The organism is Xanthomonas sp. WHRI 6108 (genome assembly GCF_040202385.2).
Classification (GTDB): domain Bacteria; phylum Pseudomonadota; class Gammaproteobacteria; order Xanthomonadales; family Xanthomonadaceae; genus Xanthomonas; species Xanthomonas arboricola.
In genome coordinates, this window is record NZ_CP168198.1 from 3,372,492 (window position 1) to 3,430,162 (window position 57,671).

Sequence of the window (57,671 nt, forward strand, 5' to 3'; positions counted from 1 at the left end):
CAGACAAGTGATGCCCATCGCCCAGCCCTCCCCGCAGCGGGCACTGCACACAGCACTCAGCAGCGATCGAAAAAAATCTTCACCCCAGTTAACCCCGTTTGCCGCACTGGCCCGTTTACTCAACAGAGGCGCAGTGCACGGCGACCTCGGACGGTCCGTTGTTCACCCATCCCTTTTCGCCACGCAAAGGATTCCCATGCCCCGTCACAGCCTTCTTGCGCTCGCCTTGCTGCTGAGCGCCTGCTCGCACGAGCCGACCCAGCCGAACAGCGACAGTTCGCGCACCACCGTGCTGCCTGCAACCGCGCAGCCATCGCCATCCACCGCTTCGACACCCGCGCAGATCGAGGGCAGTCTCGCAGCGCCTGCCCTCGCCCACCCCATGCAGCCGCCGTCTGTGCCGAGTCCAGCACCGGCACCATCGCCATCCGCAATGCCGATGCTGATGCCGATGCCGATGCCAGCAGCGCCCATCGCACTTGAGGCCTCCGTTGCACAGCGGGCGCCACGCGCCAAGTGGGTCGCACAACGCCCAATACTCGACAACCGCATGCCGATGCCGCTGGTCCTGCCGGCACCGACCGAAGACCGCGAAACCTATCAAACGCTGCGCGACAACCCGATCGTGCAGACCGCGGCGAATCCGGTGTCCACCTTCAGCATCGACGTGGACACCGGCAGCTATAGCAACGTGCGGCGCTTCCTGAGCGCAGGCACGCTGCCGCCGGTGGACGCCGTGCGTGTGGAAGAGCTGATCAACTACTTCCGCTACGACGACCCCGCACCCACCAATGGCCAACCGTTCGCCGTGCGCACCGAACTGGCGCCCACGCCCTGGAACAACGACAGCTTGCTGCTGCGCGTCGGCATTGCCGGCCGCGACATCGCCAGCGCCGATCTGCCGCCGGCCAACCTGGTGTTTCTGGTCGATGTCTCCGGCTCGATGGACTCGCCCGACAAACTGCCGCTGCTGCAATCCTCGCTCAAGCTGCTGGTGCGTCAGTTGCGGGCGAAAGATCGCATCACCCTGGTGACCTATGCCGGCAACACCGCAGTCGTGCTGCCGCCCACGCCCGGCGACCAGCAGGGCCGCATCATCGAAGCCATCGACAGCCTGCAATCGGGCGGATCCACCGCCGGCGCCAGCGGCATCGAACTGGCCTACAGGGCTGCCCAGCAAGCCTATCTGCGCGGCGGCATCAACCGCATCCTGCTCGCCACCGATGGCGACTTCAATGTCGGGGTCACCGACTTCGATCAGCTCAAGGGCATGGTCGCCGAAAAGCGGCGCTCCGGCGTGGCGCTGTCCACGCTCGGCTTCGGCACCGGCAATTACAACGAAACGCTGATGGAACAGCTGGCCGATGCCGGTGACGGTGCCTACGCCTACATCGACTCGGCGCTGGAAGCACGCAAGGTACTGACCCACGAGCTCGGCGCAACGCTGGCCACGATCGCGCGCGACGTCAAGATCCAGGTCGAATTCAATCCGGACACCGTCAAGGAATACCGCCTGATCGGCTATGAAAACCGCGCACTGCAACGCGAGGACTTCAACAACGACCAGGTCGATGCAGGCGAGATCGGCGCCGGCCACACCGTCACCGCGCTGTATGAAATCACCCCGACCGACGGCCACGCATCGGTGGACCCGCTGCGCTATGCCAACACCGCCACACCTCGAAAAGTGCGTGCAATCGACAGCGAACTGGCGCACGTCAAACTGCGCTACAAACTGCCCGATGCACAACGCAGCCAGTTGCTCGACACGGTGGTCCACAGCAATCAGCGCCGGGCCTTGAACGCCACCAGCGATGCCTTCCGCTTTTCCGCCGCAGTGGCCGGGTTTGGCCAGCGCCTGCGTGGCGGCACTCAGCTGCACGGCTGGGATTATCCGCAGGTGCGTGCCCTGGCCGCGGCCAGCCTGGGCAGCGATCGCTTCGGCTACCGCGCCGATTTCCTGCAGATGGTGCAGCAGGCCGATGCACTGAGTAGCCGGCCAATCGCAACCACCGACTGATGCGCGCGGCACCTGCCTATACTGCGCGCATGCAACCTGCAGACCTTGCGCATCTTCCCGACGAGGAGCTCATGCTCCTCGTCGCCAATGGCTTTGTCGAACAGCCGGCCACCGAGTTGTTCACGCGTCACAACCGCGCCCTGTTCAACTTCCTGGCCTGGTTGTGCGAAGGCAACCTGAGCGAAGCCGAAGACCTCGCGCAGAAGACCTGGGTCAAGCTGATGACCCGCTGCAGCGACTACCGCCCCGGGCAGGCCGCCTTCACCAGTTTTCTGTTCCAGATCGCGCGCAACGGCTGGATCGACACCCGTCGCAGCGCCTCTCACAGCACCTCGGTGGCGCTGGACGACGCCCATCTGCAGCTGCCCGATGACGATCTGTCGACCGAGCAGCTGGCCATGCTCGGCCAGCAACACCATCGCGTGCGCGCCGCGGTGATGGCATTGCCCGACGCACAACGCGAAGTGGTGGTGCTGCGCTTCTTTGCCGAGCTCGGCGTCGACGAAATCGCCCAGGTGATCGGCGAAGGTTTCGAGACCGTCAAGAGCCGGCTGCGCTATGCATTCGCAAAGTTGCGCCTGAGCCTGGACGCGACCCGATGAGCCAGTCCTTCAAACGGTTTGTCGCCGGCAGCGACGGGCTTGCCGCACTGCTGCGTGCACTGCCGGCGCATACGCCGCCAGCGTCGATGCAGGCGTGGTTCGCACAGGCCGCACGCAACGCCGATGCCGAACGCGCGGCAGTGCATCCAACGCAGGACACCTTGCAGTTCGAAGCACCCGCCACGATGGCGGCGATGTTTGCGGCCGCCGCCGCGCAGGCGGAGCAGGCGCAGGCCGTACGGCGTGCTGCCGTGCAGGCGCGTCTGGCACAGGGCCAACCTATCGATCAGGCCGGGACGACGAATCTGAGCGAGTCCGCGCGTGCGTGGATCGCCGCGCAACCGCCACACGCCGATATGGCAGAGCTGCGTCCGACCGCGGGCGTGGCCGCAGCAGCAGCTGCGTCGCTGGCTACGGCGGCACCGGCATCTGCGCAGGAAGCCGGAGCTGCCGCGCTTCCCGGGCCTGATAGCGCGTCCACATCCACCTCCGATGCATCGGCGCAGGCGCAGGCATCAGCAGCCACAGCAAGCTCAAATCCCGCCCCTGCCGGCAACGCAGCCGCCCGCCGACGCAGCAGCCGTCGCCCGCGCTGGATGCCGACGCTGGCCTTCGCTGCATCGATCACCCTGGTGGTCGGCATCGGATTGCAGTGGCAGGCCGGTCAGCCCTCTGCGGAAGCGCCGGCAGCAGCTGCAGTCGGGACGGCAGTCGTCGAACCGTCGACAGTTCACCCAGCCAGGCGCGCGCCTGAGCAGGTCGATCCCGGCGCAGAGCATGTGTTGGTTTTGCCTGCGATGCCGGCACCAGCGGATGCCGAAGTCCCCGAAACCGCAGCGCGCCCGAGCGCGGCAGCGCCCTCCCCGCCGCCAGCGCCGTCCCCCCTGCCATCGCCCGCCTTGGCCCCGGAACCAGTCAGTGCAGCGGCGCCTGTAGCGCCTGCGCCGTCATTCGACTCCGCACTCGACGCCGAACCCACGCCAGGCACTGACCTGCAATCTGCCGACGCGCAGCCATCTGCGGCGCCTGCGCCAGCTCCGGCTCCAATCGCCGCACTCCCCGAGGATGCGTCGGTAAGTGGCTCGCTCGCAGCCAGTGCCCGGCGCAGCGCGCCTGCAGCACTTGCACCCATCCCGCCCTCGCCAGCACCGGCATCACTGCCGGCCCCACCGCCGTTGACCGAGCAGGCGCAGATCGTCATCAGCGCAACAGACGGCACGCTGCAATCACGCGCGCCTGGCGCAGGCCAGCCTGCACCGCTGCGTGTGCTCCATGCGCCGTTGGCGCAGACGGACGCCGCCCGCGCAACACCGCCAACCAGCCAACCAGCCTTCAGCACCACGGCGGTCGACGCCGGGATGTCTCGAGCAAAATCTGCCCCGGTGCGCATCGCGCCGATAAAGCGCGCCATGCCCCCGGCCGACTGGCTTGCGCGCCACGCCGCTGCCGACGATCACGCGCCGGCTCGGATCCGCATCCTGGCCGCCACACCCGATGCACCCGAGGTGCAGGACTGGGCCAGCCGACTGCGCGCGCGCCTCCGGCAACGCGGCTGGTCGACACAGGTGGAGGTCTTGCAGGATGCAGGGCTCGAAGCCGACCAGCTGCGTGTCGAGCCGCTGACTGTCACGCCCTAGGTCACCGCACCGCGCGCACCGCGCGCATCGCTGTACCCGCCTGCGCAACCGGGCTCACGCATCCGCCGCCGGAGCGTCGTCGCGCAACCTGCTGGTCAATACATGGTCGCGCCAGATACCGTTCAATTGCAGATAACGGCGCGCATAGCCTTCGATCTGGAATCCCAGCCGCTGCAGCACACGCGCACTGCGCAGGTTGTCGGGGACGTATTGCGCCATCACCCGATGCAGGCCAAGCGGGCCGAAGGCAAACCCGATGCCCTGCGTGGCCGCCCACTGGATCAGGCCGCGCCCCTGCTGCTGCGCATCCAGGCCATACCCGAGATGACAGCCCTGGAAGGCACCGCGCTGGATCTGGGTGAAGCCGACCGTGCCGATCACCTGTGCATCGCGCAGCAACACCAGTTGCAACTCGCGCTCGCCCGGCACCGCGGTGCGGTAGGCGATGCTCAGCCGGCGCCAGCCCTCGGTGGTGTAGAACGCCGGTGGCCGCAGCGGCATCGCCGCGGCCAGATGCGCGCGATTACGGCTGTGGTAATCGGCCATCGCGGCCGGATCGACGATGGCCAGATCGCACAGCAGCACACCGTCGGCGTGCTCGACCGGCGCGAAGACGGGAAGACTCATGACAGCCGCGGGCGCACCTTGCGCGCGTCATGCGTGTTGTGTGGAGCAGGCTGACACATACGGATCACGCCCCCGCAAACGGTTGCCCTACGGCAGCAAGACATCCCAGCCATCTGCCGTGTCGGCATGCACTGCACGCAGCGCGGCGGCACTCGTCAGAGCAGCGCGGCCCCTACCCGATCCTCGTCCCGGCACTGCCCGCAACTGGGCAGCGTCGTCGCCCGGCAATGGCGCTTTAGGCGGCAACCGCCGCAAGCGCCTGCGCAACCTGTGCCTCGATCGCATCCAGGTTCGGCAGCAGCGCACTCTGCTCGCCCAGCAGCACGCGCATGTGCACGCCGTCGGGCAGCGCATCTTCAGACGCGTCGGCCAGCAGGCCGTCGCGCGGCACCGAGATCAGCTGCGGGAACGAGGCGGTGAGCAAGGCGAAATACGGCAGCACCGGATTGCCGCCCAGCGCCTTGAGCACGATCACCTTGTTGTTGACCGCCGTAGGCTCCTCGCCCATGCCGCTCAAGCGCGCAAACGACAGCAGCGGCACCTTCCAGCCGTACCAGTCGATGCGCCCGACCACCCAGCGCGGCATCTCGGCCATCGGCTCGACCGCCACCCGCGACATCACCTCGGCCACCGTGGCGTTGGGCAGCAGCACGCGCTCCTGGCCGGCCTGGATCAGGACGCCGCGGATTTCGTCATTGTTGGCGTAGCTCATCGCACCTGTTCCGTTCTTGAGAGGAAGCGCCCGGCTTATGCCGGCCAGCGCTGCGCCAACGCCTGCGCCAGCTGCGCAGGGTCGCCGGTCAGAATGCCCTGGCGCGCCAGACGCGCCGCCGCGGCCGGGTCGTAACAGCCGTCGGCGGATTGACCGGCCAGCCAGCCGCCCTGCTCGGCCAGCGCCAGCGCGGCCTCGACCAGCGCCTCGTTGGCACCGCTGAGCATCAGCACCGCACTGTCGGTCGGCGGCAACGCGGCCACCAGCCCGGCCGGATCGGCCTGCGCGACAAACGCCAGCGCGCCGGCATGTTGCTGCACGCCGATGTCGTCGGACAGCACGTAGACCTTGCCCGCTGCGATCACCTGGCCGGCTTCGCCCAGTTCGACCGGCAACGCCGACACGCGTCCCATCTGCCGCACCAGGTTGCCGTACTGGCCGCCATCCAGGGTCATGCGCACCAGCACGGCGCGCGGAAACTCCGGCGGCAGCGCGGACAGCAGGCGACGGATCGCATCCGGGCCGCCGATACCGGCCAGTACCAGCACCGCACCGGTGGTGTCACCGGCCTGATCCAGCTCCACCAGCGACAGTCCGCCGGTCGACAACGCGTCCATGTTCAATTCGGCACGCGGGCGCACCACCACCGCGACCTCGTCGACCAGGCCCCAGGTACTGGAATCGCCCAGCGTCAGGCCCGGCGTGTCGGACGCGGCCTCGGACGTGTCCACGCCCCGTGCGAACAAGGCATCGCCGGGCACGCTGTCGAACGCATGCGCGGCTGCCTGCAGATGCTGGTCCAGCTGCAGGTCCGAATGCTGCCGCGGCGCCAGTTCCAGGCCCGGTTCGGGCTGCAGCGACGGCTCGCTCTCGGTGCCTGGCGGCAGTACGTCGGCATGGCCATGCAGCTTGGCGGCCAGATGGCGCACCCAGCGCTGCGCTTCCCAGCCCTCGCGACGCACGGTCAGCTCGGCCTCGTCGAAGATCACCGTGACGCCGGGCATGTTGAAGGCCGGCTCCAGCGCTTCGAGCGCGTCTTCGATCGACGGCTCCAGCGCGACCAGCACCGCCACCGGCTCGGCATCGCGCAGCATCTGCACATCTACCGCGGAGGGCTCGTCTTCCAGCACCACGTGGGCGCCAGCCAGGCCGAGCGCTTCACGCAGCCGCTCGCGCGCCTGCCCGGGGCGGCCCAGCAGGGCGACCGGAGTTCCCATTGCGCCATTATTCTCGGACACGGGCGATCCCCAGCAGGTCATACACGTTTCGCATCAGATCCAACTCTTGGTAAGGCTTGCCCAGGTAACGTTGCACGCCGATCTCGAAGGCGCGCTGGCGATGCTTCTCGCCGCTACGCGAGGTGATCATCACGATCGGCACCGCCTTGAAGCGCGGGTCGGCACGCATCGCGGTCGCCAGCTCGTAGCCGTCCATGCGCGGCATTTCGATGTCCAGCAGCATCAGGTCGGGCACGCGCTCCTGCAGCAGTTCCAGTGCCTCGACACCATCGCGTGCGGTGGTGACATCCAGATTATGGCGTTCCAGCACGCGGCTGGTGACCTTGCGCATGGTCAGCGAATCGTCCACCACCATCACCAACGGCACCTGGCGCTGCGATTCGGCCGGGGTTTCCGGCGCCGGACGCGCCGGCTGGCTGAGATAGCGGCGCACCAGCGGGGCCACGTCCAGGATCACCACCACGCGGCCATCGCCGGTGATGGTGGCGCCGTAGATGCCCGGCACCGAAGCGATCTGCAGGCCCACCGGCTTGACCACGATTTCGCGGTTGCCCAGCACCTGATCGATCGCCACCGCCGCGCGCAGGTCGCCCGCACGCACCAGCAGCAACGGCACCTGCGCCTGACCATCGGCACGCGCGGCGGCCTGGCCGACCAGCGAGCCAAGATCGTGCAGCACGTACTCCTCGCCGGCGTAGTGATAGCCGCCCTCGCCCGACTCGTAACGGCTGCGCGAGATGCGGCCGATACCACTGACCGACGCCACCGGCACCGCGAAGGTGGTATCGCCGATGCGCACGAACACCGCCTGGGTGACCGCCAGCGTCTGCGGCAGGCGCAGGGTGAAGGTGACGCCCTGGCCGCGCACCGAGTGGATGTCCACCGAGCCGCCCAGCTGACGCACTTCGTTGCGGACCACGTCCATGCCCACGCCACGGCCGGCCAGCTGGCTGACCTGCTCGGAGGTACTGAAACCGGAGGCGAAGATCAGCCCATCCAGTTCGGCCTCGCTGAGTTCCTGGCCGGGTTCGATCAGGCCGCGCTGCTCGCCGCGGCGACGGATCGCCTCGCGGTCCAGCCCGGCGCCGTCGTCGGCCACTTCCAGCACGATTTCCGAGCCTTCGCGGCGCAGACGGATCGCGATGCTGCCCTCTTCCGGCTTGCCCGCGTCGCGCCGTTGCTCCGGCGCTTCCAGACCATGTGCCACCGAGTTGCGCAGCATGTGTTCCAGCGGCGCGACCATGCGATCGAGCACGTTGCGATCGAGCTCGCCCTGGGTACCTTCCAGCAGCAGATGCACCTGCTTGCCGGTGTCGGTGGCGGCCTGGCGAACCACACGGCGCAGACGCGGCACCAGGCCGTCGAACGGCACCATGCGCGCACGCATCAGGCCGTCCTGCAGCTCGGAGCTGACGCGCGACTGCTGTTGCAGCAGGCCGTCGTATTGACGCGAGAGATCTTCCAGCACGCCCTGCAAGCCGCCCAAGTCGGCGGCCGATTCGTTCAGCGCGCGGCTGAGCTGCTGCAGGGTGGAGAAGCGGTCCAGTTCCAGCGGATCGAAGGTGCGATCGCCCTGATCCTGCTCGCGCTGATAACGCGCCACGATCTGCGCTTCGGTTTCCAGATCCAGACGACGCAACTGGTCGCGCAGACGGGCGTTGGTGCGATCCAGTTCGCCCATGGCGCCGCGGAAGGCACCCATCTGCTGTTCCAGGCGCGAGCGGTAGATCGCCACTTCGCCGGCGTGATTGACCAGGCGGTCGAGCAGGTCGGCACGCACGCGTACCTGTTCCTGCTGCGCGCGCGGCAGCAGTTCTTCCTCGACCTGGCCGTCGACCGGGATGGGCGCCGACAGCGGTGCCGGTTCCACCGACGCCTTGGCGATCGCACGCACATCGGCGTCGCTGGGCTCTGCGGCATTGCGGCCACGGGTGCGGGTTTCGAAGGCTTCCACCAGGTCGGTCGGCATCGCCACGGCGCGGTGCATGCCGGTGCGGGTCAGCAACTGATGCAGGCGGTCGAAGCCGCGCTCGAACAGGCGCACGTCGTCGCGGTCGATGTCGGTACGGTTGGCCGCCACCGCTTCGAGCAACGATTCGATCGCATGGCCGAGGTCGCCGATGGCGTTGATGCCGGCCATGCGCGCGCCGCCCTTGAGCGTGTGCAGGTCGCGCTGCAGTCCGTTGAGGACCTCGCGGTCTTCCGGCACCTCGCGCATGCGGGCGATCAGACCATCGCAATGGTCGAGCAGGTCACGGCCTTCCTCGACAAAGATGTCGACCAGTTCGCCATCGAGCTGGTCGAAGTTGAGCGGGCCGGTATCGAAGGCTGCGCCCACGTCGTTGGCGGCGCTATCGCCCGCCGCAGCGTCTTCCACCGGCGCGCTGAAGGCCACGGCTGCGGCGTCTTCGTGTTCGCTTGCGGAGTCGGTAGATTCGACTTGCTCTGTGTGTCCGACCTGTTCGGCGTGATCGGGATACTCGATTTGTTCGGCGTGTTCGACTTGCTCGGGATGCTCGACAGCATCCGTTGCGTTGGCAGCCTCGAACGTCGCGTCTGCGTCTGGATGCTGCGCGTTGACCTCGGCATCGGCATGGGTGTCCGCCTCGGCGTCAACAGCGACGTCCGAATGCAGCTCCGGCGCAATGTCCGACTGCGGATCGCCGGTCTCTTCGACCTGATCGGCCACCTGCGCCATCTCGAAGGCTTGCACCGACTCGATGGTGTGTTCGGGTAGCGCTTCGGCAGCCTGCTGTGCGTCTGCAGCGTGGTCTGCGTCTGCGGCCCGTTCCACCGCTGCAGTCTGTTCTGTCTCCGTAGCCTGCTCTGCTTCAGCCTGCTCTGCTGCTGGAGTCTGCTCTGCTTCTGCAGCGCGCTCAGCTTCCGCAACGTGCTCGACTTCGTCGGCATGCGCGTGCGCGTCCAGGTGTTCCTGCTCGCCCGAATCGCCGTGCGCTTCCCCTTGCGCAGCCTCGTCCGTATGCGCAGGTTCCTGCAGGTGCACCTGCTCGCCCGACAGCGCATGTTCTTCGGAAGACGGATGCTCGCCCAACTGCGCCGTGTCTTGCACCTGCAACTGGTCGCCAAGCTGCGCGTCCGCATCGTCAGGCAACGCGGCATCGCCGTGCTGCGCTGCCTCCTCGGCAGGCAGCTGCGCCTGCGCACCGATAGCCTCGTCGTGCGGGGTGGACACGTGGTCGCCCTGCTCGGTCGACTCGCCATCCAGCGCCACGCTGTCCTGCGTCCAGTCTTCGGTGGTCGCCGCTTGCGTGTGGTCGGCCAGCGGGGCCTGCGCATGCACCGCTTCCAATGCCTCGATGGTCTCGACAGGCGCTTCGTCCGTGGACGCCGCGTCATCGCTCAATGCCGCCTCGGCATCCTGCGCGCTTGTGTCACCCTCGAGCTGCTCGTACTCGGCAGCGTGCTCGCCCGGCGACTGCTGCTCGGCGTCTGCACGCTCGGCAGCAATCTCCCCCGCTTCGGGTGCGGCGAGCGTCTGCGCATCGCCCAACGCGGCTTCCGCGTCGGACAACTCGTCCACTACCACGTGCTCGCCAGCTTCCGGCACGTCGCCTGCGTGCGCATGCGATGCCGCATCGATATGGCCGGCCTGCTGCAATCCGGTCGCATCCCAGGCATCGGCGTCGACCACCGGCTCATCGGCCGGCGTGTCGTGCCCATCGACGCCAGGCGACTCGACTTCGGCTTCGTGCTGGTGCTGGGCAGCATCGCCATGCGACGCCTCGGCGAGCTGCTCCACTCCAGCATCGGAGGCGACTGCATCCCCGGCCGGGGCCTGCGCAGTCTCGACCGAATCAGCAACCTGCTCCTGCTCCAGCGCAGCAACGTCAGCCGTCTGCGTCTGTTCGTGCGGTGCCGGTGCGTCCAGCGCAAGCGACGAGGTGTCTTCGGCCTCGGCCTCGGCCAGCTCGTCCACCGCGATCGCTGCATCGGCATCGGCGTGCGCATCGGCATCCGCTGCGTCATCGGCGGCATGCACGGGCGCGCTGTGATCGCTCGTATCCGACGGCAGCGCGCTGGCGTCCAGATACTGCGACAGATCCTGCGCGCCGGTCAGCTCGACCGCCGACTCGCTGCTGACCGCCATCTCGCCCGGCGCATCCAGATCTTCCAGCTCGTCCAGGAACGCCTGCGGTGGCCACTGCGCTTCCGGCAGCGTCTCCACCAGCGCGCGCAGGCGTTCGCTCAACGGCGCAAACGACGGAATCAACGGCGCATCGGCGCGCAAGGCGGTCACGGTGGTGGCGATTGCCGACGCCGTTGCGGCAATGGCGTCGATGCCCTCCTGCGAGGGGAGCAGCGACGCGGCAAGCAGACGCTTGACGTAGCTCTCGGCCGGCGTGGTCACCAGCGTGATTTCCGGCACGTCGGTCATCGCAAACGCGCCACTCATGGTGTGCACCGCGCGCAGCAATTCTTCGCTTGCCAGCTGCGGCTCGGCCTGGTTGGCCTGCAGCCATGCGTTGACGGTTTCCAGGTGGGTGGCGACTTCGGCTTCCAGGATCTCGCGCAGCACGCTATCCACCGAGGCCGGTGTGCCACCGGTCGCCGCGAACACGCCTGCCGCTGCCGGAATGAAGGCGACATCCGCAGCCACCGGCGTTGCCGGCGCGGCCACGTAATAGACTTCTTCGCCCGCGGCCACACGCTCGGCAACTGCCTGGATGTCCGGCAAGTCGGCGCTGATGCGGCCCTGGTCGCGCAATGCGGCGTTGAACTGCGGCAGCACTTCGTAGGCCAGCTCGACCATCGCCACTACCGCCGGGCTGGCCGGCCGCGAGTTGTCGAGCACGCGGTTGAGCATGCTCTCGATCTTCCAGCTGAACTCGCCGAGCACCTGCGCGCCGACCAGACGACCGCTGCCCTTCAAGGTGTGGAAGACGCGGCGGATCGGGCGCAGGTTGTCCTGGCTGTGTGGCGCGGCACGCCAGACCGGCAGCAGCTGGCCCAGATTGACCAGCTCTTCGTCGAATTCCTCCAGGAACACGTCGCGGATGTCGTCGTCGATATCGCTGTCGCCAAAGCCGCCGAAGATGCCGGCATCGGCACCGGCCTGGGCCGGTTCGCTCGCTGCCGGCTCGGGCGCTGCCTTCGCAGTCTGACTGTCGGTAGCAGTGGTCTGTTGTACCTGCGGACGCTGCACATCGAACTGCGCGGCGGCCGCGTCGAGCTGGGCCAAAAACGCCGTCGATGCGGCATCCAGTTCGAACTGGCTGACCACCGCCTGCTGCACGCGCGGCGCGCTCTGCTCGGCGGCGGCGTCGGCCGGGGCTGGCTGCGGTTCGGGCGCGGAGTCGACGAACGGGTCGTCCAGCTCTTGCGGCGCCACGGGTGGCAGCGGCGGCGGCGAGAACGCATCCTCGATGCTGGTCTGCGCGCGGCCGGTCTGGGCCTGCGCGATGAAGTCCAGCGGTGCCTCGGTCTGGTCGGCATCGCCGGGCAACTCGATCTGCTCGATCTGCAGCGGCGTCGGTTCGGCAACCGCCGGCGTGGCGCTGTCGTCCTGCTCCAGCGCACTCAGATCCACGGTGTAGCTGACCTGCGCGGCATCGGCCGACACGCTGCCGTCCTGCTCGGCCAACACCGGGTCGAACACCGAGGTGGCGATCGGTGCGGCGTGCTCGGTGGTTTCCAGCTGCCAGTCGCCGGGCGCCTGCGCGCCATCGTCGGACAGGTCCAGCGGCGCAACCGTAAACGGCACGTGCGCCTGGCCGGAGACGGTTTCCTCGGCGGCGACCGGGTCGAACGAAAACACCGTGTCGGTAGCGGCAGCGCCGGTGTCGTGCACCACGCTGGCGGCAAACGGCGCCTCGACCACGGTTTCGTTGGCCCATTCCAGCGATGGCGTCGGCGCAGCGTCGTTGGCCGCCAGCGCCGGGGCAGCGGCCTGCTGCGCGAGCGATGCGGCGAGCTGCTCGGCCACGCTGCCCGGCTGGTCGGCACCGACCGGCAGGTCGGACGGCTGGCCCGAGGGCAGCGGCCAGTAGCGCAGCGTTTCCAGGCTGTTGCGGGTGATGTCCAGGATTTCCTCGCGGCCGGGACGGCGCTCGCGCAGGGCTTCCAGGTAGTACTCCAGGCTGGCCATCGCATCGGCCAGGGTGTCCAGCTGGCGCCCGCTGGGCACGCGCTGCTTGCCGATCAGTTCCAGATCGACATAGCGGCGCACGCCTTCCAGGTAATCGGCCGCCTGCGGCAGCTCGAGGATGCGCAGCGCACCGCCGACTTCGCCGAGCAGATGCGGCACGTCGGCCAGGCGGGCGTGGTCCCAGTTGGTCTCGATGAAGGCGACGAAATGCTCGCGCGCCGCACCGAAATTGGCGATCGCCTCCTGTGCCAGCACGTCCACCGTGCGCCGCACTTCCGAGGAGGTGGCGCTGTTGCTGGCTTCGTTGCCGTCGCCGACATCGGCGCCCAGGCTGGCGACCTGGTCATCCAGCGAGGCATCGACATACAGCAGCGCGCCGGCGATATCCAGCAGCACGCCTTCGTCCATCTGCACCTGGCCGTCGACCACGCGCGCCAGCGCATCGCGCTGCTGCACGACCACATTGCGCGCCACGCCCAGGCCCATCATGCCCAGGGTGTCGGCAACGCTGCCGAGATCCTTGACCTGGGTCTGCAGCTCGGCGATCTCGCCGCCGGTACGCAGGTGCAGGTCCAGCGCGTCCTTGACGCGCAGCAATTCTTCCTTGACCGCGTTGCCGACGGTGTCGAGCAACTCGCGATTGCGCCCGCTCAGGCTGCCGCGCGCGTGATCCAGTTCGGCCTCGGTGGCGACGCCGGCCTGCGGATCGAACGCGAACAGCACGCTTTCGCTCAGGCCTGGCTGACCACGCGTGGCACGGATTTCGTTGAGCAGCGGCAGCAGCACGATCGGAATGTCGCGGTGACCGTTCTGCAGACGCTCCAGGTAATCGGGCAGCAGCACGGTGCCGCGCATCAGCATGGCGCAGGCTTCGTCGCGGTCGGCCACCTCGCCGACCTGCACCGCCTGGGCCAGCAGCTCGAGTTCTTCGGCCACCATCGCCGGGGCGTACAGCTCCACCATGCGCAAGGTACCCTGCACCTGGTGCAGATAGCCGGCGCAGAAGCGCATCCGACTGGTGTCGGACGGTTCTTCGGCAAAGTACTCGATCTCGTTGCGCGCCTGGCGCAACGTCTCGTCCAGCTCCGGCTTGACCCAGCCCAGCGCGGCGTGACTCATCGCATCGCGAAGCGCACTCATTGCAGCCCCCTGCCTACGGCCGGGGTACCGCCGAGGCGGCCACCGGTCTGTTCCTGCATCGACGTAACGCTACTACGCGCCATCTGCTGATCCTTTCCCGTTCCGCGTCGTGCTCACGCCGGCAGCTTGAAGTCGGCGACCGAACGGCGCAGATCGGCAGCGAGCTGAGCCAGGTTGCCGATCGACTCGGCCGTCTGCTCCGCACCCTGCGATGTCTGGCTGGTGATCTGACGGATCACGCCCATGGTCTGTGTGATATCCGTCGCTGCGGCCGACTGCTGGTGCGCGGCGATGGAGATGTTCTTGATCAGGTTGTTCAAGGCGTTGGACACGCGCTCGATTTCGGTCAGCGCGGTGCCGGCGTCTTCGGCCAGGCGTGCACCGGACACCACTTCGGAGGTGGTCTGCTCCATCGAGCTGACCGCCTCGTTGGTATCGGCCTGAATGGTCTGCACCAGGCCTTCGATCCGCCGGGTCGCGCCGGAGGTGCGTTCGGCCAGGCGCTGCACTTCGTCGGCCACCACCGCGAAACCGCGACCGGCCTCGCCCGCCGAGGCGGCCTGCACCGCGGCGTTGAGCGCCAGGATGTTGGTCTGCTCGGAAATGTCGTTGATCAGTTCCACGATCGAGCCGATCTCCTGCGAGGATTCGCCCAGGCGCTTGATGCGCTTGGAGGTTTCCTGGATCTGGTCGCGGATCTGGTCCATGCCCTGGATGGTCTCGCGCACCACGCCGGCACCTTCGGCGGCGATCACCACCGAGCGCTGCGCCACTTCGGCCGACTCGGTGGAGTTGCGCGACACCTGTTCGATGCTGGCGGCGATTTCGCTGATGCGCTCGGAGGCGGTGGTGATCTGGTTGGCCTGCTGGCCGGCGGCGTCGGCCAGCTGCATCGCGGTGGCCTGGGTTTCCTGGGTCGACACGGCGACCTTGGCCGAGGTGTCGTTGATCGTGGTCACCAGGTGGCGCAGCTCATCCACGGCGTAGTTGATGGCGTCTGCAATCGCGCCGGTCATGTCCTCGGTCACCGAGGCCTTGACGGTCAGGTCGCCCTCACCGAGCGAGCTGATTTCGTCCAGCAGCCGCATGATCGCCTGCTGGTTGCGGCTGTTGAATTCCACCTGCGCCTGGTAACGCACGTCCTGCTCGCGCGAGCGTACCCGCACCGAGCTCCAGACAAAGCCGATGATCGCCAGCAGCGCCAGCAGGCCGGACACCACGCCCAGCCAGAAGTTCGGAAACAGGCGCGTGTCGCGCACCGAGCCGAACGCCGAGAACGCATCGAACAGCTTCTTGCTGTCGTCCAGCATCTTGTTCGAGCCGGCGGTCAGCGCGGCGGCCGAGGATTGCGCGGCGAACAGGTTGCGCGAGCTGGCCAGGATGGCGTCGACGTCCTTCTTCATCGTCGCCCACTGCGCCTGCGACTGCTCCAGCGCCGACAACGCGGCCGGGTTGCGCACCGCGGCGATGCCCAGTTCGTCGTTGCCCGCGCGCAGGCCTTCGAGCATCTGCGTGAACACCACCGAGTCGCGTGCCAGCGCATCGCCGGAGGCGGCGGCATTGGCGCCACCGGCGCGCATTTCGGTCACCCGGCGCGCCATGGTGCCGGCGACCACGACCTGCTGCAGCGTGTTGTAGATCTGCGAGGCGGGCGCGCCGCTGACCGTCATCGCGCGCACCACTTCGTTCAACTGCGCCTGCAGCTGCGGCACGCTGCCGGAGAAGCGTTCGGCGTTGCCGGACAGACCGAGCACCGCCGGTTCGCTGGCGATGACCTGATCGGCGTTCTTGCTCAGCGGCACCCAGGTCGCCTTGAGCTGGGCCATCGAGCTGGCGACCGAGCCTTCCTGGCCGTAGCGGCCATCCAGTTCGCTGACCGTGCTGTCGATGCGCGCCTTGGTCTCCTTGAACGCGGCAAACGCCTTGGGGTCACCGGAGACCGCTTCGCGGCCCTGGTTGGCCAACTGCTGCGACAGCACCTGCAGATCGGCCGCGCCGGTGCCGGCACCGGCCAGGCGACTGCCCTGCCAGGTGGCGACGCCGGTATTGGCGCCGAACACGATCATCGACAACACCAGCAAACCAAGCCAGAAGCTGGTGCTGACGCTGCCGAGCTTGTTGGTCTTGCGGGCGTCCGGGGCGGTACTCATGGTTCGACCTCGATCTGTATGACGTGGCGGGGTCGCGGCTTAGGCCGCGGCCTGCCGGAATTCAGGAGTGCGCGACAGCAACGCCAGGGAGAACACACCCCAGTCCTGCGTCTCGTTGCGGAAGGCACGGTCGATGAAGTGGGCATAGCGGCCTTGCGCCAACTCGCCGGGTTCGACCGCCTGGACCTGCTCGAAGCTACGCTGGCCGTACAGCTCGTCGATGGTCAGCGCGACGTCGCCGCCGCTCTGGCGCATGATCAGCACGCGCTGGCCTTCCTGCAGCACCGTCCGCCGGCCCTCCAGGAACTGCTTCAGATCGATCACCGGGAACAGGTTGCCGCGCAGGTTGCCCACGCCCAGCAGCCAGGGCTGTGCGCCCGGCACCGGGGTGACCGGCGGCATCGGCACGATTTCCGCGACTTCGCGGAAATCCGAGACCAGCCGCCGGGTGCCGACGCGATAGCCGACGCCGCGCCAGATGTCGGCCGAGAACTGGCGTTCCGGCAGCGGCGTGGCGTGCGCAAGACTACGACGCTCGTAGTCTTCGAGAATGTCGAATGGAGAACGCATCAACGCACCAGTTGTTTGATGCGGGCGATCAGATCGTCTTCGCGCGGCGGCTTGACGATGTAGTCGCTGGCACCTTGCCGCAAACCCCAGGCCTTGTCGGTTTCCATGCCCTTGGTGCTGACCAGCAGCACGGGGATGTCCTTGGTGGCCTGGTCGCGCGCCAATGCACGCGTTGCCTGGAAACCGCTCATGCCGGGCAGCACCACGTCCATCAGCACCAGATCGGGCGCCTGGCTGCGAATCAGCGCAAGTCCCTCTTCGGCATTGTCGGTGGCGACGACCGTATGGCCTGCTTTTTCCAGCCATTGACTGAAGACTGCCCTGTCGGTGGGCGAGTCCTCGATCAATATAATTCGAGCCATGTTGCCTTTCCCCCTGGTCAGGCGTGGACGTACGTGCGAATCGCGCTCAGTAGTTCTTCACGGGTGAACGGCTTGGTCAGATATTGCTCGGAGCCGACGATGCGGCCGCGTGCCTTGTCGAACAGGCCGTCCTTAGACGACAACATGATCACCGGCGTCGACTTGAAGAGCTGGTTGCCCTTGATCAACGCGCATGTCTGGTACCCATCCAGACGCGGCATCATGATGTCGACAAAAATGATCTGAGGTTGCTGGTCGGCAATCTTGGCCAGTGCCTCGAAACCATCGGTCGCTGTCACTACTTCACAGCCTTCCCGCTTCAGCAGCGTTTCGGCGGTGCGGCGAATGGTCTTCGAATCATCGATCACCATCACCTTCAGTCCTGCGAGTTCCCCACCCGCAGCAATGTTTTCTGTCATGCAAATATCCCCGGACGCGCGACGCTTCTTCCCTGCCGGCGTCGCTACGAAACTGCATGTATATCCCAAGACCCGCATTGACTGTCAAGGGTACGTTGCCGGGGGCCCGCCAGGCGGACGTTCCGACCGTGTGCAGCTGCGGGCCGAGCGGCAAGTCGCGCATTCACGACCGGCCGGGCGCGCCATCGCCACCGCTTGAAGTTACCATCGGCAGCCTGTTCTAAAGGTTTAGCTCCCCATGTCGCTCGACGTCGTCGTGGTGATGGATCCCATCGCCTCCATCAAGATCGCCAAAGACACCACCTTCGCCATGTTGCTGGAAGCGCAGCGGCGTGGTCACCGCCTGCAGTATGTGCGTCCGGGCGGACTCAGCCTGCGCGAGGGACGCGCGGTGGCACAGGTCGCGCCCCTGAGCGTGCGCGAGGACAAGGCCGGCTGGTTTACCCTGGGCGAGTTCGCCGAACTGGAATTCGGCCCCGGCCAGGTGGTGCTGATGCGCAAGGACCCGCCGGTGGATGCGGAGTTCGTCTACGACACCCAGGTCCTGAGCGTGGCCCAGCGCGCCGGCGCGCAGGTGGTCAACGACCCGCAGGGCCTGCGCGACTACAACGAGAAGCTGGCCGCGTTGCTGTTTCCGCAGTGCTGCCCGCCAACCCTGGTCAGCCGCGACTCCGCCGCGCTCAAGGCGTTCGTGCTCGAACACGGCCAAGCCGTGCTGAAGCCGCTGGACGGCATGGGCGGGCGTTCGATCTTCCGCAGCGGCACCGGCGACCCCAACCTCAACGTGATCCTGGAAACGCTGACCGACGGCAATCGCAAGCTGACCCTGGCGCAGCGCTTCATCCCCGACATCAGCGCTGGCGACAAGCGCATCCTGCTGGTCGATGGCGAGCCGGTGGACTACTGCCTGGCACGGATTCCGCAGGGCGACGAATTCCGCGGCAACCTGGCCGCCGGCGGACGTGGCGAAGGCCGGCCGCTGTCCGAGCGCGACCGCTGGATCGCCGCGCAGGTGGGCCCGGAAATGCGCCGCCGCGGCATGCGTTTCGTCGGCCTGGACGTGATCGGTGATTACCTGACCGAGGTCAACGTCACCAGCCCCACCTGCGTGCGCGAGCTGGATGCGCAGTTCGGCCTGAACATCGCCGGGCTGCTGTTCGACGCGATCGAGGCCGGCGCGGCGCAATGAGCGCGGCCGCGGCACTGCCGGCTCCCATGGACGAGCGCCGCCGGCTGACCGCGACGCTGGTGATCTCGCTGCTGCTGCACGGCGTGCTGATCCTGGGCGTGGGGTTTGCGGTCAGCGAGGACGCACCGCTGGTGCCGACGCTGGATGTGATCTTCAGCCAGACCAGCACCCCGCTGACGCCCAGGCAGGCCGATTTCCTGGCCCAGGCCAACCAGCAGGGCGGCGGCAATCACGCCACCGCGCAACGCCCGCGCGACAGCCAGCCCGGCGTGGTGCCGCAGGACCGCAGCGGGCTGGCACCGCAGGCGCAGCGTGCGACCACGCTGCAGGCGCCGGAGCCGACCCAGACCCGCGTGGTGGCCAGCCGCCGCGGCGAGCAGGCCGTGCCCACCCCGCAGCCGAATCCGCAGACCGACCTGCCCTCGCCCACCGATGCGCAACGCGTGCAGCGCGACGCGGAAATGGCCCGGCTCGCCGCCGAGGTGCATCTGCGCTCGGAGCAATATGCCAAGCGCCCCAATCGCAAGTTCGTCTCGGCCAGTACCCGCGAATACGCCTATGCCAACTACCTACGTGCCTGGGTGGACCGTGCCGAGCGCGTCGGCAATCTCAATTACCCGGACGAGGCGCGCCGGCGCCGACTCGGCGGCAAGGTGGTGATCAGCGTGGGCGTGCGCCGCGACGGCAGCGTGGAAAGCAGCCGCGTGCTGGTCTCCAGCGGCACCCCGGCGCTGGATGCGGCAGCGCTGCGGGTGGTGCAGCTGGCGCAGCCGTTCCCGCCACTGCCCAGGACCAAGGACGACGTGGATATCCTGCAGGTCACACGCACCTGGCTGTTCCTGCCCGGCGGCGAGCTGCACGACGATCGTTGAGCCGTCGCGCGTCCCGACAGGGACGCGTCTTTCTGCGGCATGCCTTCCCGGCGGACTGCGTTGCCCAGTGCGTTGCGCGCGGCGTTATGCGGCCTGCGCGGCTGCGTACAGCCGGTCGGCCAGCTCGACGATCGCGTCCGCGTCCTGCACGCGCGCGCGCCAGGCGGCGGGAATCCCGTCGATGCCATGGAATGCACCGGCCAGCTGACCGCAGATGGCCGCGGTGGTGTCGGCATCGTCGCCCAGGTTGGCCGCACGCAGCACCGCATCGGCGAACGTGTCGGTGGTGGCGAAGCACCAGAGTGCCGCCGACAGCGCATCGACCACATAGCCGGTGCCGCGGATCCGGGCGGCGGGAACTGCCGCATGGTCGCGCACCGACAACGCACGCAGCGCCGGTGTCGACAGCCCTTCGCAGCGGGTCTGCAACACCTGCTGGCGCTGGCCGCCGAGCAATGCGGCACGCAACTGGAAGGCGAACAGCCGGCAGGCATCCAGCGCTTCGTCGGCAGCATGCGTGGTACACGAACTGTCGGCGGCGCGCTCGCCCAGCTCGGCGGGGCGATGCGCGTAGTACATCGCCACCGGCGCCAGCCGCATCAGCGAGCCATTGCCGGCCGAGCGTGGATCGGTGCTGCCGCTGAAGGCCGGGCCGCCATCCAGATAGCGCTCCAGTGCCTGCCGCACGGTCGCGCCGATATCGAAGCAGCTGCCGGTGCTGCTGAGGTAGCCGTGCTGGTACCAGTTGCAATAGCGGTTCATCTGGTCGGCGGCGTCGAAGCCCTGCCGATACAGCAGGCTGTGCGCTAGGCACAAGGCCATCGAGGTGTCGTCGGTCCACTGCCCTGCGCGCAGCGCGAACGGGCCGCCGCCGCGCATGTCGTCAATCGGTGCGAAGCTGCCCGGGGCACAGAATTCCAGCGTGGTGCCGAGCGCATCGCCCACCGCCAGGCCCAGCAGGCAGCCGCGGAAACGCGCGCGTTGCAGGTCGTCGGTCATGGCGCGGCGCCGGCGGCCTTGGCTGCGCGTGCGGCCTGCTGCTCGAGCAGGGTCAGCGCCACGTTGTCGCGCAGATAGGCCGGTTCCACCCGCTCCGGCGCCACGCCTTCACCGCGCAGCAGCGCGGGCACGGCCAGCGTCAGCAGGTCGGCGGCATGCGGCAATGCGCTGGCATCGATGCTGCTCAGCCGGGTCGCAAATCGTTGTTGCAGCACTGCCTCGGCAGCGGCGAACCCGCTGCCGACACCGGCAAAGCGCTGCAGCGTGTCCGGCACGACGCATTCCTGCGGTGCGCAGACCACTTCCGGCATCAGCTCCTGCAGCGTATCGCCAGCGCGCGCGAAGATGCCGGCGTACACCTCGCCCATGCGCGCATCGATGCAGGCCAGCACCTGCGTCGCCTCGGCGGGCGCGCGCAGGGCCAGCACCTGCAGCGTGGACACCGCCAGCACCGGCACGTCCAGGCCCAGCGCGATGCCCTGCGCAATGCCGATCGCCAACCGCACGCCGGTGAACGCGCCCGGGCCACGACCGACCGCAATCGCGTCGAGCTGGCGGCGCGCGATGCCGGCGTCGGCCAGCAGTTGCTCGGCCCATGGCAGCGCCAGTTCGGCATGGCGACGCGGCGCCAGTTCAAAGCGCTCCAGCACGCGGCCATCCACATGCAGCGCGACGGAACAGGCTTCGGTGGAGGTCTCGAACGCGAGGACTTTCATGGCAGGACCGCAGGCAGGAAGGAGAAAGCTCAGTCGTCGCCAAACGGCAACGCGAGCACGCCATTGTCGCCCACCGGCTCGGCGACGCCAAAGAACGCGCGCACGTCGCCGATCTCGCGGGTACGCGCAAACGGCGGCAGCGACTGCATGAAGGTGCGGCCGTAGCCCTTGTTCACCAGGCGCGGGTCGCACAGCACCAGCACGCCACGATCGGTCTCGCTGCGGATCAGCCGGCCCACGCCCTGCTTGAGCGCGATCACCGCCTGCGGCAACTGCTCGTCGCGGAACGGGTTGCCGCCGTCGCGGCGGATCGCATCCAGGCGCGCTTCGAACACCGGGTCGTCGGGTGCGGCGAACGGCAGCTTGTCGATCACCACCACGCTCAAGGCATCGCCGACCACGTCCACGCCCTCGCGGAAGCTGGCCGAGCCCAGCAGCACGCCGTTGCCGGAAGTACGGAAACGCTGCAGCAAGGTGGCACGCGGCGCCTCGCCCTGCACGAACAGCGGCCACGGCGCGCCGCGCAATGCGTCGGCCGCCTCGCGCAGCGCGCGGTGCGAGGCGAACAACAGGAACGCGCGGCCATTGGAGGCGTCCAGCACCGGCATCAGCGCCGCGATCAGCGCCGTGCCGAATCCGCGTGCGGCAGGATCGGGCAGGTGCGGCGGCAGGTAGCACAGCGCCTGGCGCGCCCAATCGAAGGGACTGGGCTGCAGCAAGGTCACCGGATCGCTCAGGCCCAGGCGCTGCGCGATGTGGTCGAACTCGCCCCCCACCGCCAGCGTGGCCGAGGTGAACACCCAGGCCGCATGCGATTTTTCGCGATGCTCGCGCAGCGGGCCGGACACATCCAGCGGCGTGCGCTGGCAGCGGAACCCGCGCGGGCTGAGCTCGTACCACAGCACATCGTTGTCGACGGTCTCCGGCAGCTCCTGCTCGAAATCCGGTACCGGCGCATCCTCGCCCAGCCACCGCGACAGCCGCGCCAGCGCTTCCTGCGCACGTGCACAGCAGCCATCGAACCCGGGCGAGGCCTCGCGCAACGGCAGCAGGGCCTCGCCGAGCCGCGCCAGCGAGGACAGCACCGCATCGAAACCCTCGCGCACCTGCGGCTTTGCCAGCGCACGCCATTGGGTGCCGCGTGACGGCAGGCCCTCCATGCCCGCACGCAGGCCACGCAGAGCCTCGTCCAGGGCGAGGATCGGCTCCTGCAGGCTGGCCTGCGCACCGGCGACCAGGCGCGCTTCGACCATGCAGTCGCGCGCCAGTTCCTGCCACGGCCGCATGCCGAAACTCTCGCCGAAGAAGTTCGCCGCCAGCTCCGGCAGCTGATGCGCTTCGTCGATGACGAAGGCCTGCGCACCGGGCAGGATCTCGCCGAAGCCTTCCTGCTTGAGCGCCAGATCGGCCAGCAGCAGATGGTGGTTGACCACCACCAGATCGGCCGCCTGCGCGCGCTGGCGCGCCTGCACCACAAAACACTCGCTGTAGAACGGGCATTCGGTGCCCAGGCAGTTGTCGACGGTGGAGGTCACCAGCGGCAGCAGCGGTGAGTCGTCCGGCAGGGCTTCCAGCTCGGCCATGTCGCCGAACTGGGTACGCCCGCTCCAGGCCACGATGCGCTGGAACTGCGAGACCTGCTCGGGCGTGGCAAAGCGCGGCTCGCCGCGCGCCTGCTGGGTGCGGTACTTGCACAGATAGTTCGCGCGGCCCTTCAGCAGCGCGCTGCGCAGGCCGATGCCGAGCGCGGCGCGCACGCGCGGCAGGTCGCGATGGAACAACTGGTCCTGCAGCGCGCGCGTACCGGTGGAGACGATGGTCTTTAGCCCCGACAGCAATGCCGGCACCAGGTAGGCGTAGGTCTTGCCGGTGCCGGTGCCGGCTTCGGCCAGCAGCACATCGCGGGCCTCGAACGCCTCGGCAATGGCGCCGGTCAGGCGCAACTGCGCGGCACGCGGCGCGAACGCATCGAGCTGACGCGCGAGCGCCCCGCCCTCGCTGAGCGCCTCGATGCTGGCAGTGGCAAGTTGGGACATGGGACCGGAAGCTGGGGCAGGAAGCGCGACAGCCTAGCGCGTGCGCGCTGCCGCTGCCTGGGTTGCGCCGGTGGGCCGGTGGCGGCACTGGCCGCGCAGCCGGCGTTTACGCACCAAGATGCGCGGCGTGGCGCCGCTGGCGGTCGTGCGCGAGAACGAACGGCTCGCGTCGAAGCAGATGGGCGCAAGCAACGCAGGCCGCATCACGCTCGCCGCGCCTGTCGTGCAGCAGGCGCAGCCAGCGGCGTGGCCGTGCTCAGTAGCGTTTCACGCCGGGCACCGTGCACCCGGCAATCTGCGACTTGGCCGAAGCGGCGTTTTCCTTCTCTCCACGCGCCAGCCGCGACTGCTCGATGGTGGCCCAATGCCGGCGGCACAGCGGCCCGGTCTTGGAGCCCAGCTCAATGGCCTGTTTGGCGAAACGCTCGGCGGCGGGCCAGTCGGCCTGCAGCACCGCCACTTCGGCACGCTCCTGCAGGATGGCGGGATCGCCGGAAACCAGGCCCACGGCCTGATCCAGCGACGCCGCCGCGCCGGCCAGGTCGCCGGCCTGGCGCTTGCTCTTGGCGGTCTCGCGCAGGTCGTCCACCTGCGGGTCGCGCAATGGCTGTACCGACAGCTCGGTATCGTCGACGCCGGCCTCGCGTTCGATCAGCAGCAGCCGCTGTGTCGGCGTGGTCGGGTCGACCGGGGCCGGCGGTGGCGCAGGCGGCGCGCTGACGCAGGCGGTGAGTGCGGCAGACACGCCAGCGAGGGCAAGCAAACGGTGCAGTCGGTTCATCGGGTCACTCCAGTCAACGTGCAGGTGCAGCCGCGGCGGGTGCCGGCGCGGGGTCTTCCGGCTTCTTTTCCAGACCGAAGAAGCGACGCCAGCCACCACCGCTGGATTGCTCGGCCGGCGCGGATGCATCGCCGGGCACGCCTTCGATCGACGGTGCATTGCCGGCACAGGGGGCGTAGGCCGGCGTGAAGCCGACCACGAACGGGAACTGGCGCGCGCCCGGGCAGCCGGCATCGGTCACGCCGGTACCGGCCGCGTCCACCCACTGCCAGTCCAGGCCCTTGCCACTGACCTTCAACGGCGCACTCGGCAGCCGCGCGAAGATGCTCGACCACACCCGCATCGCGCCGGTGGCACCGTACAGGCCGGTCTGCTCGTTCTGGTCATTGCCCATCCAGATCACCGCCAGGTGGTCGCCGGTGTAGCCGGCGTACCAGCTGTCGCGGCCGTCGTTGGAGGTACCGGTCTTGCCGGCCGGCGACAACCGGCCCAGGCCATCGCCCAGCAACTGCCGCGCAGTGCCGCCGCTGACCACCTGCTGCAGGGCGATGCTGATCAGGTTGGCCGCCACCGAATCGCCCTCCTGCGCCGGCGCCGGGGTCTTGTCGTAGCGCTTGAGCAGCTTGCCCTGCGGATCGAGCACGCCGCGCACCGCATGCAGCGGCTGGATCTCGCCACCGGCGGCCAGGAACTGATACAGCTGCGCCATGCCGTACGGGCTCTGGTCGGTGGCACCAAGGATCAGCGAGGGATTGGTGTCGGCCTTGATGCCGGCCAGTACCTGGATCAGCTGCGCGATGCGCTCCGGGCCGACCTGCATGCCCACGCGCACCGTGGCCTGGTTGTAGGAATGCGCCAGCGCATCGATCAGCCGCACCGTGCCGTGACTGCGGTTGTCGGAATTGCCCGGCGACCAGGTCTTGCCGCGGCTGAGCTGCACCGTCACCGGTGCATCGTCGACCCAGCTGGACAGCGCCCAGCGGTCCGGCGAGGCCAGCGCCAGCAGGTAGACGAACGGCTTGAGCAGCGAGCCGACCTGCCGCTGCGCTTCGACCGCGCGGTTGAAGCCCGGCTTGGCCACGTCGCGGCTGCCGACCACCGCCAGCACGTCGCCGTTATGCACGTCGGTCAGCACCAGGCCGGCCTGCAGCGGTGGGCGCTTCTTGTTGTCCAGCCGCTTGATGGTGCCGGTCACCGCGCCTTCGGCATAGGCCTGTGCGGACGGCGACATGCCGGTGAGCACGCTCATGCCGGCGCCCTGCAGCACGCCTTCCGGGTAGTCGTGCGCCAGCTGGCGCCGCACCAGGTCCACATAGGCCGGGAAGCGGTTGGCCGCGACCAGGCCCGGCTCGGTGGGCACGCCCAGCGGTGCGGCCAGCGCGCGCTTGTATTCGGCCGCATCGATCAGGTTGTTTTCGTGCAGCTTGCCCAGCACGAAATTGCGCCGATCCAGCGCGCGCTCCGGGTTGCGCCGCGGGTCGTAGTAGGACGGCCCCTTGACCAGCCCGATCAGCAAGGCGATCTGCTCGGTGGTCATCGAATTGAGCTCGCGGCCGAACCACAGCTCCGCGCCCGAGGACACGCCATGGATCGCCTGCCCGCCGCGCTGACCGAGATACACCTGGTTGAGATAGGCCTCCAGGATGGTGCGCTTGTCGTAACGCGCCTCCATGATCACTGCGTAGAGAATTTCGTTGAACTTGCGGGTGACGGTCTGTTCCTTGCCGATGCCGAGCAGGCCGCTGCGCGCCAGCTGCTGGGTCAGGGTGCTGGCGCCCTGGCGAACCTGGCCGCCGGAGCGCGCCATGATCCAGGCCGCACGCACCATGCCGCTGAGATCGATGCCGTGGTGGCTGTTGAAGTCGCGATCCTCGACCGCCTGCAGGCCGGTGACCAGCAGCTCGGGCACTTCTTCCATGCGCACCAGGCGGCGCTCTTCCTGCTTCTGTCCGTACAGCGTGGCGATGCGCGCCGGGTCCAGCCGCGCACTCTTGAGCGCCTTGCGGTCGCTGGCGTCGCGCAGGCTGGCCACGCGCCCGCCGGAGAGGCTGACTTCCACCCGCCGCGCAGGCACGCGCCCATCCACATCGATATAGCCGCGGCTGGCGATGGTGAAGCGGCTGCCGTCCTGCTGGTAGGTGCCGGCCAGCTTGGCTTGCCCGTCGTCACGGTACGAGGCGGCGTCTAGCTCGGTCTTCAACGTGGCCGCATCCAGCGCATTGCCCGGTGCCAGCACCAACGGCCGCCCGTACACGCGGGTCGGGATCTGCCAACGCAGCTCGCCAAACCGCTGGGTGACCTGCTTGTTCAGATACACCGTGTAGGGAATCAGAAAACCGAGCGCCAGCGCGAATGCCGCAAAGGCCCAGACAATCAGCCTGCGTTGCCAGCGGGAACCTTGCTCGGTGGAGTCGTCCTCGAAATCGTCGGGAGCGTCGTTGTCGTGGCGTCGGGGCACAGGAATGCGAGAATGTAGAGTCCGGCGAGTCTAGCGCAGCGCTGTCGTGGTTGTGGCCGGCCGGTCCCTCTGACTTAAGCGCGGCTAACAAAACGGCCACGCTCACCGTCAGCGGGCACGGACCGTCTCCGGCATCTGCGGGTACCCTGCGTCCCCTGCGCTTGCCTTGCGCCGTCCTCGCCGCCTGACGACTGCTCGCCGGGTTTTCTTCGTCACGCCACGTCTGGAGTTCCAACGGAATGTCGATGTCACTGGCCGATGCACGCTATCTGTTCAATCGCGTGCTTGGGCTGATTCACCGCAGCGTGGCGAGCATGCGCACACGCGGCTGGCGCGCCACCTGGCAGCGCATTCGCGTGCATACGCAGGCACCGCCGGTGGCGCTCGGCACGCCGCTGTGGTTGCCGGAGGCCGCACCGTTTGCCGCGTTTGCGGTCCCGCACAGCGACACCCCGCGCGTGACGCTGGTGATTCCGGTCTACAACCACATCGCGCACACCCTGGCGTGCCTGCGCGCACTGGCGGCGCATCCGCCGCTGCTGGAGATTGAGATCATCGTCGTGGACGACGGCAGCAGCGATGCCACGCAGGCGCAGCTGCCGCAGGTGCAAGGGCTGCACTACCACCGGCGCGCCAGCAATGGCGGTTTCATCGCCGCCTGCAACGACGGCATCGCCCTGGCGCGCGGCGACTACGTGGTGCTGCTCAACAACGACACCATCCCGCAGCCCGGCTGGCTGGATCGGCTGATCGACACGTTTGCCCAGTACCCCGGCGCCGGGCTGGTCGGCGCGCAACTGGTGTACCCGGACGGCCGCCTGCAGGAATCCGGCGGCGTGGTGTTCGCCGACGGCAGCGCCTGGAGCTACGGTCGCTTCGAATCGGCCGACGACCCGCGCCATGCCTATGTGCGTGCGATGGACTACTGCTCCGGCGCGGCGATCGCGCTGCCGCGCGCGTTGTTGCAGACGCTGGGTGGGCTGGATCGCCGCTACATGCCGGCGTATTACGAAGACACCGATCTGGCGTTTGCGGTGCGTGCCGCCGGCTACCGGGTGCTGGTGCAGCCGGCCAGCGTGGTGGTGCATGACGAGGGCACCAGCAATGGCACCGACACCCGCACCGGGGTGAAGGCGTACCAGGTGCGCAACCAAGGCGTGTTCGCCGACAAGTGGCAGCAGGCGCTGGCAACGCAGCTGCCGGTCGGCACGGTCCCCGGACCTGCGCTGCTGCACCGTGGCCAACGCCAGGTGCTGATCCTGGACGAATGCGTGCCGCAACCCGATCGCGACTCGGGCTCGTTGCGGCAGTTCAATCTGATCCGCCTGCTATGCGAAGAGGGCGCGCACGTGGTGTTCGTGCCGACCCGCCGCGAACACGCCGGACGGCACACGCAGGCACTGCAGCAGCTGGGCGTGGAAGTCTGGTACGCGCCGTTCCTGGACGGCGTCGGCAGCTGGCTGCGCACGCACGGCCCGCGGTTTGCAGTGGTGCTGCTGGTACGTCACCACGTTGCGCATGCCTGCCTGCCGCTGCTCAGACAGTACGCGCCGCAGGCGCGCACCCTGTTCGACACCGTCGATCTGCATTACCTGCGCGAGCGCCGCGGCGCCGAGCTGGCCGGCGATGCCAATCTGTTGCGCGCAGCCGAACGCACACGCCTGCGCGAGCTGGAGATCATGGCCGCCACCGATGTCACCTTGCTGGTCTCGGCGGCCGAACAGGCGCAGCTGCAGGCGGACGCACCGCAGATCCGCACCGCTCTGCTCTCCAACCTGCATGAGGTGGCCGGCAGCGGCCGCCACTTCGAGCAACGCCACGACCTGGTGTTCGTCGGCGGCTTCCGGCATCCACCCAATGTGGATGCGGTGCAGTGGTTCATCAGCGCGATCTTTCCGCAGGTGCGTGCGCAATTGCCGCAGGTGGTCTTCCACTGCATCGGCGCGGACATGCCGGAGGCACTGACACTGCTGGCCGACGAATGCCCCGGCGTGCAATTGCATGGGCATGTGCCGGATCTGCTGCCGTTCATGGAGAACGCACGTATCGCGGTGGCACCGCTGCGCTTCGGCGCCGGCGTCAAAGGCAAGATCAACCTGAGCATGGCGCACGGGCAGCCGGTGGTCGGCACCACCTGTGCGGTGGAAGGCATGCATCTGCGCGACGGTGAGGATGTCTGCGTGGCCGATGATGCCGATGCCTTCGCTGCGGCGATCGTCCGCCTATATCGCGATGCGGCACTGTGGCAGCGCCTGGCCGACAACGGGTTGCAGAACGTGGCCCGGCATTTTTCGCTGGATGCGGCGCGTGGCACGGTGCGCGCGCTGTTTATCGCGGAGTGAGTGCGCGCTGGGCGCTCGGGGATGGCGCTGTGAGTGGCGCCGCCGAAGACAGCCGCTGGGTCAGCGCTGCTCGGTCACGGCCTTGACCCGGCGCGTGAACTCGGCCAATTCCGGCAGCCCAGGGTCCAGCTGGTGCGCCTCGTCCTGCGCGCGTCGTGCAAAGGCGGCGTCTTCCTGTCCCAGGCGTTCGCTGCCCACCGCAACCCAGCGTTGCGCAAGCCGTCGACGCGCGCCGGCCAGTGCATCGCCGTTGGGCGTCAGCGCCTGCCAGGCATCCAGACAGCCGCGCGCGGCACGCAGGCGGTTGTTGCGTAGCTCGTCCTCGAAGCAGCGCTGACTGGCCGGCACCACACGTGCGGCGGCCTGCAGCACGCGTGGATCGCGCGGCGCCAGCGCCTGCGCGGCACGCACCGCGTCGTAGGCACTGGCGCCGGGCGGCGTCATCCACTGCTGCTGCGCTTCGGCAGCTACCACCCGTTGCAGCAGCGCGCGCAGGCGGCGCTCGCGGGTACCGCGCGACAGCCCGGTCTCGGGGCTGCGTTGGGCATCGCGTGCACGCGCAATCGCCTGCTCGGCCTGCGCAATCGCGGCGGCGCCGGGCAGCAAGGTCTTGGCTTCCTGCAGCGACTGCAGCGCGGCGTCGAACTGGAAGTCTGCCGCCTGCCGGCCGGCTTGCGCGGCATATTCGCCTGCCACCTGCTCCAGCCCACGCTGGGCGGCCGCATCCGCCGGCTCGGCTGCCAGCACTGCGGTGAAATCGCGTGCGGCCGGTGCCAGCCGGCCACGCCGCAACAGGCCCTGCGCGCGCTGACGGCGCTGCTCCAGCACACGGTGGTAGTGGCCCTCGGTCAGCGGTACATCGGCATGCCCGGCGTCATAGCGCTTGGCCGCGGCCAGCAGCATCGCCGCATCGGCCAGCGCATCGCGCGCCAGGGCCTGGCGTGCCTGCGCCAGCAGATCGGTCAGGGCGTCCTCGCGCCCTTCCAGCGCGTCGGTGCGGTCCGGTGCCAGGGTCAGGATGCGCTGATACAACGGCAGCGCGCTGTCCGGGCTGCCATCCAGGCGCCCTTGCTGTTGCGCGGACACCGCCTGTGCGAACAAGGCGTCCAGGCCGGCCCGACGCGCCTGCAACTGGCGCAGGCGCAGTGCCACCGGTGCGATCTGCGCCTGCGGCACCTCCAGCGCGCCCGCCAGCGTCAGCGCGCGCTGCGCAGCAGCGGCATCCCCGGCCGCAATCGCCGCGCGCGCCTGCACCACGGCGGCGGCACCGGTGCGCGCCAGGCCGGCGCGGGCTTCGCCACGATCGCTGTCCAGCGCAAGCGCAGCAGCGAACAGTTCGCGCGCGCCGTTGCCATCGGCCGCACTGAGATGGCCGCGCGACAGCGCCGCATCGCCCCGCTGCAGCAGTTGCTGGATACGCGTGTCCGGCCACAGCCAATCGGCCAGCGGCTTGCGCAGCACGACCGTGGCCAGCAAGAGACAGGCGCACAACGCCAGCACCACGCGCCATAACGCGCGGCTGCGCAGTGGTGCCCAGAGGCGAGGCGATCTTGCCCAGCGCGGAAGCGGGAGCATGCGGTGGCGTCCGTCCTTGGCGCGACCTGACGGGGACGCGTTCACCCCGTCATGGTAGCTGTCTGCTGCGAAGACGATGTGGGCTTGGGGAATCGGGAATCGGGATTCGGGAAGCGGGATTCGGGAAGCGGGAAGCGGGATTCGGGAATCGGGATTCGGGAATCGGGAATCGGGAATCGGGAATCGGGAATCGGGATTCGGGATTCGGGATTCGGGATTCGGGATTCGGGATTCGGGATTCGGGATTCGGGAAGCGGGAAGCGGGAAGCGGGAAGCGAGCACACCTTGTTTGCTGTGGGTCCCGCCTGTTTCCAGGCGATTGGCGCTGGCGGGCTGCGGCGCACTCAACCGAGTCGCCGCACCTCGCTCACTCCAGGCAAGGCGTCCAGCTTGCCAAGCAGGCTGGACAGCTGGTCGTAGTCGCTGACCTTCAGGCGCAGGCGCAGTTGTGCCCTTCCGGTGTCACGCACGTTGTCGCTGTTGATTTCCAGCACGTGCGCGTCCTCCTGCGCGATCAGGTTGGTGATGTCCTTGAGCAGCCAGCGGCGGTCGACCGCGCGCACCTGCACATCCACTTCGTAGCCGCTGCCGGCCTGGCCCCACTCCACCGGCAACACGCGCTGCGGATGCGCCGCGGCCAGACGCGACAGTGCCGCGCAATCGGTGCGGTGCACGGTGATGCCGCGGCCACGGGTCAGATAGCCGGCGATCGGCTCGCCCGCCACCGGCTGGCAGCAGCGCGCCAGCTGCACCAGCAGATTGCCCACGCCCTGCACGGTGAACTTGGATTTACCCAAGCCCTCGCGGCGCGCGGTGGGCCGTGGCGGCGCCGGCACCGCCGGCTGCGAAGCGGCCCGTTCGGCTTCCAGCAGCGCACGGCTGACCTGGTTGGGCCCGGTATCGCCCAGCGCCACCTGGATGTACAGGTCGTCGACATTCTCGGCGTGGAACTTGCGCGTGGCCACGCTCAGGTCGGCGTGCTGCAGGCCCAGCCGCTTGAGCTCGCGATCGAGCAGGTCTTTGCCGGCCTGTACGTTGCGCGCGCGGTCGAGCTTGTGGAACCACGCGCGCACCTTGTCGCGCGAGCGCCCGCTGGCCAGAAAGCCATTGGACGCCAGCAACCAGTCGCGGCGTGGGTCGGCCTCCTTGGCGGTCATGATCTCCACCCGGTCGCCGCTGCGCAGCCGGTAGGTCAGCGGCACGATGCGGTCGTTGACGCGCGCGCCGCGGCAGCGATGCCCGACCATGGTGTGCACGTGATAGGCGAAATCCAGCGGCGTAGCGCCTTGCGGCAGGTCGATGACCTCGCCCTTGGGGGTCAGCGCATACACGCGGTCTTCGATCAGCTCGGCGTCCAGCGCGCCGGCCAGTTCGCCGTGGTCGCCTTCCTGCACCTGCTCCAGCAGCTGGCGCATCCACAGGATCTTGCGGTCGAAGGCTTTTTCGCCGCCCTTGCCGCCTTCCTTGTATTTCCAGTGCGCGGCCACGCCGAGCTCGGCCTGCGCATGCATCTCGTGGGTACGGATCTGGATTTCGATCGTGCGCCCTTCCGGGCCGACCACCGCGGTATGCAGCGAGCGGTAGTCGTTGGCCTTGGGCCGGGCGATGTAATCGTCGAACTCGCTCGGCACCGGTACCCACAGCGAGTGCACCGCCCCCAGGGCGGCATAGCAGGCGGCCACGTCATCGACCATCACCCGCACCGCGCGGATGTCGTAAAGCTGGTCAAAGGACAGGCGCTTTTTCTGCATCTTTCGCCAGATGCTGTAGATGTGCTTCGGCCGCCCGCTCACCTCCGCGCGCAGGCCCTGCTGGGCCAGCGTCGTCGACAGGGTGCGCTTGACCGCGTCCAGATAGCGCTCGCGCGCAACGCGGGTTTCGTCCACTTCGCGGGCGATGCGGCGGTAGGTCTCCGGCTCCAGATGCCGGAACGCCAGGTCTTCCAGCTCCCACTTCACCTGCCAGATGCCCAGCCGGTTGGCCAACGGCGCATGGATGTCGCGGGTGAGCTGGGCCAGTGCGCGGCGCTGCTCTTCGCTCAGGCGGTCGGCCACGCGCATGCGCGCCAACTGCCGCGCCAGCAGGATCGGCACCACCCGCAGGTCGTGGATGATGGACAGCAACAGCCGCCGCAGACCTTCGCTGTTGCGCCCGGCCTCGCGACCGGCATGCAGGGCCCAGACCTGGTCGGCCGCATCCAGCCCGTCCAGCAGGCCTTCGACCGCCACCCGGCGCTCGGCCGGCTGCCATGGCAGGCCGGCGATCGCGCCGCGCAACGCCGGCAGGTCGAACAGCAATGCCGCAATCAGGGTGGCCTCATCGGCGGCCAGCAACGCCAGCGCGTCCAGCGTATCGGCCAGCAGCGTCCAGGCCACGTCCTCGCTCGGCGCCGGCAACTGCTGCCAGGCCTGCGCCAGGGCATCACGCAGATCTGGCGCGATCGACGCGATGGCGGGACGCTGCAGCAAGGCATGCAGGCGCTCGAGTGAGGAACTGGTCACAACGGTGGACACGGCGATGGGCAACAACGGGGGGGCTGACAGCTACGGTAACGTGCGCGTCACCTTCTCCACAACGCGCAATCGCTGCATCGTCGGCGCGATCCCGCGCGCTTGCGCTTATGGTCGGTTCACCCGCCAACGTCTTGATTCGCAACCGCTGTGCGCCGCTTGTGCCGCAACGCTGCAGGCCAATCGGCATGCTCAATCAGCTTTTTACATGCTTTTTACAACTCGCCCAAACCGCCTGCCTATCCTCCAGTGGCGTTGTCGCTGCGTCCTGCCGCGGCCACGTCATTCCAACCAACTGCGAGGTAGCCGATGAAGACCTGGAAGAAGCCTGTCGTTCGTGAAGTCAATTGTGGCGCCGAGATCAACTGCTACGTCTCCGGCGAATTCTGAGCTCACCTGCCGCCCCTCCTCCCGATGCATGACCGGCACGCGCCGGCAGATAGGTAACAGTTCTCCATGCGCATCATCGTTCTGGGATCGGCGGCCGGCGGTGGGCACCCGCAGTGGAATTGCCACACACCCGCCAGCAGGCGGGCATGGCAACAAGCCGATGGTGCCCAACGTCGTACCCAGGCCAGCATCGCCGTCAGTGCCGATGGCCAGCGCTGGGTCCTGATCAACGCCTCCCCCGACTTCCGTCAACAAATCCTTGCAACGCCCGCACTCTGGCCGCAGCGCGATTTGCGGCATTCGCCGATCGAAGCGGTGCTGCTGACCAGCGGCGAGATCGACCATATCGCCGGATTGCTGTCGATGCGCGAGAGCCAGGCGTTCTCGCTGCATGCCAGCAGCCGCGTGCTGGATCTGCTGTCGCAAAACCCCATCTTCGATGCGGTCAATCCCGCCTACGTGGAGCGCCAGCCGTTTGCGCTGGACACGCCGGTGTCGCTACTGGGCCTGCAACTCACGCCATTCTCGGTGCCCGGCAAGGTACCGCTGTTCATGGAATCGCGCAGTGGCGGCGACCTGGCCGGCTCCAACGAAGAAACCCTCGGGCTGACCATCGACGATGGCCAACACCGCGTGCATTACATTCCCGGCTGCGCGGCGATGACCGATGCCTTGCGCGCGCGCCTGCAAGGCGCCGAACTGGTGTTCTTCGACGGCACGCTGTGGCGCGACGACGAGATGGTGCAACTGGGCATCAGCCAGAAGACCGGCCAGCGCATGGGCCACATGAGCATCGACGGCCCCGACGGCACGATTGCCGCGTTCGCCCCGCTGGAGGTGGCGCGCAAGATCTTCATCCATCTCAACACCACCAATCCCGTGCTCGATACCCGTTCGCCGGAGTACGCCAGCGCGCGTGCCAGCGGCTGGGAAGTCGCGCACGACGGCCTGGAGATCACCCTGTGACCACCCTGCTCACCCCGGACCAGTTGGAAGCGGACCTGCGTGCCATCGGCGCCCGCCTGTACCACGACCAGCATCCCTTCCATGCGCTCCTGCACGAGGGCAAGCTCGATCGCGGCCAGGTCCAGGCCTGGGCGCTGAACCGCTTCGAATACCAGCGCTGCATTCCATTGAAGGACGCCGCGATCCTGGCGCGCATGGAAGACCCGGCGTTGCGGCGGATCTGGCGGCAACGCATTCTCGATCACGACGGCAACAGCCCCAGCGATGGCGGCATCGCGCGTTGGCTGCACCTGACCGACGCGCTGGGCCTGGAGCGCACGCTGGTGGAATCCGGCCGTGCGCTGCTGCCCGGCACCCGTTTTGCGGTGCAGGCCTACCTGCAGTTCGTGCGCGAAAAAAGCCTGCTCGAGGCGATCGCCTCCTCGCTAACCGAGCTGTTCGCCCCCAACATCATCGGCCGGCGCGTGGCCGGCATGCTCAAGCATTACGACTTCGTCTCGCCCGAAGCGCTGGCCTATTTCGAGCATCGCCTGACCGAGGCGCCACGCGATTCGGATTTTGCGTTGGACTACGTCAAGCAGCACGCCGATACCGTCGAAAAACAGGCCCTGGTCAAGGCCGCGCTGCACTTCAAGTGCTCGGTGCTGTGGGCGCAGCTGGATGCATTGCACGTGGCCTACGTCGCCCCGGGCATCGTGTGGCCGGATGCGTTCGTGCCCGACCGCGACGCCAGCCGGGCCGCGGCGTGAGCAGCATCACCCGCGACAGCCAGCCGGCCCTACGCGCAGGCGTGCGCCTGCAGCACGACCGCGCGCGTGACCAATGGGTGCTGCTGGCGCCGGAACGCGTGGTCGAGCTGGACGAGATCGCACTGGTGGTGGCGCAGCGCTACGACGGCACCCGCTCGCTGGCGCAGATCGCGCAGGAACTGGCAGGCGAATTCGATGCTGACGCGGCCGATATCGAGGTCGATGTGATAGAACTCACCGCCACGCTGCATCAGAAGCGTCTGCTGCGGCTATGAGCATCGCCCCGCCGCCACTGTCGGTGCTGCTGGAGCTGACCCATCGCTGCCCGTTGGCCTGCCCGTATTGCTCCAACCCGATCGCGTTGGCGGCGCTGCGCGAGGAAATGGACACCGCCGGCTGGCGCTCGCTGCTGCAGCAGGCTGCCGACATGGGCGTGCTGCAGGCACACTTTTCCGGCGGCGAGCCGATGCTGCGCAAGGACCTGCCCGAGCTGGTGGCGCATGCACGTGCGCTCGGGCTGTACAGCAACCTGATCACCTCCGGCGTGGCCGGCGGCGAGCCGATGCTGGACCAGTTGCAGGCCGCCGGACTGGAGCATGTGCAGCTGAGCGTGCAGGACGTCGACCCGGCCGGTGCCGACCGTATCGCCGGCTATCGCAACAGCCTGGCGAAGAAGCGCGAGTTCGCCGCCGCCGTGCGCGCGCGCGGCCTGCCGCTGACGCTCAATGCGGTGCTGCATCGCCATAACGCCGAGCGCGTGCCCGGCATGATCGCGCTAGCGCTGGAATGGCAGGCCGAACGCATCGAAGTGGCGCACACCCAGTACTACGGCTGGGGCCTGCGCAATCGCGCCGCGCTGATGCCCAGCCGCGAGCAGCTGATGGCCACGATTGACGCGGTGGAAACCGCCCGCCGCGAGCTCGGCGACCGCCTGGCGATCGACTTCGTCACCCCCGATTACTACGCCCGCCAGCCCAAGCCGTGCATGGGTGGCTGGGGCCAGCGCTTCGTCAATATCTCCCCGCGTGGCGATGTGCTGCCCTGCCATGCGGCCGAGACCATCGACGGCATGCGCTTTGACAACCTGCGCGAGCGGTCGCTGGCCGACATCTGGAACAACGGCGAGGCCTTCGTGCGCTTCCGCGGCACCGCCTGGATGCCGGAGGTCTGCCAGGGCTGCCCCAAACGCGAGATCGACTGGGGCGGCTGCCGCTGCCAGGCGCTCGCGCTCAGTGGCGATGCCGCCACGCTGGACCCGGTCTGCGAACGCTCGCCGCGGCACACCGAGGTGCGCGCCACCGCCGAACGCGAGGCCGCCGCCCCGCCGCCGGAGTTCGTCTACCGCCGCCCCGGACGCGCGGCATCGGCCAGCACAGAGGCACGAGCCGCCGACGCGCCATAGCCGGCTGCGTCATGCGCGGGCTAGCGTCTACACTAGCCGCCTCTCCTGATCGGATGGCATCCATGTCGCTCGCGCGCCGCATTCCCTTGCTGGTCTGCCTGACCCTCGCCCTGAACGCCGCTCCGGCCCTCGCGCAGCGCGCGGTGCAGGGCGACCTGCAGTCGCAGATGAGCGCCGAACAGTTCAAGGCCGCCGGCCTGGACAAGCTCGATGCCGGCGAACTGGCCGCGCTCAACGACTGGCTGCAGGGCAAGGTCGCCAAGGAAGCCGCGGTCGTGGTCGAACAGGCCAAGGAAGCCGGCCGCCAGGAAGTGATCGTCAAGAACCGCGGCTTCTTCGATTTCGGCAGCAACGAGCCGATCGAGAGCAACATCGTCGGCGAGTTCAAGGGCTTTTCGAAGGGGCGCGTGTACACGCTGGCCAATGGCCAGGACTGGGAGCAGACCGACGCTGCGACGTTGTCGGGCGTGCGCAAGGCGTCACCCAAGGTCAAGATCAAGCCGGGTCTGGTCGGCGTGTGGTATCTGCAGATCGAGGGCTACAACACGCAGGCCAAGGTGCGCCGGGTCAAGTAAGCGCGTCCAGGCATTGCCGGCCCGCCACCGCAGCCTGAGCAGGCCACCCGGAGAACACGCATGCGTTGGATGCCATGTTGCAGCCTGGCATTGCTGGCGTCGCTGGCCTGGTTCGCAGGCGTTGCGCCTGCCGATGCGGCCACTGCACCCACCCTGTCAGCGCGGCAATGCGCCGATGCGCCCGAGGTCGGCATCGACCAGGCGCTGGTGTGCTATCACGATGCCATCGAGCGCCAGCCACTGGTCTACCGGCGCGTGGCCACCCGCACGGTGGACGGTGTCGAAAGGCGCGATTACCTGCTGACCTCGCAGCAGTGGTCGCCGGAGGACCTGGTGCAGCCGGCCAGCTGGCAGCACGATGTGGCGATCTACATTCCGGCAGATGCGTTGCCGACGCGTGCGCTGCTGATCTCCACCAATGGCACCCGTCATCCCGTCGATGGCGGCGCGCCACAACCGTCCAGCGAATTGCCGCCCGAGGCGCTGGCCGCATTGGCGCGGCGCAGCCGCACCGTGGTGATCGCGCTCGGCGATCTGCCCAGCCAGGCACTGACCTACCGCAACGATGGCACGCCGCGCCGCGAGGACGACAGCGTCGCCTACAGCTGGTCGCTGTTCCTGGCATCGCCGCAACGACGCAAGACCATGCCGCTGCATGTGCCGATGGCCGCGGCGATCGCGCGCACCATGAGCCTGGCCGAACGCGAATTGGCGCCGTTGCAGATTCATCGCTTCATCCTCGCCGGCGCCTCCAAGCGTGGTTGGGCCAGCTGGCACGCCACCATCGCCGATGCGCGCGTGGAGGCCGTGGTGCCGTTCGTGATCGACATCCTCAATCTGCCGGCCGTGCTCGAGCACATGTCCCGGGCCTATGGCGGCAACTGGCCGATCGCATTCGGCGCCTACGCCAGGCAGGGAATCACCGCGCAGCTGCACACGCCGGCATTTGCGCAGCTGGTGCAACTGCAGGACCCGCTGAGTTATCTGCACACGCCGCAGCGCAAACGCCTGGCCGTGCCCAAGTACATCGTCAATGCCAGCGGCGACGATTTCTTCCTGCCGGACAACACGCAGTTCTTCTACGACGCGCTGCCCGGCAGCAAGGCGCTGCGCATGGTGCCCAACAGCGCGCATAACGGCATCCGCGCTTCCATCGTCGACAGCCTGGTGCCCTTCGTGACCCGGCTGCAGCAGCAGCGTGCATTGCCAAAGGTGCGCGATTCCCTGCATGCAGGTGAACACCCGCAGATCCGCTTCCAGTCGTCCGAGCGCCCTGCGCAGTTGCGTCTGTGGCAGGCGCGCAATCCGGCGGCGCGCGATTTCCGCTATGCCTGCGGCATTCGTTACAGCGCCACGCCGATCACACCTGCACGCGGCAACACGGTGTCGGTACCGGTGCAGATTCCCGACGCTGGCTGGAGCGCGTACTTCGTCGAGGCCACCTACGCGGACGGCTTCGTCGCCACCAGCCAGACCTACGTGCTCGGCAAGCAGCGCTATCCGACGCAGGCGCCACCCACCGACGGTGCGGCCTGCAGCACCTTGCCGGGCGTGGCCTCTGCGGCGGCTGCGCGCTGAGCTGGCGACTACGCGGAGCGCTGACGCAATCAGGCTGGCGGTAGCGACCGCCGAAGCCAATGTCGATGCCACGGAGCGATGTCGGCGCCGCTCAGCGTCCAGATGGCGACAACAGACGCGACCGTTGCGACGGCGCGGAGGCGCGGAGGCGCGGAGGCGCGTGCGCATTCTCCCGTACTGCGCAATCACGCCCATGCAGACAGCCCTGAAATGGGAAATTTTGCACTTGAGTCCGCCAGCAAGATCGATCCAACCCGACTGAACCATTGACATCGTTGTCACCAACTCCTACACAGGCCGCTACTCGCCGATCGCATTGGCCGCTCGGACGACTCCAAAGGACTGCACGTGGCTGCGACTTCGCGTTCTGCTCTCGCTTCTGGCTTGCCCACCGCACCGGTTGCCACCGGTTTCATCGCGGCCGATGTGGGTGGCACGCATGTGCGGATCGGCCACATCGCGCGGGCAGGTACTGCTGCGACCGAGTTGTCGCATTACCGCACCTACCGCTGCGCCGAACACGCCAGTCTGGACGCCATCCTTGCCGACTTCCTGCAGCCACCGCGCGACGTCGAGGCGGTGGTGATCGCCAGTGCCGGGGTGGCGCTGGACGATGGCAGCTTCATCAGCAACAACCTGCCGTGGACGATTTCGCCTGGCCGCATTCGCGCCGCGCTCGCCGTGCCCAGCGTGCACCTGGTCAACGATTTCGAAGCGGTGGCCTACGCCGCACCGCTGATGGAACAACGTGCCGCGCTGCAACTGAGTGGGCCGACGCCGCGGCATGCACGCGCCAGCGGCCCCATCCTGGTGGTCGGCCCCGGCACCGGGCTGGGTGCGGCGGTCTGGATCGATGCCAGGCCACGCGCGATCGTGCTCGCCACCGAGGCCGGCCAGGTCGCCCTGGCCAGCAACGACGAGATGGAACTGCAGGTGCTGCGGATCCTGCTGCGTGGCGAGCGCTATCTGCCGCTGGAACATGTGCTGTCCGGGCCAGGCCTGCTGCATCTGTACAACGCCCTGTGCGAACTGCAGGGCGCCACGCCCCGCCATCGGCTGCCGGCCGCGATCACGCATGCCGCGCTGCACGAAGACGATGCATTGGCACGCGATTGCCTGCAGGTCTTCTGCGCCATCCTGGGCAGCGCGGTCGGCGACATGGCGCTGGCCTACGGCGCCGCCGGCGGCATCTATCTGGCCGGCGGTTTTTTGCCGACGATCGGGCCGTTCCTGCAGAACAGCCGTTTTCGCGAGCGCTTTCTGGCCAAGGGACGCATGCGCGCGGTGCTCGAACGCATTCCGGTCAAGTTGGTCGAGCACGGGCAATTGGGCGTGCTCGGCGCGGCCAACTGGTATCTGCAACACCATGCTGACCTGACGTAAGCGATCCACCACGCGCTCGGCCCCGGGCGCGCGCCCGCAAGACCCCGCATCCGGCGAGCAGCAGCCCGCCGTCCATCCCCGTGCGTGATGAGGAGAGACATCATGAAATACAGCACCACCCTGCTGTCCAGCGCGATCGCGTTGTCGCTGGCATTCGCCGCCCAAGCCCAGGACGCAGCCGACCAGGCCACCGACCTGGATGCCGTGCAAGTGGTCGGCATCCGTGCCAGCCTGGAAAAATCGCTCGACACCAAACGCAACAACGCCGGCATTTCCGAAGCCATCACCGCCGAAGACATCGGCAAGTTTCCAAGCACCAACGTGGCCGAGGCGCTGTCGCAGATTCCCGGCGTCACCCTGGACCGGCGCTTTGGCCAGGGCGAGCGCGTCAGCATCGACGGCACCGACCCCAGCCTCAATCTGTCCTTCCTGGACGGCCACCCGGTGGCGCAGGCGATCTGGCTCTACGGCGAACAACCCAGCCGCGGATTCGACTACACCTTGCTGGCGCCGCAGATCCTGGGCCGCGCGGAAATCCTCAAATCCTCCGAAGCACGCCTGACCGAAGGCAGCCTGGGTGGCACCGTGTTGATGCACACCCGGCAACCGCTGGACCTGGACGTCAACGAGGTGGCCGCCTCCATCGGCTACAGCTACAGCGCGCAGGCCAGCGAGGGCAAGCCGAATGCGGCGCTGCTGTATAGCTGGAAGAACGCGGCCGACACCTTCGGCATTGCGGTGTCGGCGCAGCATTACGAAGAACGCGTCGATCGTCGCGGCATGGAAGTGTTCGGCTATGCGCCGGCCAGCACCTTCGCCAACGCCGCAGGCGGCGTGCCCGCCGATGCGGACGTGCCCAACTCGATCAACGCGGCCTGGTTCCAGCAGGATCGCGAGCGCGACAGCGCTGTGGTCAACCTGCAGCTCAAGCCCAGCCAGGCGCTGGAATTCAACCTCAGCGGCCTGTACATCAACGAGAACTTCGACAACTACAACCAGTCGATGTACAGCTTTTTGACCTGGAATGCCGGCACGGTGGCGGCGGTGGACCAACTCGGCGGCCTGCGCAATGGCGTGGTGACCAGCGGGCATTCCGGCGCCAATGCCGACCCGCTCGGCGGCACCGTGATCTACGACAACAACGTGCGCGAATCGGAAGTCACCACCAAGGGCCTGGACCTGCGCGGCGCATTCCGCGGCGATGGCTGGGGATTGAATGGGCAGGTGGGCCAAAGCAGATCCGAGAACAAGGACCTGTCGCAGTATTTCATCGAGCCGTTCTACAACGGCGGCTTCAGCTGGGACACGCGGCGCGGCATCCGTTTCGACGATCCGGCGCGCGCGCGCGATCCGGCCAACTGGGGCTCGGCTGGCGGCTGGTTCGGCAATAACGGCATCTTTTCCACCGAAAGCAAGGACACCTACGGCCAACTCGATCTGAATCTGCAGTTCGACAGCGTGTTCAACCAACTGCTGCTGGGCGTGCGCCATGGCAGGCATGAGGAGCGCTTCGAGCTCAACGTCTATGGCGGCGTGACGCCGGGTACGCTGGCCGACGTGGGCACCATCGGGCTGACCGATCTGCAGGATTTCTATCCGGACCACGGCCGGCATGTGCAGGCAGGCCGCAACAATGTGCTGAACTGGATCCGCAACAGCCCGGTCGACTATGGCGCGCCGGATCCGGCCAGCTACCTCAACAACACCTGGGCGCTGCAGCAGACCAATAACGCCGCCTATGCGCAATTGAACTTCTCCGGCGGCGGCCTGCGCGGCAATCTCGGGCTGCGTTATGTCGATTCGAAAACCGAGGGCAGCGGCTTCGTCTACAGCGGCACGCCCACACTGCAGAACGCCGACAGCCTGTGGCAGACACGTACGCGCAAGGAGGATTTCCTGCTGCCCTCGCTCACGCTCTCCTACGAGGCCGCCGACGATTGGGTGTTCCGCTTTGCCGCGGCCAAGGTGATCGCCTGGGCACCGTACAACCAGATGGTCAACAACACCTTCCTCAACGACACCACACTGACCGGTAGTGGTGGCAATGCCGAGCTGTCGCCGTACGAATCCTGGAACTTCAACCTGTCGGCCGAGTATTACTTCGCGCAGCAGTCGGTGGTGGCGTGGTCGCTGTTCTACAAGAAGATCGACAACTACATCGACACCAGCGCCAGCGTGGAGCGCCAGTACAACGCGCTGCGCGATACCGCGCCGCAGAGCTGGGCGCAGTTGCTCGGCAGCAACGGCTGCAGCGCCGATGGCTATTGCGATTACAGCATCCAGCGGCCACGCAATGCCGGCGATGGCAAGGTCAAGGGCTTCAACATCGCGTTCCAGCAGCCGTTCGGCGACAGCGGCTTCGGTTTGACTGCCAACTACACCTACGCCAATGGCGAAAACAACACCGGCGATGCCCTGCCCTACCAGTCGCGCAACAGCGTGGCAGTCAGCCCGTACTACGAAAAAGGCCCGCTCAACGCACGGCTGACCTACAACTGGCGCGACAGCTATCTGGCCGGCGGTTACGTGGCCGGCGCCGCGCCGGCAAGCGTAGATGACTACGCCGAACTCGGCGCGAGCATCGGCTATGCGTTCAGCCCGAACTGGTCGCTGCAGATCGACGCGCAGAACCTGCTGGACGAGCAATACCTGCAGTATCTCGGCGACACCGACCATCTGGCCGGCCGCTACAGGAGCGGGCGCCGCTACATGGCGAGCCTGCACATGAAGTTCTGACAGCGGCTGGCAACTGGACGGCGCGCACCGCCCGGCGGCGCGGCCAATGTCCGGAACCGGCATGTACCGGGCGTACACGCCGGTTCCGGGCATTGCCCACGCCCAGCTAACCACTGCGCGCTGGGTTGCGTTCACCGCTCAAAGCGCAGTGCTTGGCCTGAGTGACCAGTCGGTGGCAGGACCAGCGCCTCCGGCACAACGCGATGGCGATGGCGGCAAGCCGTCGTCACCAGCGCCTCCGGCACCAGTCAGTTGCGCAACGCGACCACCCGCTGTGACAGCTTCTTCGCCGACACGCCCGACTTGGCACCCAGCTCCTGCGCGAATACCGATACGCGCAACTCCTCCAGGTCCCAGCGCAGCGACTGCCATTCATCACGTTGCTGCAGACCGCGCGCAGCCGCCTGGTCCAATGCGTCCACGAACGGCTTGAGTTCGAGCATGCGCGCCTGGTCGCGGGCCGGATCGCGTTTGGCGCGCTCGGTCCGCAGGATCATCGCCTTGAGATAACGCGGGTAATTGGCCAGCGCCTCGGCCGGTGTTTCGCGCAGGAAGCCGGCGTGCACCAGCGCACGCAGCTGCTGCTCCATATCGTCCAGGTTGCCGCGCGCCCAGCCCATCAACGGCGCTTCCAGCAGGGGCTTGAGCTCGGCCACCGCAGCGAGAATGCTTTCAGCCAGCTTCAGCCGTTCCATCGCCTCGCCGAACAGGCGCTTGATCGCCTCATCGCGGCGCTGGGCAAAGGCACCGGGGTCGCGGATCGCGCCCAGACCATCGGCCAGCACCGCGTTGAGCGCGGCATCGACCAGATCGCCGCGCAGGCGCTCCTGCGATTCGATCGCCGCGTACAGCAGGCCGGTCTTGGGCGACACCGGCAACTGCTTGCGCGCCTGCTTGATCTTATCGGCCAGCGCGATTTCCAGCAGCCGGCGCACGCCGCGCGGATGCGCCTGCGCCGCCTCGTTGCGGTCGGCAAAGATGCGCAACGCCGCGTCGTCGCCCTGATCCACCAGCGCCGGATAGGCCGGCACGCCGGCTTCGCCGGCAACCTGTTCGGGAATCGGCGTGGACGGAAAATCGCGCAAGCCCTCGGCAGCCAGCGCACGCCCTGCACGCGCTGCGAAGGCCTGGCCGGCACGCTCGCCAAAGCGTGCGCGCAATCCGTCCAGATCGCGCGACTCGGCCAGCACCTTGCCGTCGTCATCGCGCAGGCGCAGGTTCATCAGCAGATGCGTGTCCAGCGACTCTTCGTCGAAATCCAGAGCCGCCACCTGCGTACCGGTGGTCTTGGTCAGAAAGCGCGCTAGCTCGCCGCGGATGTCATCGGCCGAGGCGATGCTGTAGGCCTCGTAGAACGCGCGCCCGAAATCCGGGGCCGGCACATAGTTGCGCCGCTGCGCCTTGGGCAGGCTGCGAATCAGGGCCGATGCCTTGTCGGCGACGAAGCCCGGCGCCAGCCACGACAGCCGCGCCGGATCCAGCGCGTTGAGCAGGTGCAGCGGCACGTCCAGCGTCACGCCGTCATCGATGGCGCCCGGCTCGAAGCGGTAATGCAGCGGCAACCGCGCATCGCCCAGCGGGAAATACTTCGGGAAACGATCGGCCTCGCTGCCTTCGCCCGGCAACAGGTCGTTCAATGTCCAGTGCAGGCTGCGGCGCTTGTCCGGCGGCAGGGTTTTCCACCACGCATCCAGCCCGCTGGCCGAATGCAGTTCGGCCGGGATGCGGTCCAGATACCAGCGCGCCTGCCAGTCCTCGTCGGCCACGATGCCGGCCCGGCGCAGCTTGGCTTCTTCTTCGCGCGCCTGTTCCAGCACCTTGAGGTTGTCGGCGATGAACGCTGCACGCGTATTGATCTCGCCCGTGACCAGGCCCTGGCGTACGAACAGGTCATGCGCGCCGGCCGGATCGATCTTGCCGAAATGGACCGGCTTCTTCGGTGCCAGCACCAGGCCGAACAGGCTGATCTGTTCGGACGCCACCACCTGCCCCTGCGCACGCGACCAATGCGGGTCGAAGTGCTTGCGTGCCAGCAGATGTCCCAGCTCGGCGATCGCCCAGTCCGGCTCGATCGCGGCATTGGTCATGCCCCAGACTTTTTGCGTATCCAGCAGCGTGGCCGCCAGAATCCACGGCGGCGGCTTGCGTGCCAGTGTCGAGCCGGGGAACGGCACGAACCGGCGTTGCCGCGCGGCGAGAAAGTCGCCTTTTTCGGTGCGATGGCCGATCTGCGTGGGCAGGCCGGCCAGCAGCGCGCGGTGCAGGGCCTGATACGCCGCTGCACGTTCGCGCTCGCTGGTGCGTGCCGTGGCTTCGGCCGCTTCGGCCTGCCTGGCGGCAGCGGCAGAGGCGTGTTGTGCAGGTGGCGCGTTCGGATCCGGCTTGCCTTCGCGCGCCAGCCGCGCAGCGCGATGCAACTGCCCGCGCGTGGGCCGGTTGGCGTTGTGCCCATCCTCGCGCGCAGGCGCGCTGGCACCGGCCAGCAGTGGTGCCAGCATCGCGGTGGCCGGCTCTTCGCTCCAACCCAGCTCTTCGCACAACAGGCGCAGCTGCCGATGCAGCTCGCGCCATTCGCGCATGCGCAGGAAGCCGAGAAAATGCCGGTTGCACCAGTCGCGCAGCTTGGACTGGGTGAGATCTTCGTGCACCTGTCGGTAGGCCTCCCACAAGCGCAGGATGCCGACGAATTCCGAGCGTGCATCGGCGAACAACGCATGCGCGTTGTCGGCCGCTTCGCGTGCCTCGGGCGGGCGCTCGCGCGGATCCTGGATGCCCAGGAAGGCGGCGATGATGATCATCTCGCGCAGGCAACCATGCTGTTGCGCAGCCACCAGCATGCGCGCCAGCTTGACGTCCACCGGCAGGCGCGCCATCTGGCGACCGGTCGCGGTCAGGCGGCGGTTGCCGTCGATCGCGCCCAGCTCCAGCAACTGCTGCCAGCCATCGGCGACCGCACGCTCGTCAGGCGCTTCCAGGAACGGGAAATCCTCGATCCGCCCCAGCCCCAGTTGCAGCATGCGCAGGATCACGCCCGACAGCGACGAGCGGCGGATTTCCGGATCGGTGAATGCCGGCCGCGCGGCAAAGTCCGCTTCGGCATACAGGCGGTAACAGATGCCCTCAGCAATGCGCCCGCAGCGGCCCATGCGCTGGTTGGCGCTGGCCTGCGAGATCGGCTCGATATGCAGGCGGTCCAGCTTCTGGCGCGGGCTGTAGCGCTTGATCCGCGCAAAACCCGGGTCCACCACGTAACGGATGCGCGGCACCGTCAGCGAGGTCTCGGCCACATTGGTGGCCAGCACCAGGCGCCGACGCGGCCCCGGGTTGAACACGCGGTCCTGGTCGGCCGCCGACAGCCGCGCGTACAGCGGCACCACTTCGGTTTCGCGGTACTTGCGCCGTTCCAGCGACTGGTGCGCATCGCGGATCTCGCGCTCGCCGGGCAGGAACATCAGCACATCGCCACGCGGATCGATGCGGGTGATCTCGTCGATCGCCGCCACGATCGCATCGTTGACGGTGCGTTCGCCATCGCGGCCATTGCCACGCTCGCCGTCGCCAGTGTCGTCGGCCCCGCCGGCCTCGCCTTCGAGTGGCCGGTAGCGCACTTCGACCGGGAAGGTGCGGCCTTCCACATTGATCACCGGCGCATTGTCGAAATGCTGGGCGAAGCGCTCGGTATCGATGGTGGCCGAGGTGACGATCAACTTGAGATCGGAGCGTTTTTGCAGCAACTGCTTGAGATAGCCGAGCAAAAAATCGATGTTGAGGCTGCGTTCGTGCGCTTCGTCCACGATGATGGTGTCGTAGGCCGACAACCAGCGGTCGCTGGCGATCTCGGCCAGCAGGATGCCGTCGGTCATGAACTTGATCCGCGACTGCTCGCCGACCCGGTCGGTGAAGCGCACCTGGAAGCCCACCGTGGTGCCCAACGGCGTCTTCAGCTCCTCGGCCACGCGCGCCGCCACCGCGCGCGCGGCGATCCGGCGTGGCTGGGTGCAGCCGATCATGCCGGCCGCACCACGCCCGGCCGCCAGGCACAGCTTGGGCAGCTGGGTGGTCTTGCCCGAGCCGGTTTCGCCGGCGATGACAACCACTTGATGGTCACGGATCAGCGCGATGATGCGCTCGGCCTCGCGCGCGATCGGCAGTTGCTCATCGAGTGTGATGGCCGGCTGCTGCTCGGCGCGCGCCTGGCGTTGCGCCTGCGATGCCGCCAGCGCCTGCTCGAACGCCGCGCGCACCTGCGGGTTGCCGGGCTTGCCTTGCCAGCGCGACCATAGACCGAGCAGCCGGCCACGGTCGCGGCTCATCGCGCCATCGACGGCGCGGCGGCGTTCACGCAAGGTGTTGGCAAGGTCGGTGTCGATAGCGCTCATTGATGGAAAAATGTGAAAGATTGAATGACAAGAGATCCTTTAGCCTGTCTATTGTGACCTGATATCAGTTTCCTCAGGAGGACCATCCACATGTCCAAGAAAAAGAACGCCAACAAGCCCGTCGTCATCAATGAAGCAGCGGGTGCACTGCCGGTCGCCGCAGCATCGGCGCCACACATCGATATCGGGATCAAGGACGGCGATCGCAAGCAGATCTCCGACGGTCTGGCCCGCTACATGGCTGACGCCTTCACCTTGTATCTGAAGACCCACAACTTCCACTGGAATGTCACCGGGTCGATGTTCAACTCGCTGCACACCATGTTCGAGACCCAGTACACCGAGCAGTGGGCCGCGCTGGACGAAGTGGCCGAGCGCATCCGCGCGCTGGGCTACAACGCACCGGGCTCCTACAGCGAGTTCGTCGCCCTGACCTCGATCCCGGAAGAACAGGGGCTGAGCGACAGCGCCGACTGGCGTGAAATGGTGCGCCAGCTCGTCAGCGGCAACGAGGCGGTCTGCCGCACCGCACGCAAGGTGCTTGGTACCGCCGACGACGCCGGCGACGATCCGACCGTGGACCTGCTGACCCAGCGCCTGCAGACCCACGAGAAGTACGCCTGGATGCTGCGTTCGCTGCTGCAGTAATCCCCTGGGCTTCACCCCTGCGGGTTTGCCCAAGGCTTCGCTGCGCCGAAACCTTGGGCTCCTGCTCCATAAGTTAGACACAGAGCCCCTCTCCCCTCGGGAGGAGGAGGCACTGCTGGCGCGCCATGGGCGCGCGTGCCTTGGAGCGCCCGCGCCGCAAGCGCGGGCCGGGGCGCGAAGCGGGGCTTGGGGTGAGCGTACGGAGCGAAGCTCCAGTCGCCTTAAGCAACGCTCGGCCACCGGCCATTTTCCACGCCGCACGCCTCCCTATCCAGCAACGTCCGCATCAGCACTCGTAGGCGCACCCGCCACATCGCGGCAATCCCCGACGCACCATTGCGCAACACCGCCGGCCTGACACCGACCAGGGCTTGACCCGCGCGGTATCCTAAGCGGATGTCTTCCCCCGCCCACGAACTGCTCAGCCGCGTCTTCGGTTACGACGACTTCCGCGGCCCACAGCAAGCCATTGTCGAACACGTCGCTGCGGGTAACGATGCCCTGGTGCTGATGCCCACCGGTGGCGGCAAGTCGCTGTGCTACCAGGTGCCGGCGCTGTTGCGCGACGGCATCGGCATCGTGGTCTCGCCGCTGATCGCGCTAATGCAGGACCAGGTCGAGGCCTTGCGCCAGCTCGGCGTGCGCGCCGAATTCCTCAATTCCACGCTAGACGCGGAGAACGCCCAGCGGGTCGAACGTGCCCTGCTGTCGGGCGACCTGGACCTGCTCTACGTCGCCCCGGAGCGCCTGCTGAACCCGCGCTTCCTGTCCTTGCTGGAACGCAGCCGCATCGCGCTGTTCGCCATCGACGAGGCGCATTGCGTCTCGCAATGGGGCCACGATTTCCGCCCCGAATACCGCCAGCTCACGGTGCTGCACGAACGCTGGCCGCATATCCCGCGCATGGCGCTGACCGCCACCGCCGATCCGCCGACCCAGCGCGAGATCGCCGAACGCCTGGACCTGGTCGACGCGCGCCACTTCGTCAGCTCCTTCGACCGCCCCAACATCCGTTACACCGTGGTGCAGAAGGACAACGCGCGCAAGCAGCTGCAGGAGTTCCTGGGCCGCCACCGCGGCTCTGCCGGCATCGTCTATGCGATGTCGCGGCGCAAGGTCGAGGAGACCGCGCAGTATCTGTGCTCGCAGGGCTTCAACGCCCTGCCCTACCACGCTGGCCTACCCGCCGAGGTGCGCGCGGAAAACCAGCGCCGCTTCCTGCGCGAGGACGGCATCATCATGGCCGCCACGATCGCCTTCGGCATGGGTATCGACAAGCCGGACGTGCGCTTCGTGGCGCATGTGGACCTGCCCAAATCGCTGGAAGGCTACTACCAGGAAACCGGCCGCGCCGGCCGCGATGGCGACCCCGCCGAGGCCTGGCTCTGCTATGGCCTGGGCGATGTGGTGCTGCTCAAGCAGATGATCGAACAGGGCGAAGCGGCCGAGGAGCGCAAGCGGCTGGAGCGCGCCAAGCTCGATCACCTGCTCGGCTACTGCGAATCGATGCAATGCCGCCGCCAGGTGCTGCTGGCCGGCTTCGGCGAGACCTATCCCAAGCCCTGCGGCAACTGCGACAACTGCCTGACGCCTGCTGCCGCCTGGGACGCCACGGTGGCCTCGCAGAAGGCGCTCAGTTGCGTGTACCGCAGCGGGCAGCGTTTCGGTGTGGGCCACCTGATCGACATCCTGCGCGGCAGCGAGAACGAGCGCATCAAGCAGCTCGGCCACGACCAGCTGAGTACCTACGGCATCGGCCGCGACCTGGACGAGCGCACCTGGCGCGGAGTGTTCCGCCAGCTGGTGGCGGCCAGCCTGCTGGAGGTCGACAGCGAGGGCCACGGCGGGCTGCGCCTGACCGATGCCAGCCGCCAGGTGCTCAAGGGCGAGCGCCAGGTGATGATGCGGCGCGAGAACCCGGCTGCCGGGCGCGAGCGCAGCGCGCAGCGGACCGGCCTGCCGGTGCAGCCGCAGGATCTGGTGCTGTTCAATGCCTTGCGCGGCCTGCGCGCGGAGCTGGCCAAGGAGCAGAACGTGCCGGCCTTCGTGATCTTCCACGACAGCACGCTGCGCAATATCGCCGAACAGCGGCCGACCAGCATCGATGCACTGTCGCGTGTCGGCGGTATCGGTGGCGGCAAACTGGCCCGCTATGGCGCGCAACTGATCGAGATCGTGCGCGAGCAGGGCTGATGCAACGGCATGTGTCATCGCGGTGGCGGCGCTGGCACAAAAATCCGCAGAATCGACAGCGCGCATTCAATCAGCCATTGCTAGTTTCACAGGGCGATCTGGCACGCGCTGTCAGTCCCTCTTGAGTAGAGTCCACCCATGAAACGCAGCCTGCTTGTCCTGGCCACTCTGTTTGCCGCCGGCAGCGCGCTTGCCCAGGCCGGCGAGAGCAGTGCCGAGCCGGGGTCGGCGCGGTCGCTGGACCTGAGCGTTCCGCAAGCCCCGGTGCAGTACCGCTCCGACCCGGAATACAGCACCGACCCGCCGGGCACCTTCTACGGCGACAAGAGCGGCCCCAAGCCTGCGCTGAGCCGCCCCAGCGCGGCCTCGCTTGCCGCCGAACGCGCCGAGCAGTGCCAGGGCAAGCTACATGGCGCGGTCGAAACCGGCATGGGCTATTCCAACCGCGGCGGCAACAGCAACTGGCAGGCCGTCAACCTGAATTCCTGCAAGACCTATTACGACGACGACGGCAAGGCGCACCAGATCGGCGTCAGCATCAGCGTCGGACGCGGCGAAGGCGCACTGTTCGGGCCGCGCTACGGCCCCGGCGGCTATGGCCCCGGCCCGTTCGGCTGGTAACCGTACGGCTCCGTCTGCGTTGACAGAGGGTTCACTGCCGCATCGCTGAGAATGTGGCCTGCCTTACGAGACGTGCTCATGTCACAGAACAAGGAACGGCCAGTTGTATTTGTCGTCGAAGATGGCGATGGCACCCGACAACTCAGCTGCCTTGTGCTGGAAAGCTATGGTTTTACCTGCCGTAGCGCAGGCTCGGTCGAAGAAGCGCTGGCCCTGATCGAAAGCGACCCACGCGTGGATGTGCTGTTTTCCGACATCCATTTCCCGGGCGGCCTGACCGGCGTGGACCTGGCGCTCAAGACGGCGCACGCGCCCTACAACCTGCCGGTGCTGCTGACCTCCGGCCTGGCGGTCGAATATGTGGAAGAGATCCTGCCGGACGGCGTGGCCTTCCTCGAAAAGCCCTATACCCCTGAGCAGTTGTTGAGCGCGATCCGCAGCGTGATGGCCAAGCACCGGGTGCTCTCCACCCCGGTCGCATGACGCAGACGGTTGCGACTGGACGGCGACCCACAATCCCGGTATGAAGTGGCGGCCGGCGCGATGCGTCGGCAACGGGGATTGATCACGACACGGTTGTGCCAGGGACGCGGCGCCATGCCCACCTGGCCCGACCATGTCTTACGCCAGGGGACACCATGAAACACCTAGTGACCGCAGCCATTGCCATGGCTGCGTTGAGCGGTTGCGCGACGGTCATGAACGACGCGACCCAGCCCATCCGTGTGGATACCAAGACCGCCGACGGGCACGTCATCGCTGGCGCCGACTGCGCGCTCAGCAACGACAAGGGCCGGTTCACCCTGAAGTCCGGGCAGACCGTGCAGGTACATCGGTCCTCGCGCGATCTGGAGGTCAGCTGCGTGCTGCCCGGTCAGCGCGATGCCGCCGGCCGCTCCATCTCGCGCGCCAACATCGGGATCTGGGGCAACATCCTGATCGGCGGCGCGATTGGCGCCATCGTCGACCACAGCAAAGGGACCGGCTACACCTACCCGAGCTGGATCCAGCTGGTCTTCGGACAGACGCTGAGCTTCGACCGCCACCGCGAGGACCGCGGCCAACCGTTGCAGGGCGACAACGCACAAGGGCGGGCTGTCGCAGCAACCGATTCCAGCGGCGGCAATTCGCCCGGTGGAGCGGTCACGCTGCCGCTGGCAGGCGATGTCGCCCCGCCTGCACCGGCCAGCGCAGCAGCACCAGCCGGCAACGCCGCAGCCACCGTTGCACCTGCAGGCCCGGCGATGTCTACCGAATCGGCCATGACGCGCGCGCAGGGCATCAGCACTGGCCTGAGTTGCGGCGCGGTGCAGGCGCGCAGCGCCACGCGCTTCACCGCCAGTTGCACTGGCGGCAGTACGGTGCAGATCGATTGCGCCGGCTTCCGCTGCAGCGCGAGCTTCCCGTGACCTGACAAGGCTGCGCCCGGGTGCGGGTGCAGCCGGACCGCACGACACTTGTCGGGGATGACCCGACAAGCTGTCGGCGCGGCCCCGATTTACGTGATGCACACCTCATTTAGACTGCAGCCACCGGACGCGAGGCCTGTTGGGCCGCTCAACTCGCGGGGCGCTGAGCACGCCCCTGCCGGGACATTGCCGGCACCGGGCAAGCGGCTCCCACATCGTGGTGAGTTGTTCGTCCATCAGCCTGGCTACGCGCGCTTTACTCGGACAAAGAGTCATTCGCGCAGGCGCAGACGGCTCACTTGGGTTTGCAGTCGAACTGCTCGGTGACACGCCAGCCCTGTGTCCGAGCTCCAACGTCACGAGCTCCAACCTGCAGCTCGATTTGTGCTGATGCTCATCGTGGCTGAGCTCAAGCGCCGGCGTTGCATGCGCATTAAATTGATCACCTGCACAGCGATCTCCAAACGCTGCTGCCCATGCGCTTGTGGCTTGAGATTTATCGGTTTGCGGTTACCGCCAGCACAGCATCATTGCGCCGGTATCTCCACGGCAGCACCGGCAGGCAGATGCCGAGCAAGCGCGCTCGCAGCTATAGCGTGCTCTTGCGCGGATGGCGATGCACCGCTGCTGCCAGGGACGAATGCAGTGTATTTCACGCCATCAAGCAGGCCGCTCGCTAGGCTGATGTCAGTGCAGCACTTGGCTGCGAAGACTTTCAGGAAATTCCCATGGGCGACAATTCGTTTCTGTCACCGGCCTTCGTCATTCTGGTTATCGGCGTGATTGCCGTGGTGTTCTGGCTGGTGACCCGCGCCAAGAAGAAGCGCAACAAGAAGTAAGCAACACAGGAAGCGCGCCAGACATCGGGATGCGACATATCCCGCGCTCGATGCGCACTTACCCTGAGTTGCTGATACCGGGCGCCGGTCCAGGCCGGCCTCTACCTGGCACGGCTAACACACACTACTTCCCGCGTAACAGCGCAGCAGTGCTAACGCTGTCTGGAAAACGAGGCCCCGCAGCGACATCGCTGCGTTCAGGCCGAGCGGCATTTGATGCATGTGCCGTGTCACCAGCACGTGTCACCAGCATCGGCAGACGACCGCGTTGCGGCTAGGCGCGCAGAAAACCGACGCCGATCAAAACCGCTCGCCTGTCGGCAGATAGCGCCACTCACCGATGGCCAGCTTGCCCAGCGATACACGGCCCACGCGCAGGCGTCGGATGCTGACCACCTCCAGCCCCACCTCAGCGCACATGTAACGCAGCTGGCCGGGTTGCACATGCTTGATCGCGAACCGCAGGCGCTCCTCGTTCTGCCAGCTCACCTTGCACGGCGACAGGCTGCGCTGCTGGTACACCAGACCATGCGCAAGCCGCGCCATGCCATACGGGCGCAGCTCACCACGCACCTCCACCAGAAATTCCTGTTCGATCGAGGTCGCATCGGCACTGAGCCTGCGCAGCACGCGGCCGTCCTGGCTCAGCACCAGCAAGCCGCTCGCCTCGTCCTCCAGCGGCAGCGGCGCGTTCAAGCGCAGGAAGTGCCGCTTCAGCACCCGCATTTCGAGCTGGTCCAGTGCGCTGCGCGTTGCCGGCGTGGCCAGTGCCAGCGCCGCTTCGGCGCTCATGCCTGCCGGTTTGTGCAGCAGCAGCGTGGCAGGCTCGGCAGCTGCGAGCACGGCGTCTTCCGCCAGCGTCACCTGCGCTGCAGTGGCCAAGGCTTGCGGCTCTTCGACCACGGCCCCGTCCACACTGACCCAGCCGCCTTCGATGTATTGCTGCGCCTCGCCACGCGAGCAGCCGAACAGCGCGGCCACGCATTTGTCGAGACGGATCGGATCGGACATCGGGCGAGCTCGGTTTCAGGGCACGGCAGTGTACGTGCTGGGTCGATGGATGCGTGAGGCCGGCTTCTGCACCGCCCGACAACATGGGAAACTGGGCGCTCACACAGGAGATTGCAGATGTTCATCAAGTTCGGCACCACCCGGGTCCGCCTCAACCATATCTCCGTCATCAGCGACCCCTTCAATGCAGGCGAAAACTTCGGCTCGTATTGCCACTCGGTCCGGGTCGGCCTGCTCTCCGGCGAGGAAATCTTTGCACGCTTCAATACCGAAAGCGGCGCCGAGCAGCTGCATGCAGAGGTGCTCGCTGCACTGGAAGGTTGAGCGCAAGACCCACAGTGCCGTCACGCGCGTGATGCCTCACGCGCGATGGGCGTTGCCGGCAGAGCAGCCAGCACGTGCGGGCCCGCAAATCGCTCGCGGCAACGTGGGCTTGTCGCACCGCATCACGGCCAATCCAAGCACCTGAGCACTCGGCAGCAATGGCGCCGCCGCTGCTTGAAGACAAGCGCATTGCCGGTATCGCGACACGGGATGAATTGCACCCTGTCCCAGCAACGTCCTTGCCCTGGGTGCATCGCCATCTGTCATTAGAACGTCGGAAAATCGTTCCGCCGTTGGCACGCTTCGATCCAGCCATAACGCAATAAACAAGCAATTTCTGCGCGTATGTCAGGCCGCTGCGGACGGCTGTCGGGAAATTTCTTCCATACGATGAATTCAATATAAGTAATTTCAAATACGAGCCTTTAGCTCGTCGCGATCCGGCCGCTAGCTGGGGCAAGACGCTCTGGTGGATGACCCATTCATCGAGCCCCTCAGTTGCACTACCTGGATGCGGTCATGAATACATATCTGCAACGCCTCAATGTCGGCCGCCGCTTGGGCATGGCCTTTGGCATCTTGATCCTATTGTCGGGCCTGCTTGTGGCCACCGGCCTGGTCACTATGTCCAACGCGCGTTTCGAACTGGACACCATCGTCAACAGCAACATGGAGAGGATCCAGCTGTCCTCGGAAATGCTCGACGCCAACACCAACGTGGCAATCGGCCTGCGCGACATCGTCATGGTCGCTGGCGACGCGGCCAATCGCCGTGCGATGGACATGATCGAGAAGAACCGCGCACGCTACAAGCAGGCACACGACGCCCTGGCCGCACTGCCCAGCAGCGTGCCTGAAAAACAGGCGCTCGACCTGGTGCAGGAAAAGCGCGACATCTCGGTCAAGCTCAATAACCAGATTCTCGAATACGGCCTCCGCGACCAGAACCAGGAAGCGCAGGCCTTGCTGCAAGGCGACGCCGCAGCGGCCATGGATGCGCAGCAGACGGCGATCCGCGAGAACGCTGCACTGGAGCGCCGCCTCAGCAAGGATGCCTATGCGGCCGCGGTTGCATCGATGCATCGAGGGAAGATCACCCTGGCCACCGGCGGCATTGCCGCACTGGTCATCAGCGGCCTGCTCGCGTGGCTGATCACACGCAGCCTGACCCAGCCGCTCAGCCAGGCCACACGCACCGCAGAAGCCATCGCGGCCGGCAATCTGCACAACGATGTGCACACCAACGCCAACGATGAAACCGGCCGTCTGCTCAAGGCCATGGACAAGATGCAGCTGCAGCTGCGCAACCTGATCGCCGCGCAAACCGACATGGCCAGGCATCACGACAACGGCCAGATCAGCTTCCGCATCGATGCGGCAGCATTCCCGGGCGACTATGGGCGCATGGCTAACGACACCAACCTGCTGGTTGCCTCGCACGTGGCAGTGCAGACCGATCTGGCACGCATCATGGGCCGGTATGCGGTTGGCGAACTCTCCGAAGACATGCAGCCGCTGCCCGGCGAAAAGGCCGTTTTCAGCGACACCATGTCGCAGGTCAAGCTCAACCTGTCGGCGATGAACCACGAGATCAAGCATCTCGCCCAGGCCGCCGCCAATGGCGACTTCAGCGCGCGCGGCGATGCCGAGCGCTTCCAGTTCGACTTCCGCATCATGGTCGAAAGCCTCAACCACCTGATGTCCACGGCCGACGGCAATCTGCAGTCGCTGTCGTCGTTGCTACAGTCCATCGCCGCCGGCGACTTGACCGCACGCATGAGCGGTGAATTCCGCGGCGTGTTCGCACAGATGCGCGATGATGCCAACACCACGGCCAGCCAGCTGGCGCAGATCGTCGGCAACATCCAGGAGTCGGCCGTGTCGATCAACTCCGCGGCCAGCGAAATCGCCGCCGGCAACCAGGACCTGTCGCAGCGTACCGAACAGCAGGCGGCCAACCTCGAAGAAACCGCAGCATCGATGGAAGAGCTGACCTCCACCGTCAAGCAGAATGCCGAAAGCGCACGCGAGGCCAACCAGCTGGCGATCGGCGCCGCACGCGTTGCCTCGCAAGGTGGCGACGTGGTCGGCAAGGTGGTGGACACCATGACCGGTATCGAAGCCTCGTCCAGGAAGATTGCCGACATCATCAGCGTCATCGACGGCATCGCCTTCCAGACCAATATCCTGGCCTTGAACGCAGCGGTGGAAGCCGCGCGCGCCGGCGAGCAAGGCCGCGGCTTTGCCGTGGTGGCCTCGGAGGTGCGTACGCTCGCGCAGCGGTCCTCCGGCGCCGCCAAGGAGATCAAGGACCTCATCGACGACTCGGTGCAACGCGTGGCCGAGGGTTCGGCACTGGTGCACAGCGCCGGCAAGACCATGGGCGATGTGGTGGCCAGCGTGCAACGCGTCACCGACATCATGGGCGAGATTTCTGCAGCCTCGCAGGAACAGTCGGCCGGCATCGAGCAGGTCAACCAGACCATCACGCATATGGACGAAACCACCCAGCAGAACGCCGCGCTGGTGGAAGAAGCCACTGCCGCCGCGCGCGCGATGGAAGAGCAGGCGGTGCAGCTCACCGATGCGGTGGCGATCTTCAAGATCGACGCACGCCAGACACGGCAGTCCGCTTCGCGCGTAGCGGCACCGGTCGCACAGCTGCTGAGCAAGGTCCGCAACGCCTGAGCCAGCAGCCGGCACTGCGCCGTCGACCGGGTCGTCGGTGCAGCCATGCTGATGCAACACCGCGGATGTGCCCGCGGCCATTGATGGCATCGCACACGCAGAAAGCGCCCGCCAGGGCGCTTTCTGCGTTTATCCCGCACGCTCACCGGCATTCGGCGCAGACAGCTCAGGCACCCGCAACGCGCGCTCAGTGCCCACAAAATAACCTTCAAAACAAGCACGCAAGCCACTCAAAAGCGCTTGTTTCCGGCGCCATGCCTGGTTACGCTGCGCCGGTCGAAAGAGAGCAGGCCGGATGGTAGCCCGGCCACCGTCTGCAGCGCAGGCGGCATCTTAGCCATCGGTACCCACGACATCCGCAGCCGGCGATGCCGGCACTGCAGGTGTGTCCGTGCGTGCTCTCGTCACCGCTCGGCACGCCTTCTCAATCAGGAAGGATCACCCGTGAATACCAGTAACGACAGTCACGATCTGCATCGCCCAATCAACGATGAGCATGCCAACGTGCATGCTCGCGCATACGCAGGGGCCGCAGACGCAAAGCCATACGACGATGCCTTATCGCACTGGCAACAAGCCCCTCTCGACACGCGCGTGATCTGGCGGCGGCAGCTCATGCTCCAGGGCGGCATGTCGGTGCTGTTGGCAGCCTGGCAGATGCCGCATTCGCCGCGCTGGGAGTGGGAGGCCATCGACCTGCGGCAGGATCGGCACCTATG

Annotated in this window: 41 protein-coding genes (1 of these 41 only partly in view); 23 read left to right on the forward strand and 18 right to left on the reverse strand. The window is 67.4% G+C overall.

The window, feature by feature from the left end; genetic code table 11:
* Positions 1-204 precede the first annotated feature (204 nt).
* Complete coding sequence (locus ABQ039_RS14240) at positions 205-474, reverse strand: hypothetical protein (protein WP_374057806.1); 270 nt, start codon at positions 472-474, stop codon at positions 205-207.
* 76 nt (positions 475-550) lie between these two features.
* Between ABQ039_RS14240 and ABQ039_RS14245 the strand changes: the two genes are divergently transcribed.
* From ABQ039_RS14245 to ABQ039_RS14255, 3 genes are read left to right on the forward strand one after another with little or no spacing between them, the layout of a single operon-like run.
* Entirely contained in the window at positions 551-2,020 is a 1,470-nt protein-coding gene (locus ABQ039_RS14245; RefSeq protein ID WP_374057807.1) for a von Willebrand factor type A domain-containing protein, read from the forward strand.
* A 29-nt stretch (positions 2,021-2,049) separates the two neighbouring features.
* Positions 2,050-2,622: a sigma-70 family RNA polymerase sigma factor gene (locus tag ABQ039_RS14250; protein ID WP_104576486.1), complete on the forward strand. Its 573-nt coding sequence runs from the start codon at positions 2,050-2,052 to the stop codon at positions 2,620-2,622.
* Positions 2,619-4,259, forward strand: coding sequence for a hypothetical protein (locus ABQ039_RS14255; protein ID WP_374057808.1), 1,641 nt, complete (start codon positions 2,619-2,621; stop codon positions 4,257-4,259). Before ABQ039_RS14250 ends, ABQ039_RS14255 begins: the two co-directional genes overlap by 4 nt.
* A gap of 54 nt (positions 4,260-4,313) precedes the next feature.
* Here the strand turns inward: ABQ039_RS14255 and ABQ039_RS14260 are convergent, their stop codons facing one another.
* From ABQ039_RS14260 to pilG, 8 genes are all read right to left on the reverse strand, one after another.
* Positions 4,314-4,886 carry a GNAT family N-acetyltransferase gene (locus ABQ039_RS14260; protein WP_126966231.1) on the reverse strand — a complete coding sequence of 191 codons (573 nt, stop codon included), beginning with the start codon at positions 4,884-4,886 and terminating at the stop codon, positions 4,314-4,316.
* 235 nt (positions 4,887-5,121) lie between these two features.
* Entirely contained in the window at positions 5,122-5,598 is a 477-nt protein-coding gene (locus ABQ039_RS14265) for a chemotaxis protein CheW (protein ID WP_024940325.1), read from the reverse strand.
* Between the two features lie 35 nt (positions 5,599-5,633).
* The gene (locus tag ABQ039_RS14270) at positions 5,634-6,815 is read right to left on the reverse strand and encodes a chemotaxis protein CheB (RefSeq protein ID WP_349778007.1); all 1,182 of its coding nucleotides are present in this window, start codon (positions 6,813-6,815) and stop codon (positions 5,634-5,636) included.
* A gap of 7 nt (positions 6,816-6,822) precedes the next feature.
* The gene (locus tag ABQ039_RS14275; protein WP_184608802.1) at positions 6,823-14,082 is read right to left on the reverse strand and encodes an Hpt domain-containing protein; all 7,260 of its coding nucleotides are present in this window, start codon (positions 14,080-14,082) and stop codon (positions 6,823-6,825) included.
* A 113-nt stretch (positions 14,083-14,195) separates the two neighbouring features.
* Positions 14,196-16,232 carry a methyl-accepting chemotaxis protein gene (locus ABQ039_RS14280; protein ID WP_016904289.1) on the reverse strand — a complete coding sequence of 679 codons (2,037 nt, stop codon included), beginning with the start codon at positions 16,230-16,232 and terminating at the stop codon, positions 14,196-14,198.
* 39 nt (positions 16,233-16,271) lie between these two features.
* A complete protein-coding gene (locus ABQ039_RS14285; protein ID WP_003482487.1) occupies positions 16,272-16,802 on the reverse strand; it encodes a chemotaxis protein CheW in 531 nt (176 codons plus the stop codon).
* Entirely contained in the window at positions 16,802-17,164 is a 363-nt protein-coding gene (locus tag ABQ039_RS14290; protein ID WP_024940328.1) for a PleD family two-component system response regulator, read from the reverse strand. Before ABQ039_RS14290 ends, ABQ039_RS14285 begins: the two co-directional genes overlap by 1 nt.
* 17 nt (positions 17,165-17,181) lie before the next feature.
* Complete coding sequence (pilG, locus tag ABQ039_RS14295; RefSeq protein WP_024711139.1) at positions 17,182-17,583, reverse strand: twitching motility response regulator PilG; 402 nt, start codon at positions 17,581-17,583, stop codon at positions 17,182-17,184.
* Positions 17,584-17,821: 238 nt separating this feature from the next.
* Between pilG and gshB the strand changes: the two genes are divergently transcribed.
* Complete coding sequence (gshB, locus tag ABQ039_RS14300; RefSeq protein ID WP_024940329.1) at positions 17,822-18,772, forward strand: glutathione synthase; 951 nt, start codon at positions 17,822-17,824, stop codon at positions 18,770-18,772.
* A complete protein-coding gene (locus ABQ039_RS14305; RefSeq protein ID WP_065032655.1) occupies positions 18,769-19,644 on the forward strand; it encodes an energy transducer TonB in 876 nt (291 codons plus the stop codon). The genes gshB and ABQ039_RS14305 overlap by 4 nt, the downstream gene beginning before the upstream one ends.
* 84 nt (positions 19,645-19,728) lie before the next feature.
* On the opposite strand, the gene ABQ039_RS14310 is transcribed toward ABQ039_RS14305, so the two are convergent.
* The 5 genes from ABQ039_RS14310 to mrcB all read right to left on the reverse strand — a co-directional run bounded on the left by ABQ039_RS14310 (position 19,729) and on the right by mrcB (position 26,634).
* Complete coding sequence (locus tag ABQ039_RS14310) at positions 19,729-20,643, reverse strand: ADP-ribosylglycohydrolase family protein (RefSeq protein WP_349778006.1); 915 nt, start codon at positions 20,641-20,643, stop codon at positions 19,729-19,731.
* Entirely contained in the window at positions 20,640-21,359 is a 720-nt protein-coding gene (gene tsaB / locus ABQ039_RS14315; protein WP_184608799.1) for a tRNA (adenosine(37)-N6)-threonylcarbamoyltransferase complex dimerization subunit type 1 TsaB, read from the reverse strand. Before tsaB ends, ABQ039_RS14310 begins: the two co-directional genes overlap by 4 nt.
* A gap of 29 nt (positions 21,360-21,388) precedes the next feature.
* Positions 21,389-23,395: an ATP-dependent DNA helicase gene (locus ABQ039_RS14320; protein ID WP_024940333.1), complete on the reverse strand. Its 2,007-nt coding sequence runs from the start codon at positions 23,393-23,395 to the stop codon at positions 21,389-21,391.
* Between the two features lie 256 nt (positions 23,396-23,651).
* Positions 23,652-24,176, reverse strand: a complete 525-nt coding sequence (locus ABQ039_RS14325) for a hypothetical protein (RefSeq protein ID WP_024940334.1) — start codon at positions 24,174-24,176, stop codon at positions 23,652-23,654.
* A gap of 13 nt (positions 24,177-24,189) precedes the next feature.
* Complete coding sequence (mrcB, locus tag ABQ039_RS14330; RefSeq protein ID WP_102251495.1) at positions 24,190-26,634, reverse strand: penicillin-binding protein 1B; 2,445 nt, start codon at positions 26,632-26,634, stop codon at positions 24,190-24,192.
* A gap of 239 nt (positions 26,635-26,873) precedes the next feature.
* Between mrcB and ABQ039_RS14335 the strand changes: the two genes are divergently transcribed.
* Positions 26,874-28,976: a glycosyltransferase gene (locus ABQ039_RS14335; RefSeq protein ID WP_349778005.1), complete on the forward strand. Its 2,103-nt coding sequence runs from the start codon at positions 26,874-26,876 to the stop codon at positions 28,974-28,976.
* A gap of 60 nt (positions 28,977-29,036) precedes the next feature.
* Here the strand turns inward: ABQ039_RS14335 and ABQ039_RS14340 are convergent, their stop codons facing one another.
* Positions 29,037-30,551, reverse strand: coding sequence for a hypothetical protein (locus ABQ039_RS14340; protein WP_184608790.1), 1,515 nt, complete (start codon positions 30,549-30,551; stop codon positions 29,037-29,039).
* Between the two features lie 344 nt (positions 30,552-30,895).
* A complete protein-coding gene (locus ABQ039_RS14345; protein WP_184608789.1) occupies positions 30,896-33,079 on the reverse strand; it encodes a bifunctional (p)ppGpp synthetase/guanosine-3',5'-bis(diphosphate) 3'-pyrophosphohydrolase in 2,184 nt (727 codons plus the stop codon).
* A 291-nt stretch (positions 33,080-33,370) separates the two neighbouring features.
* Here ABQ039_RS14345 and pqqA point away from each other — a divergent pair, with 291 nt between their 5' ends.
* From pqqA to ABQ039_RS14390, 9 genes are all read left to right on the forward strand, one after another.
* The gene (gene pqqA / locus ABQ039_RS14350; RefSeq protein ID WP_002812057.1) at positions 33,371-33,451 is read left to right on the forward strand and encodes a pyrroloquinoline quinone precursor peptide PqqA; all 81 of its coding nucleotides are present in this window, start codon (positions 33,371-33,373) and stop codon (positions 33,449-33,451) included.
* Positions 33,452-33,517: 66 nt separating this feature from the next.
* A complete protein-coding gene (gene pqqB / locus ABQ039_RS14355; protein WP_167763854.1) occupies positions 33,518-34,417 on the forward strand; it encodes a pyrroloquinoline quinone biosynthesis protein PqqB in 900 nt (299 codons plus the stop codon).
* Positions 34,414-35,166: a pyrroloquinoline-quinone synthase PqqC gene (pqqC, locus tag ABQ039_RS14360; protein WP_039525992.1), complete on the forward strand. Its 753-nt coding sequence runs from the start codon at positions 34,414-34,416 to the stop codon at positions 35,164-35,166. Before pqqB ends, pqqC begins: the two co-directional genes overlap by 4 nt.
* Positions 35,163-35,441 carry a pyrroloquinoline quinone biosynthesis peptide chaperone PqqD gene (gene pqqD, locus ABQ039_RS14365; RefSeq protein WP_047129146.1) on the forward strand — a complete coding sequence of 93 codons (279 nt, stop codon included), beginning with the start codon at positions 35,163-35,165 and terminating at the stop codon, positions 35,439-35,441. The genes pqqC and pqqD overlap by 4 nt, the downstream gene beginning before the upstream one ends.
* Positions 35,438-36,568 carry a pyrroloquinoline quinone biosynthesis protein PqqE gene (gene pqqE / locus ABQ039_RS14370; RefSeq protein ID WP_104568118.1) on the forward strand — a complete coding sequence of 377 codons (1,131 nt, stop codon included), beginning with the start codon at positions 35,438-35,440 and terminating at the stop codon, positions 36,566-36,568. The genes pqqD and pqqE overlap by 4 nt, the downstream gene beginning before the upstream one ends.
* 62 nt (positions 36,569-36,630) lie before the next feature.
* Positions 36,631-37,143, forward strand: coding sequence for a hypothetical protein (locus ABQ039_RS14375; RefSeq protein WP_054591015.1), 513 nt, complete (start codon positions 36,631-36,633; stop codon positions 37,141-37,143).
* Between the two features lie 60 nt (positions 37,144-37,203).
* Complete coding sequence (locus tag ABQ039_RS14380) at positions 37,204-38,721, forward strand: PhoPQ-activated pathogenicity-related family protein (protein ID WP_184608788.1); 1,518 nt, start codon at positions 37,204-37,206, stop codon at positions 38,719-38,721.
* Positions 38,722-39,069: 348 nt separating this feature from the next.
* A complete protein-coding gene (locus tag ABQ039_RS14385) occupies positions 39,070-40,104 on the forward strand; it encodes a glucokinase family protein (RefSeq protein WP_184608787.1) in 1,035 nt (344 codons plus the stop codon).
* A 102-nt stretch (positions 40,105-40,206) separates the two neighbouring features.
* Positions 40,207-42,840 (forward strand): TonB-dependent receptor, encoded by a 2,634-nt coding sequence (locus ABQ039_RS14390; protein WP_184608786.1) that lies wholly within the window; start codon positions 40,207-40,209, stop codon positions 42,838-42,840.
* A gap of 248 nt (positions 42,841-43,088) precedes the next feature.
* Here ABQ039_RS14390 and hrpA read toward each other — a convergent pair whose 3' ends face one another.
* Positions 43,089-47,219 carry an ATP-dependent RNA helicase HrpA gene (gene hrpA / locus ABQ039_RS14395; RefSeq protein ID WP_184608785.1) on the reverse strand — a complete coding sequence of 1,377 codons (4,131 nt, stop codon included), beginning with the start codon at positions 47,217-47,219 and terminating at the stop codon, positions 43,089-43,091.
* 90 nt (positions 47,220-47,309) lie between these two features.
* Between hrpA and ABQ039_RS14400 the strand changes: the two genes are divergently transcribed.
* The 5 genes from ABQ039_RS14400 (at position 47,310) to ABQ039_RS14420 (ending at position 52,090) form a co-directional block, all read left to right on the forward strand.
* Entirely contained in the window at positions 47,310-47,867 is a 558-nt protein-coding gene (locus ABQ039_RS14400) for a Dps family protein (RefSeq protein ID WP_024939933.1), read from the forward strand.
* A gap of 396 nt (positions 47,868-48,263) precedes the next feature.
* Positions 48,264-50,060 carry a DNA helicase RecQ gene (recQ, locus tag ABQ039_RS14405; protein WP_039519542.1) on the forward strand — a complete coding sequence of 599 codons (1,797 nt, stop codon included), beginning with the start codon at positions 48,264-48,266 and terminating at the stop codon, positions 50,058-50,060.
* A 138-nt stretch (positions 50,061-50,198) separates the two neighbouring features.
* Positions 50,199-50,681, forward strand: coding sequence for a hypothetical protein (locus tag ABQ039_RS14410; RefSeq protein WP_046343838.1), 483 nt, complete (start codon positions 50,199-50,201; stop codon positions 50,679-50,681).
* A gap of 78 nt (positions 50,682-50,759) precedes the next feature.
* A complete protein-coding gene (locus ABQ039_RS14415) occupies positions 50,760-51,164 on the forward strand; it encodes a response regulator (RefSeq protein ID WP_024939936.1) in 405 nt (134 codons plus the stop codon).
* A 320-nt stretch (positions 51,165-51,484) separates the two neighbouring features.
* Positions 51,485-52,090 (forward strand): hypothetical protein, encoded by a 606-nt coding sequence (locus ABQ039_RS14420; RefSeq protein WP_046346024.1) that lies wholly within the window; start codon positions 51,485-51,487, stop codon positions 52,088-52,090.
* A 1,139-nt stretch (positions 52,091-53,229) separates the two neighbouring features.
* On the opposite strand, the gene ABQ039_RS14425 is transcribed toward ABQ039_RS14420, so the two are convergent.
* Entirely contained in the window at positions 53,230-53,940 is a 711-nt protein-coding gene (locus ABQ039_RS14425; protein ID WP_016904347.1) for an rRNA pseudouridine synthase, read from the reverse strand.
* A 117-nt stretch (positions 53,941-54,057) separates the two neighbouring features.
* Here ABQ039_RS14425 and ABQ039_RS14430 point away from each other — a divergent pair, with 117 nt between their 5' ends.
* From ABQ039_RS14430 to ABQ039_RS14440, 3 genes are all read left to right on the forward strand, one after another.
* Entirely contained in the window at positions 54,058-54,264 is a 207-nt protein-coding gene (locus ABQ039_RS14430) for a hypothetical protein (protein ID WP_016904346.1), read from the forward strand.
* 519 nt (positions 54,265-54,783) lie between these two features.
* Positions 54,784-56,952 (forward strand): methyl-accepting chemotaxis protein, encoded by a 2,169-nt coding sequence (locus tag ABQ039_RS14435; protein WP_349778004.1) that lies wholly within the window; start codon positions 54,784-54,786, stop codon positions 56,950-56,952.
* Between the two features lie 444 nt (positions 56,953-57,396).
* Positions 57,397-57,671: the 5' portion of a hypothetical protein gene (locus ABQ039_RS14440; RefSeq protein WP_184550851.1), read on the forward strand. It continues 91 nt past the right edge of the window; only the first 275 of its 366 coding nucleotides appear in the window; it begins with the start codon at positions 57,397-57,399; its stop codon lies beyond the right edge, outside the window.

What these genes read in the sequence shown, in the direction of transcription:
- ABQ039_RS14240 (WP_374057806.1), bottom strand. Translation starts at nt 474, where the DNA reads ATGGGCGCTGCTGGCATCGGCATCGGCATCAGCATCGGCATTGCGGAT.
- ABQ039_RS14245 (WP_374057807.1), top strand. Translation starts at nt 551, where the DNA reads ATGCCGATGCCGCTGGTCCTGCCGGCACCGACCGAAGACCGCGAAACC.
- ABQ039_RS14250 (WP_104576486.1), top strand. Translation starts at nt 2,050, where the DNA reads ATGCAACCTGCAGACCTTGCGCATCTTCCCGACGAGGAGCTCATGCTC.
- ABQ039_RS14255 (WP_374057808.1), top strand. Translation starts at nt 2,619, where the DNA reads ATGAGCCAGTCCTTCAAACGGTTTGTCGCCGGCAGCGACGGGCTTGCC.
- ABQ039_RS14260 (WP_126966231.1), bottom strand. Translation starts at nt 4,886, where the DNA reads ATGAGTCTTCCCGTCTTCGCGCCGGTCGAGCACGCCGACGGTGTGCTG.
- ABQ039_RS14265 (WP_024940325.1), bottom strand. Translation starts at nt 5,598, where the DNA reads ATGAGCTACGCCAACAATGACGAAATCCGCGGCGTCCTGATCCAGGCC.
- ABQ039_RS14270 (WP_349778007.1), bottom strand. Translation starts at nt 6,815, where the DNA reads ATGGGAACTCCGGTCGCCCTGCTGGGCCGCCCCGGGCAGGCGCGCGAG.
- ABQ039_RS14275 (WP_184608802.1), bottom strand. Translation starts at nt 14,082, where the DNA reads ATGAGTGCGCTTCGCGATGCGATGAGTCACGCCGCGCTGGGCTGGGTC.
- ABQ039_RS14280 (WP_016904289.1), bottom strand. Translation starts at nt 16,232, where the DNA reads ATGAGTACCGCCCCGGACGCCCGCAAGACCAACAAGCTCGGCAGCGTC.
- ABQ039_RS14285 (WP_003482487.1), bottom strand. Translation starts at nt 16,802, where the DNA reads ATGCGTTCTCCATTCGACATTCTCGAAGACTACGAGCGTCGTAGTCTT.
- ABQ039_RS14290 (WP_024940328.1), bottom strand. Translation starts at nt 17,164, where the DNA reads ATGGCTCGAATTATATTGATCGAGGACTCGCCCACCGACAGGGCAGTC.
- pilG (WP_024711139.1), bottom strand. Translation starts at nt 17,583, where the DNA reads ATGACAGAAAACATTGCTGCGGGTGGGGAACTCGCAGGACTGAAGGTG.
- gshB (WP_024940329.1), top strand. Translation starts at nt 17,822, where the DNA reads ATGTCGCTCGACGTCGTCGTGGTGATGGATCCCATCGCCTCCATCAAG.
- ABQ039_RS14305 (WP_065032655.1), top strand. Translation starts at nt 18,769, where the DNA reads ATGAGCGCGGCCGCGGCACTGCCGGCTCCCATGGACGAGCGCCGCCGG.
- ABQ039_RS14310 (WP_349778006.1), bottom strand. Translation starts at nt 20,643, where the DNA reads ATGACCGACGACCTGCAACGCGCGCGTTTCCGCGGCTGCCTGCTGGGC.
- tsaB (WP_184608799.1), bottom strand. Translation starts at nt 21,359, where the DNA reads ATGAAAGTCCTCGCGTTCGAGACCTCCACCGAAGCCTGTTCCGTCGCG.
- ABQ039_RS14320 (WP_024940333.1), bottom strand. Translation starts at nt 23,395, where the DNA reads ATGTCCCAACTTGCCACTGCCAGCATCGAGGCGCTCAGCGAGGGCGGG.
- ABQ039_RS14325 (WP_024940334.1), bottom strand. Translation starts at nt 24,176, where the DNA reads ATGAACCGACTGCACCGTTTGCTTGCCCTCGCTGGCGTGTCTGCCGCA.
- ABQ039_RS14335 (WP_349778005.1), top strand. Translation starts at nt 26,874, where the DNA reads ATGTCGATGTCACTGGCCGATGCACGCTATCTGTTCAATCGCGTGCTT.
- ABQ039_RS14340 (WP_184608790.1), bottom strand. Translation starts at nt 30,551, where the DNA reads ATGCTCCCGCTTCCGCGCTGGGCAAGATCGCCTCGCCTCTGGGCACCA.
- pqqA (WP_002812057.1), top strand. Translation starts at nt 33,371, where the DNA reads ATGAAGACCTGGAAGAAGCCTGTCGTTCGTGAAGTCAATTGTGGCGCC.
- pqqB (WP_167763854.1), top strand. Translation starts at nt 33,518, where the DNA reads ATGCGCATCATCGTTCTGGGATCGGCGGCCGGCGGTGGGCACCCGCAG.
- pqqE (WP_104568118.1), top strand. Translation starts at nt 35,438, where the DNA reads ATGAGCATCGCCCCGCCGCCACTGTCGGTGCTGCTGGAGCTGACCCAT.
- ABQ039_RS14375 (WP_054591015.1), top strand. Translation starts at nt 36,631, where the DNA reads ATGTCGCTCGCGCGCCGCATTCCCTTGCTGGTCTGCCTGACCCTCGCC.
- ABQ039_RS14380 (WP_184608788.1), top strand. Translation starts at nt 37,204, where the DNA reads ATGCGTTGGATGCCATGTTGCAGCCTGGCATTGCTGGCGTCGCTGGCC.
- ABQ039_RS14390 (WP_184608786.1), top strand. Translation starts at nt 40,207, where the DNA reads ATGAAATACAGCACCACCCTGCTGTCCAGCGCGATCGCGTTGTCGCTG.
- hrpA (WP_184608785.1), bottom strand. Translation starts at nt 47,219, where the DNA reads ATGAGCGCTATCGACACCGACCTTGCCAACACCTTGCGTGAACGCCGC.
- ABQ039_RS14400 (WP_024939933.1), top strand. Translation starts at nt 47,310, where the DNA reads ATGTCCAAGAAAAAGAACGCCAACAAGCCCGTCGTCATCAATGAAGCA.
- recQ (WP_039519542.1), top strand. Translation starts at nt 48,264, where the DNA reads ATGTCTTCCCCCGCCCACGAACTGCTCAGCCGCGTCTTCGGTTACGAC.
- ABQ039_RS14410 (WP_046343838.1), top strand. Translation starts at nt 50,199, where the DNA reads ATGAAACGCAGCCTGCTTGTCCTGGCCACTCTGTTTGCCGCCGGCAGC.
- ABQ039_RS14415 (WP_024939936.1), top strand. Translation starts at nt 50,760, where the DNA reads ATGTCACAGAACAAGGAACGGCCAGTTGTATTTGTCGTCGAAGATGGC.
- ABQ039_RS14425 (WP_016904347.1), bottom strand. Translation starts at nt 53,940, where the DNA reads ATGTCCGATCCGATCCGTCTCGACAAATGCGTGGCCGCGCTGTTCGGC.
- ABQ039_RS14430 (WP_016904346.1), top strand. Translation starts at nt 54,058, where the DNA reads ATGTTCATCAAGTTCGGCACCACCCGGGTCCGCCTCAACCATATCTCC.
- ABQ039_RS14435 (WP_349778004.1), top strand. Translation starts at nt 54,784, where the DNA reads ATGAATACATATCTGCAACGCCTCAATGTCGGCCGCCGCTTGGGCATG.